The sequence below is a fragment of the Streptomyces sp. NPDC048192 genome (assembly GCF_043202415.1).
In the GTDB taxonomy this organism is placed as follows: Bacteria; Actinomycetota; Actinomycetes; order Streptomycetales; family Streptomycetaceae; genus Streptomyces.
Window position 1 is genome coordinate 57,239 of record NZ_JBIDAL010000024.1, and the last position, 57,671, is coordinate 114,909.

The 57,671-nt window shown below is 72.1% G+C and carries 50 protein-coding genes (2 of these 50 running past the window's edge); 40 read left to right on the forward strand and 10 right to left on the reverse strand.

Features of this window, described 5'->3' with window-relative positions; translation table 11 throughout:
- The 8 genes from ACGFZN_RS36525 to ACGFZN_RS36560 form a co-directional block, all read left to right on the forward strand.
- Window positions 1-273: the end of an enhanced serine sensitivity protein SseB C-terminal domain-containing protein gene (locus ACGFZN_RS36525; RefSeq protein ID WP_393862774.1), read on the forward strand. The gene continues 519 nt to the left of window position 1, outside the view; the window shows 273 of its 792 coding nt (coding positions 520-792); its start codon lies off the left edge, out of view; its stop codon occupies window positions 271-273.
- Between the two features lie 375 nt (window positions 274-648).
- The gene (locus ACGFZN_RS36530) at window positions 649-1,647 is read left to right on the forward strand and encodes an ABC transporter permease (protein WP_393862775.1); all 999 of its coding nucleotides are present in this window, start codon (window positions 649-651) and stop codon (window positions 1,645-1,647) included.
- Between the two features lie 28 nt (window positions 1,648-1,675).
- The gene (locus ACGFZN_RS36535; RefSeq protein WP_393862776.1) at window positions 1,676-3,418 is read left to right on the forward strand and encodes an ABC transporter substrate-binding protein; all 1,743 of its coding nucleotides are present in this window, start codon (window positions 1,676-1,678) and stop codon (window positions 3,416-3,418) included.
- 90 nt (window positions 3,419-3,508) lie between these two features.
- Window positions 3,509-4,519 carry an ABC transporter permease gene (locus ACGFZN_RS36540; protein ID WP_393862777.1) on the forward strand — a complete coding sequence of 337 codons (1,011 nt, stop codon included), beginning with the start codon at window positions 3,509-3,511 and terminating at the stop codon, window positions 4,517-4,519.
- Window positions 4,516-5,598 (forward strand): ABC transporter ATP-binding protein, encoded by a 1,083-nt coding sequence (locus tag ACGFZN_RS36545; protein ID WP_393862778.1) that lies wholly within the window; start codon window positions 4,516-4,518, stop codon window positions 5,596-5,598. Before ACGFZN_RS36540 ends, ACGFZN_RS36545 begins: the two co-directional genes overlap by 4 nt.
- A gap of 11 nt (window positions 5,599-5,609) precedes the next feature.
- Complete coding sequence (locus tag ACGFZN_RS36550; RefSeq protein WP_393862836.1) at window positions 5,610-7,016, forward strand: ABC transporter ATP-binding protein; 1,407 nt, start codon at window positions 5,610-5,612, stop codon at window positions 7,014-7,016.
- Between the two features lie 100 nt (window positions 7,017-7,116).
- Window positions 7,117-8,508, forward strand: coding sequence for a M1 family metallopeptidase (locus ACGFZN_RS36555; protein WP_393862779.1), 1,392 nt, complete (start codon window positions 7,117-7,119; stop codon window positions 8,506-8,508).
- 47 nt (window positions 8,509-8,555) lie between these two features.
- Window positions 8,556-9,215: a trimeric intracellular cation channel family protein gene (locus ACGFZN_RS36560; RefSeq protein ID WP_393862780.1), complete on the forward strand. Its 660-nt coding sequence runs from the start codon at window positions 8,556-8,558 to the stop codon at window positions 9,213-9,215.
- On the opposite strand, the gene ACGFZN_RS36565 is transcribed toward ACGFZN_RS36560, so the two are convergent.
- Entirely contained in the window at window positions 9,124-10,458 is a 1,335-nt protein-coding gene (locus ACGFZN_RS36565; RefSeq protein WP_393862781.1) for an alpha/beta hydrolase, read from the reverse strand. The two genes, ACGFZN_RS36560 and ACGFZN_RS36565, sit on opposite strands and share 92 nt — an antisense overlap.
- 176 nt (window positions 10,459-10,634) lie before the next feature.
- Here ACGFZN_RS36565 and ACGFZN_RS36570 point away from each other — a divergent pair, with 176 nt between their 5' ends.
- Window positions 10,635-11,498: a thioesterase family protein gene (locus ACGFZN_RS36570; protein ID WP_393862782.1), complete on the forward strand. Its 864-nt coding sequence runs from the start codon at window positions 10,635-10,637 to the stop codon at window positions 11,496-11,498.
- 91 nt (window positions 11,499-11,589) lie between these two features.
- On the opposite strand, the gene ACGFZN_RS36575 is transcribed toward ACGFZN_RS36570, so the two are convergent.
- Entirely contained in the window at window positions 11,590-12,192 is a 603-nt protein-coding gene (locus ACGFZN_RS36575) for a TIGR03086 family metal-binding protein (RefSeq protein ID WP_393862783.1), read from the reverse strand.
- A gap of 114 nt (window positions 12,193-12,306) precedes the next feature.
- Here ACGFZN_RS36575 and ACGFZN_RS36580 point away from each other — a divergent pair, with 114 nt between their 5' ends.
- Entirely contained in the window at window positions 12,307-13,284 is a 978-nt protein-coding gene (locus ACGFZN_RS36580; RefSeq protein ID WP_393862784.1) for a helix-turn-helix transcriptional regulator, read from the forward strand.
- Window positions 13,285-13,379: 95 nt separating this feature from the next.
- On the forward strand, window positions 13,380-13,730 hold the full coding sequence (locus tag ACGFZN_RS36585; RefSeq protein WP_393862785.1) for a hypothetical protein: 351 nt from the start codon (window positions 13,380-13,382) through the stop codon (window positions 13,728-13,730).
- Window positions 13,731-13,760: 30 nt separating this feature from the next.
- On the opposite strand, the gene ACGFZN_RS36590 is transcribed toward ACGFZN_RS36585, so the two are convergent.
- A complete protein-coding gene (locus ACGFZN_RS36590) occupies window positions 13,761-14,387 on the reverse strand; it encodes a TetR family transcriptional regulator (protein ID WP_393862786.1) in 627 nt (208 codons plus the stop codon).
- A 146-nt stretch (window positions 14,388-14,533) separates the two neighbouring features.
- Between ACGFZN_RS36590 and ACGFZN_RS36595 the strand changes: the two genes are divergently transcribed.
- The 4 genes from ACGFZN_RS36595 (at window position 14,534) to mnmA (ending at window position 17,836) form a co-directional block, all read left to right on the forward strand.
- Complete coding sequence (locus ACGFZN_RS36595) at window positions 14,534-14,701, forward strand: hypothetical protein (RefSeq protein WP_393862787.1); 168 nt, start codon at window positions 14,534-14,536, stop codon at window positions 14,699-14,701.
- 32 nt (window positions 14,702-14,733) lie between these two features.
- Entirely contained in the window at window positions 14,734-15,012 is a 279-nt protein-coding gene (locus ACGFZN_RS36600; protein WP_393862788.1) for a DUF4190 domain-containing protein, read from the forward strand.
- 177 nt (window positions 15,013-15,189) lie between these two features.
- On the forward strand, window positions 15,190-16,359 hold the full coding sequence (locus ACGFZN_RS36605; protein ID WP_393862789.1) for a cysteine desulfurase family protein: 1,170 nt from the start codon (window positions 15,190-15,192) through the stop codon (window positions 16,357-16,359).
- Between the two features lie 343 nt (window positions 16,360-16,702).
- Window positions 16,703-17,836: a tRNA 2-thiouridine(34) synthase MnmA gene (gene mnmA, locus ACGFZN_RS36610; RefSeq protein WP_393862790.1), complete on the forward strand. Its 1,134-nt coding sequence runs from the start codon at window positions 16,703-16,705 to the stop codon at window positions 17,834-17,836.
- Window positions 17,837-17,858: 22 nt separating this feature from the next.
- On the opposite strand, the gene ACGFZN_RS36615 is transcribed toward mnmA, so the two are convergent.
- A complete protein-coding gene (locus ACGFZN_RS36615) occupies window positions 17,859-18,650 on the reverse strand; it encodes an alpha/beta fold hydrolase (RefSeq protein WP_393862791.1) in 792 nt (263 codons plus the stop codon).
- Between the two features lie 37 nt (window positions 18,651-18,687).
- Window positions 18,688-19,011: a DUF427 domain-containing protein gene (locus ACGFZN_RS36620; protein WP_393862792.1), complete on the reverse strand. Its 324-nt coding sequence runs from the start codon at window positions 19,009-19,011 to the stop codon at window positions 18,688-18,690.
- Between the two features lie 65 nt (window positions 19,012-19,076).
- Between ACGFZN_RS36620 and ACGFZN_RS36625 the strand changes: the two genes are divergently transcribed.
- From ACGFZN_RS36625 to ACGFZN_RS36700, 16 genes are all read left to right on the forward strand, one after another.
- Window positions 19,077-19,616, forward strand: a complete 540-nt coding sequence (locus ACGFZN_RS36625; RefSeq protein WP_393862793.1) for a TIGR00730 family Rossman fold protein — start codon at window positions 19,077-19,079, stop codon at window positions 19,614-19,616.
- Window positions 19,617-19,623: 7 nt separating this feature from the next.
- Window positions 19,624-20,322 (forward strand): SDR family oxidoreductase, encoded by a 699-nt coding sequence (locus tag ACGFZN_RS36630; RefSeq protein WP_393862794.1) that lies wholly within the window; start codon window positions 19,624-19,626, stop codon window positions 20,320-20,322.
- Window positions 20,319-20,729, forward strand: coding sequence for a hypothetical protein (locus ACGFZN_RS36635; RefSeq protein WP_393862795.1), 411 nt, complete (start codon window positions 20,319-20,321; stop codon window positions 20,727-20,729). Before ACGFZN_RS36630 ends, ACGFZN_RS36635 begins: the two co-directional genes overlap by 4 nt.
- Window positions 20,726-21,733, forward strand: coding sequence for a methionine synthase (locus ACGFZN_RS36640; protein WP_393862796.1), 1,008 nt, complete (start codon window positions 20,726-20,728; stop codon window positions 21,731-21,733). Before ACGFZN_RS36635 ends, ACGFZN_RS36640 begins: the two co-directional genes overlap by 4 nt.
- Window positions 21,734-21,747: 14 nt before the next feature.
- Window positions 21,748-23,943 carry an NAD-dependent DNA ligase LigA gene (gene ligA, locus ACGFZN_RS36645; protein ID WP_393862797.1) on the forward strand — a complete coding sequence of 732 codons (2,196 nt, stop codon included), beginning with the start codon at window positions 21,748-21,750 and terminating at the stop codon, window positions 23,941-23,943.
- Window positions 23,944-24,202: 259 nt separating this feature from the next.
- Window positions 24,203-26,491, forward strand: a complete 2,289-nt coding sequence (locus ACGFZN_RS36650) for a putative bifunctional diguanylate cyclase/phosphodiesterase (protein ID WP_393862798.1) — start codon at window positions 24,203-24,205, stop codon at window positions 26,489-26,491.
- 97 nt (window positions 26,492-26,588) lie between these two features.
- Window positions 26,589-27,083, forward strand: a complete 495-nt coding sequence (locus ACGFZN_RS36655) for a cupin domain-containing protein (protein ID WP_393862799.1) — start codon at window positions 26,589-26,591, stop codon at window positions 27,081-27,083.
- 267 nt (window positions 27,084-27,350) lie between these two features.
- Complete coding sequence (gene gatC / locus ACGFZN_RS36660; RefSeq protein WP_004925108.1) at window positions 27,351-27,647, forward strand: Asp-tRNA(Asn)/Glu-tRNA(Gln) amidotransferase subunit GatC; 297 nt, start codon at window positions 27,351-27,353, stop codon at window positions 27,645-27,647.
- Between the two features lie 5 nt (window positions 27,648-27,652).
- Window positions 27,653-29,152 carry an Asp-tRNA(Asn)/Glu-tRNA(Gln) amidotransferase subunit GatA gene (gene gatA / locus ACGFZN_RS36665; protein ID WP_393862800.1) on the forward strand — a complete coding sequence of 500 codons (1,500 nt, stop codon included), beginning with the start codon at window positions 27,653-27,655 and terminating at the stop codon, window positions 29,150-29,152.
- Window positions 29,149-29,388 (forward strand): hypothetical protein, encoded by a 240-nt coding sequence (locus tag ACGFZN_RS36670; RefSeq protein ID WP_330337665.1) that lies wholly within the window; start codon window positions 29,149-29,151, stop codon window positions 29,386-29,388. Before gatA ends, ACGFZN_RS36670 begins: the two co-directional genes overlap by 4 nt.
- A gap of 16 nt (window positions 29,389-29,404) precedes the next feature.
- Entirely contained in the window at window positions 29,405-30,919 is a 1,515-nt protein-coding gene (gene gatB, locus ACGFZN_RS36675; protein WP_393862801.1) for an Asp-tRNA(Asn)/Glu-tRNA(Gln) amidotransferase subunit GatB, read from the forward strand.
- A gap of 267 nt (window positions 30,920-31,186) precedes the next feature.
- Complete coding sequence (locus ACGFZN_RS36680; protein WP_393862802.1) at window positions 31,187-33,418, forward strand: MMPL family transporter; 2,232 nt, start codon at window positions 31,187-31,189, stop codon at window positions 33,416-33,418.
- Entirely contained in the window at window positions 33,396-33,971 is a 576-nt protein-coding gene (locus ACGFZN_RS36685) for a GNAT family N-acetyltransferase (protein ID WP_393862803.1), read from the forward strand. The genes ACGFZN_RS36680 and ACGFZN_RS36685 overlap by 23 nt, the downstream gene beginning before the upstream one ends.
- A gap of 35 nt (window positions 33,972-34,006) precedes the next feature.
- The gene (locus tag ACGFZN_RS36690) at window positions 34,007-34,588 is read left to right on the forward strand and encodes a hypothetical protein (protein ID WP_393862804.1); all 582 of its coding nucleotides are present in this window, start codon (window positions 34,007-34,009) and stop codon (window positions 34,586-34,588) included.
- Between the two features lie 199 nt (window positions 34,589-34,787).
- Window positions 34,788-34,979: a hypothetical protein gene (locus tag ACGFZN_RS36695; RefSeq protein WP_393862805.1), complete on the forward strand. Its 192-nt coding sequence runs from the start codon at window positions 34,788-34,790 to the stop codon at window positions 34,977-34,979.
- A gap of 218 nt (window positions 34,980-35,197) precedes the next feature.
- Window positions 35,198-38,239, forward strand: coding sequence for an AAA family ATPase (locus ACGFZN_RS36700; protein ID WP_393862806.1), 3,042 nt, complete (start codon window positions 35,198-35,200; stop codon window positions 38,237-38,239).
- A gap of 13 nt (window positions 38,240-38,252) precedes the next feature.
- Here the strand turns inward: ACGFZN_RS36700 and ACGFZN_RS36705 are convergent, their stop codons facing one another.
- Window positions 38,253-39,401 carry a PQQ-dependent sugar dehydrogenase gene (locus ACGFZN_RS36705; RefSeq protein ID WP_393862837.1) on the reverse strand — a complete coding sequence of 383 codons (1,149 nt, stop codon included), beginning with the start codon at window positions 39,399-39,401 and terminating at the stop codon, window positions 38,253-38,255.
- 120 nt (window positions 39,402-39,521) lie between these two features.
- Window positions 39,522-40,520 carry an aldo/keto reductase gene (locus ACGFZN_RS36710; RefSeq protein WP_393862807.1) on the reverse strand — a complete coding sequence of 333 codons (999 nt, stop codon included), beginning with the start codon at window positions 40,518-40,520 and terminating at the stop codon, window positions 39,522-39,524.
- Window positions 40,521-40,596: 76 nt separating this feature from the next.
- Here ACGFZN_RS36710 and ACGFZN_RS36715 point away from each other — a divergent pair, with 76 nt between their 5' ends.
- The 6 genes from ACGFZN_RS36715 to serA all read left to right on the forward strand — a co-directional run bounded on the left by ACGFZN_RS36715 (window position 40,597) and on the right by serA (window position 50,482).
- Window positions 40,597-41,550, forward strand: coding sequence for a 2-hydroxyacid dehydrogenase (locus ACGFZN_RS36715; RefSeq protein ID WP_393862808.1), 954 nt, complete (start codon window positions 40,597-40,599; stop codon window positions 41,548-41,550).
- A 382-nt stretch (window positions 41,551-41,932) separates the two neighbouring features.
- Complete coding sequence (locus tag ACGFZN_RS36720; RefSeq protein ID WP_393862809.1) at window positions 41,933-44,893, forward strand: putative bifunctional diguanylate cyclase/phosphodiesterase; 2,961 nt, start codon at window positions 41,933-41,935, stop codon at window positions 44,891-44,893.
- 243 nt (window positions 44,894-45,136) lie between these two features.
- Window positions 45,137-46,984 (forward strand): acetolactate synthase large subunit, encoded by a 1,848-nt coding sequence (locus ACGFZN_RS36725; protein ID WP_393862810.1) that lies wholly within the window; start codon window positions 45,137-45,139, stop codon window positions 46,982-46,984.
- A 22-nt stretch (window positions 46,985-47,006) separates the two neighbouring features.
- Entirely contained in the window at window positions 47,007-47,531 is a 525-nt protein-coding gene (gene ilvN / locus ACGFZN_RS36730; RefSeq protein WP_393862811.1) for an acetolactate synthase small subunit, read from the forward strand.
- 120 nt (window positions 47,532-47,651) lie between these two features.
- Window positions 47,652-48,650 carry a ketol-acid reductoisomerase gene (gene ilvC, locus ACGFZN_RS36735; protein WP_361982280.1) on the forward strand — a complete coding sequence of 333 codons (999 nt, stop codon included), beginning with the start codon at window positions 47,652-47,654 and terminating at the stop codon, window positions 48,648-48,650.
- 242 nt (window positions 48,651-48,892) lie between these two features.
- Window positions 48,893-50,482 (forward strand): phosphoglycerate dehydrogenase, encoded by a 1,590-nt coding sequence (gene serA, locus ACGFZN_RS36740; RefSeq protein WP_393862812.1) that lies wholly within the window; start codon window positions 48,893-48,895, stop codon window positions 50,480-50,482.
- 66 nt (window positions 50,483-50,548) lie between these two features.
- Here the strand turns inward: serA and ACGFZN_RS36745 are convergent, their stop codons facing one another.
- Window positions 50,549-52,084, reverse strand: coding sequence for an MFS transporter (locus tag ACGFZN_RS36745; protein WP_393862813.1), 1,536 nt, complete (start codon window positions 52,082-52,084; stop codon window positions 50,549-50,551).
- 96 nt (window positions 52,085-52,180) lie between these two features.
- Between ACGFZN_RS36745 and ACGFZN_RS36750 the strand changes: the two genes are divergently transcribed.
- Window positions 52,181-52,765 carry a TetR/AcrR family transcriptional regulator gene (locus ACGFZN_RS36750; RefSeq protein ID WP_393862814.1) on the forward strand — a complete coding sequence of 195 codons (585 nt, stop codon included), beginning with the start codon at window positions 52,181-52,183 and terminating at the stop codon, window positions 52,763-52,765.
- 6 nt (window positions 52,766-52,771) lie between these two features.
- On the opposite strand, the gene ACGFZN_RS36755 is transcribed toward ACGFZN_RS36750, so the two are convergent.
- Window positions 52,772-54,121 carry an MFS transporter gene (locus ACGFZN_RS36755; RefSeq protein WP_393862815.1) on the reverse strand — a complete coding sequence of 450 codons (1,350 nt, stop codon included), beginning with the start codon at window positions 54,119-54,121 and terminating at the stop codon, window positions 52,772-52,774.
- A 47-nt stretch (window positions 54,122-54,168) separates the two neighbouring features.
- On the opposite strand from ACGFZN_RS36755, the gene ACGFZN_RS36760 reads away from it, so the two are divergent.
- Window positions 54,169-55,575 carry a PLP-dependent aminotransferase family protein gene (locus tag ACGFZN_RS36760; protein WP_393862816.1) on the forward strand — a complete coding sequence of 469 codons (1,407 nt, stop codon included), beginning with the start codon at window positions 54,169-54,171 and terminating at the stop codon, window positions 55,573-55,575.
- Between the two features lie 16 nt (window positions 55,576-55,591).
- Here ACGFZN_RS36760 and ACGFZN_RS36765 read toward each other — a convergent pair whose 3' ends face one another.
- A complete protein-coding gene (locus ACGFZN_RS36765; protein ID WP_393862817.1) occupies window positions 55,592-56,920 on the reverse strand; it encodes a PucR family transcriptional regulator in 1,329 nt (442 codons plus the stop codon).
- A 164-nt stretch (window positions 56,921-57,084) separates the two neighbouring features.
- On the opposite strand from ACGFZN_RS36765, the gene ACGFZN_RS36770 reads away from it, so the two are divergent.
- Window positions 57,085-57,671: the 5' portion of a proline dehydrogenase family protein gene (locus ACGFZN_RS36770; protein WP_393862818.1), read on the forward strand. 340 nt of this gene lie beyond the right edge of the window; the window shows 587 of its 927 coding nt (coding positions 1-587); its start codon is at window positions 57,085-57,087; its stop codon lies beyond the right edge, outside the window.

Genomic DNA, 57,671 nt, shown 5'->3' on the forward strand with positions numbered 1-57,671 from the left:
CCGGCGCTCGGCGCGCCGTACCTCGCCATCGGCCTGGACGTGTACGACACCTCCCCGGCCGCCGTGGACTCGGTGCGCGCGATGATGCAGCAGTCCGTCGGGGCGGTCCCGGAGGGCCTGCCGGTGTCGACGGTCGTGATGACCGACGACTACGACCCGGTCGTGATGTGGATGCGGGCCAACGCCCGCCCCTTCTACGACCGCGAGGCGCACGCGGCGCCGGCGCCCGCGGCCGGCCCCGGATTCGGCTACACGGGACCCCGCTCCTACTGAGCACCCGGGTGCTGTGACCTGGGCCACAACGCTGTCGCGCGCCCTCAACTAGCCTTGACGACCGCCCGGTTCGGGAGAGGAGCGCGGTGATGCCCGCGTCCGGCAGCCGATCTTCCCTGTTCGGATAACGGATTCCCCTAGGCGGCATCACGTTTGCGCATACTTTCTCCATCAGACCTGGCGCGTGATCGAGAGCGCGTTGAAGACTCGCCTCTCAAGACGCGAGGCCATCGATCCTGTGCTCGAACCAGGCACGGGACCAGCTGGCTCTCCAGGGCCGTCACCCATCGTGCGGCCGGCGCAGGTAAGTGAACCAAGCCGCCCACAGCGGCGGACAAAGGCCGGTCACCACCGGCGAGAGGGGTCAGGTCAACTGTGACCGCACCGATCGAGACCACCGGGGAAGAGGCTGCAGCGCCTCCCGAGTCCGTGCTCGCCGGGGCCAAGAAGAGCCAGATCGAAGGGCGTTCACTCAGCCAGATCGCCTGGACCCGGTTCAAGCGGGACAAGGTGGCCGTGGCGGGCGGCGTCGTCGTCATCCTGCTCGTGCTGATGGCGGTGCTCGCCAAGCCGATCGAGTGGATCTTCGGGCTCGACCCGGACAAGTTCCACCAGGACCTCATCGACCCGGCGCTGCTGGCCCCCAAGGGCAGCTGGGGCGGCATGAGCTGGTCCCACCCGCTGGGCGTGGACCCGCAGTACGGCCGTGACATGCTCGCCCGCATCATCGACGGCTCCTGGGTCTCGCTCCTGGTCGCCGGTGGCGCCACCCTCCTCTCGGTGGTCATCGGCACCGTGCTCGGCGTCATCGCCGGCTACTACGGCGGCTGGGTCGACAGCCTCATCAGCAAGCTCATGGACACCTTCCTGGCGTTCCCGCTGCTGCTGTTCGCCATCGCCATCTCCGCCTCGGTGCAGGACGGGTTCTTCGGGCTCAACGGCCTGTCGCTGCGGATCTGTGTGCTGATCTTCGTGATCGGCTTCTTCAGCTGGCCCTACATCGGCCGCATCGTGCGCGCCCAGACGATGACCCTGCGCAGGCGGGAGTTCGTCGAGGCCGCCACCAGCCTGGGCGCCCGCGGCCCGTACATCCTGTTCCGCGAGCTGCTCCCCAACCTCGTCGCGCCGATCCTCGTCTACTCGACGCTGATCATCCCGACGAACATCCTCTTCGAGGCCGCGTTGAGCTTCCTCGGAGTCGGTATCGCTCCGCCGCAGGCCTCCTGGGGCGGCATGCTCAGCAACGCCGTGGATCTCTACACCGCAGATCCGCAGTACATGTTCGTGCCCGGACTGGCGATCTTCATCACCGTCCTGGCCTTCAACCTGCTGGGTGACGGGCTGCGTGACGCGCTCGACCCTCGCAGCAAGTGATCCATCGATAGAGGGGGCTTTCCTCAACGTGAAGACCAGAAGGGTTATCGCCGCCGTGGCGTCGGTCACGGCGCTCTCCCTGGGCGCGGCCGCCTGTGGCGGCGGGGGCGGCAAGAGCAGCAGTGGCGGCAGCGGCAGCAAGGACGCGGCGCTCAGCTCCATCGTCAACGCCTCGAGCAAGAAGGGGGGGACGGTCACGCTGGAGGACTCCGACGTGCCGGACTCCCTGGACCCGGGCAACACCTACTACGGCTTCGTGCAGAACTTCTCGCGCCTGTACGCGCGGACGCTCGTCACGTTCAAGCCGGCCGCCGGCAAGGACGGCCTCACGGTCGTCCCGGACCTCGCCGAGTCCCTGGGCACGCCCAGCAAGGACGCCAAGACCTGGACCTACCACCTGCGTCCGGGCCTGAAGTTCGAGGACGGCACCCCGATCACGTCCAAGGACGTCAAGTACGCGATCGAGCGCTCCAACTTCGCGCCCGAGGCCCTGTCCAACGGCCCGACGTACTTCAAGGCGTACCTGCAGGGCGGTGACAAGTACAAGGGCCCGTACAAGGACAAGAAGGGCCTGGACTCCATCGCCACCCCGGACGACCGCACGATCGTCTTCCACCTGAACCAGCCGTTCGCCGACTTCGACTACCTGGCGACCTTCTCCCAGACGGCCCCCGTGCCGCAGGCGAAGGACGACGGCGCGAAGTACGTCCAGCACATCGTGTCCTCCGGTCCCTACAAGTTCTCGTCGTACGAGGAGGGCGCCAGCGCCACCCTCGTCCGCAACCCGAACTGGGACCCGAAGACGGACCCGATCCGCAAGGCGCTGCCGGACAAGATCAACGTCAAGTTCAAGGTCAACCCGGTCTCGATCGACAACGACCTGCTCGCTGACAAGATCACCGCCGACATCGCCGGCGCCGGTGTGCAGCCGCAGACCCAGCCGAAGATCCTCAGCGGCAAGTACGCCAAGCAGACGGACAACTCCTACGCCGGCGCCACCGGTTACATGGCGCTGAACCTGCACGTCGCGCCGTTCGACAACGTGCACTGCCGCAAGGCCGTGCAGTGGGCGGTCGACAAGCAGTCGGTGATCGACGCCATGGGCGGTTCGCCCAAGGGCGACGTGGCCACCACGCTGCTGCCGCCGTCCGTCAACGGCTACACCAAGTTCGACGAGTACCCGTCCGCGGGCCACAAGGGTGACGTGGCCAAGGCCAAGGCCGAGCTGAAGCAGTGCGGCAAGCCGAACGGCTTCTCCACCACGCTGACGGCCCGTTCCGACCGTCCCTCCGAGGTCGCGGGCGCCACGGCCATCCAGAACTCCCTGAAGGCCGTCGGCATCAACGTCGACATCAAGCAGTTCCCGTCCGGCAAGTACTTCTCCAACTTCGCCGGTGTCCCGAGCTACGTCCACCAGCACAAGCTCGGCATGATGATGATGGCGTGGGGCGCCGACTGGCCGACCGGCTACGGCTTCCTGGACCAGATCATCGACGGCAGCGCCATCAAGCCCTCGGGCGGCAACAACCTGATGGAGCTGAACGACCCGAAGATCAACGCCGCGCTCAAGGCGGCCATCGGCAACACCGACTCCGCGGCCCGCACCAAGGCCTGGGGCGACATCGACAAGATGGTCGCCGACAACGCCTCGGTCGTCCCGCTGGTCTACCGCAAGAACCTGCTGATCAGGCCCACGTCCGCGACCAACGTCACGGTCACGCAGGCGTACCTCGGCATGTACGACTACCTGCTGCTCGGCTCCTCGAAGTAGCAGCAGGCCGGATACCCCTGAAAGGCAGGTGAAGGCACCGGGTGGCCGGGGCGGACAACCCCCGCCCCGGCCACCCGGAGCCGCACAGCTGTGGCTGCGTACATCATCCGACGCGTCTTCGGCGCATTGGTACTGCTGCTGGTGGTCAGCGCAGTCACCTTCGCCATCTTCTTCCTGGTCCCCCGCCTGGGCGGCCAGACAGCCACCCAGCTGGCAACCCAGTACGTCGGCAAGGACGCCAACCCCCAGTCCATCGCCGCGATCAAGCACAACCTGGGTCTCGACCAGCCCATCTACGTCCAGTACTGGCATTACATCAAGGGCCTGTTCGTGGGCGCCGACTACAAGTTCGGCCCCGATGCGACGCACTGCAACGCCCCCTGCTTCGGGTACTCCTTCAAGAGTCACATCGAAGTGTGGCCCCAGCTCCAGAAGCGCATCCCGGTCTCCCTGTCGCTGGCCGTCGGCGCGGCCGTGATCTGGCTGATCTTCGGTGTGACGACCGGTGTCGTCTCGGCGCTGCGCAAGGGCAAGCCGGTGGACCGCATCTCGATGTTCATCGCGCTCGCCGGCGTCTCGCTGCCGATCTTCTTCACCGGCCAGGTGCTCAACGCGCTGTTCATCTACCAGTGGCCCGTCTGGGACAGCACCGAGTACGTGCCGTTCACCCAGAACCCGGCCGACTGGGCCTGGCACCTGCTGCTGCCCTGGATCAGCCTCGCGTTCCTCTTCTCCGCCACCTACGCCCGGCTCACCCGGGCGGGCATGCTGGAGACGATGAGCGAGGACTACATCCGCACGGCTCGCGCCAAGGGCCTCAAGGAGTCGGTGGTCGTCACCAAGCACGGGCTGCGCTCCACGCTCACCCCGATCGTGACCATCTTCGGCATGGACTTCGGCACCCTCGTGGGCACCGCGGTGCTCACCGAGACCGTCTTCTCCCTGCAGGGTGTCGGCGCGTACTCCATCCAGGCCATCCAGGACAACGACCTGCCCATCGTGATGGCCGTGACCCTGGTCGCCGCGTTCTTCATCGTCTTCTGCAACCTCGTCGTCGACCTGGTGTACGCAGCCATCGACCCCCGCGTGAGGTACTCGTGAGCAAGCTCGACAAGGCGGCGGTCGGCGAACCGGCCACCACCGCCCCCTCCGACGCCGACGACGCGTTCCTCTCCGTTCGCGATCTGCGCATCCACTTCAACACCGACGACGGCCTGGTCAAGTCGGTGGACGGCGTCAGCTTCGACGTCCAGCGGGGCAAGACCCTGGGCATCGTCGGCGAGTCCGGTTCCGGCAAGTCCGTCACCTCGCTCGGCGTGATGGGCCTGCACCGCTCCGCCAACGCCAAGGTCTCCGGCGAGGTCTGGCTGGACGGCCAGGAGCTGATCGGCGCCGACCCGGACGAGGTCCGGCGGATGCGCGGCCGCAAGATGGCGATGATCTTCCAGGACCCGCTGTCCGCGATGCACCCCTACTACACGGTCGGGGCGCAGATCGTCGAGGCCTACCGGGTGCACCACGACGTCAGCAAGAAGGCCGCCAAGCAGCGGGCGGTCGAGATGCTGGACCGCGTGGGCATCCCGGAGCCGGCCAAGCGCGTCGACAGCTACCCGCACGAGTTCTCCGGCGGTATGCGCCAGCGCGCGATGATCGCGATGGCGCTGGTGAACAACCCCGAGCTGCTCATCGCGGACGAGCCGACCACCGCCCTGGACGTCACCGTGCAGGCGCAGATCCTGGACCTGATCCGGGACCTGCAGAAGGAGTTCGGCTCCGCCGTCATCATGATCACGCACGACCTCGGCGTGGTCGCCGAGATGGCCGACGACCTGCTGGTCATGTACGGCGGCCGGTGCGTGGAGCGCGGTCCGGCCGACGAGGTGTTCGAGGCGCCCCGCCACCCTTACACCTGGGGTCTGCTGGGCTCGATGCCGCGGCTGGACCGGGAGGAGACCGACCGGCTCATCCCGATCAAGGGCTCCCCGCCCTCCCTCATCAACGTCCCGTCCGGCTGCGCCTTCAACCCGCGCTGCCCGTACGCGGACATCCCGAAGGACAACGTCACCCGCACGGTCCGCCCCGAGCTGACCGAGGTCGGCAGCGGGCACTGGGCGGCCTGCCACATGACGCAGGAGCAGCGGGAGCGTATCTGGACCGAAGAGATTGCGCCGAAGCTGTGAGCGACGAAAAAGTGAGCATCCCCGCGCAGAGTGACGGTGCCGACGTGACCAAGGACGATGCTGTCTCCGACGGCGAGATCCTGCTGAAGGTGACCGGGCTCCAGAAGCACTTCCCGATCCGCAAGGGCCTGCTGCAGCGGCAGGTCGGAGCGGTGCGCGCCGTCGACGGCATCGACTTCGAGGTGCGCAAGGGCGAGACCCTGGGCGTCGTGGGCGAGTCCGGCTGCGGCAAGTCGACCATGGGCCGGCTGATCACCCGGCTGCTCGAACCGACCGCCGGCACGGTGGAGTTCCAGGGCAAGGACATCACGCACCTCGGCGTCGGCGGCATGCGCCCCATGCGCCGCGACGTGCAGATGATCTTCCAGGACCCGTACTCGTCGCTGAACCCGCGCCACACCATCGGCACGATCGTCGGCGCGCCCTTCAGGCTCCAGGGCGTCGAGCCCGAGGGCGGCGTCAAGAAGGAAGTGCAGCGGCTGCTGTCGGTGGTCGGCCTCAACCCCGAGCACTACAACCGCTATCCGCACGAGTTCTCCGGCGGTCAGCGCCAGCGCATCGGCATCGCCCGCGCGCTGGCCCTGAAGCCGAAGCTGGTCGTGGCCGACGAGCCGGTCTCCGCGCTGGACGTGTCGATCCAGGCGCAGGTCGTGAACCTGCTGGACGACCTCCAGGAGGAGCTGGGCCTGACCTACGTGATCATCGCGCACGACCTCTCGGTCGTCCGGCACGTCTCGGACCGGATCGCGGTGATGTACCTGGGCAAGGTCGTGGAACTCGCCGACCGGGACTCGCTGTACAAGGCGCCGATGCACCCGTACACCAAGGCGCTGATGTCGGCGGTGCCGATCCCGGACCCGAAGCGGAAGCACGTCAAGAGCGAGCGCATCCTGCTCAAGGGCGACGTGCCCTCGCCGATCGCCCCGCCGAGCGGCTGCCGCTTCCACACCCGGTGCTGGAAGGCGACGGAGATCTGCCGGACCACCGAGCCGGCGCTCGTGGAGCTGCGGCCCGGCCAGCGGGTCGCGTGCCACCACCCGGAGAACTTCGAGGACCAGGCCCCGCAGGACACGGTGCTGCTCTCCGCGGCCAAGGAGGCGGCCGAGCTGGTCTCCGAGGAGGTCCTCGCGGAGTCGGCGGAGACGTCGGCGGCGGTGGCGGCGGAGCTCGCCGAGGGGTCCGCCGAGGAGAACACCTCCGAGGAGAACACCTCTGCGGAGACTTCCGAGGAGGACGCCTCCGCGGAGAACGCCTCTGCGGAGGCTTCCGAGGAGAGCGCCGCCGAGGAGAGCGCCTCTGCGGAGGCTTCCGAGGAGAGCGCCGCCGAGGAGAGCGCCTCTGCGGAGAACGCCTCCGGCGGGGACGCCCCCGAGGAGAACGCCGGCGAGGCCGACTCCCAGGAGTCAACCGACAAGTAGCACATGACATCTCGGCAAAGTCATGTACATGGCTGAACGGGAGAGTGCAGAGTCGTCCGTGTCCGACCACTGATCGGTACACGCTCGAAAGGGACGACGCATGGCACTCTCCCGTTCGGCACGTCTGGGGGCCCTCGCGATCGCGGCGGCCTCCCTCCTCGTCATCGGAGCCTCTCCCGCCCCCACTCCGGGCGCCCCCGGCATCGGCGACCCCTACTTCCCCAACCTCGGCAACGGGGGCTTCGACGCCCTGCACTACGACCTCGACGTCGCCTACGCCCCCGACACCGGCCGTCTCGACGGCCGTACGACCCTCACCGCGCGCGCCACCCAGAACCTCTCCTCCTTCGACCTCGACCTCCAGCAGCTGCGGATCACCCGGGTCGACGTGAACGGCAGACGCGCCCGGTTCACCCGCGACGGCGACGAGGTCACCGTCACCCCGCGCCAGAGCCTGCGCAAGGGGCGGGAGTTCAGGGTCACCGTCACCTACGGCGGCGTACCGCAGCCCCTCAGCGGCCCCATCGTGTTCGGCTCCAAGTACGGCTGGATGAAGACTCCCGACGGCGTCTTCGTCGCCTGCGAGCCCAACGCGGCCTCCACCTGGTTCCCGTCCAGCGACCACCCCTCGGACAAGGCCACCTACGACATCCGGATCAGGGCGCCGAAGGGCCTGACCGGCGTCTCCAACGGCCGGCTGGTCTCGACGTACGACAAGGGCGGCTCGACGTACACCCACTGGCGCGAGTCGCGGCCGATGGCGACCTACCTCGCCACCGCCACCATCGGGAAGTTCGACGTGCGCACCGGCCGCACCCCGGGCGGCATCCCGGTCTACGTCGCCATCGACCCGGTGCTGAAGAACAGCAACGGCGTGGACGTGTACGCCGTCACCGCCGCCGCCACCGACTACTGGTCGAAGGTCTTCGGGCCGTACCCCTTCGAGGAGACCGGCGCGATCGTGGACGACATGCCCGAGGCCGGGTTCTCGCTGGAGGTGCAGAGCAAGCCCGCCTATTCGGCCGTGCGCAACGAGACGACCATCGTGCACGAACTGGCCCACCAGTGGTTCGGCGACTCGGTGAGCGTGGCGCAGTGGAAGGACATCTGGCTCAACGAGGGCTTCGCCACCTACGCGCAGTGGCTGTGGGCCGAGCACCAGGGCACCCGCTCCGCTCACGACTCCTTCCTCGCGGCGTACAACGCCCTGCCGGCCACCTCGTCGTTCTGGCAGATCAAGGTCGCCGACCCGCAGCGGGACACGATGTTCGCCTCCGCCGTCTACCAGCGCGGCGCGATGACGCTCCAGATGCTCCGCGAGCGCATCGGCGACAAGGCCTTCTTCAGGCTGCTGCCCGCCTGGACCAGGCTCCACCGGTACGGCAACGCGGACACCGCCGACTTCGTCCGCCTGGCCGAGCGGGTCAGCGGGCAGCACCTGGACGACCTCTTCCAGACCTGGCTGTTCACCACAGGGAAACCTGCCCTGTGAGCCTGGCTTTGTAAGGTTCACACCCGACACCGGGTGAGAATGTAGGGGTGCAGCTCCAGCCCCTCTTCAGCCACTCCGTCCAGCACACGCTCGATGTCATCGGCATCTTCGTGTTCGCGATCTCCGGCGCGCTGCTGGCCGTCCGGAAGAACTTCGACGTCTTCGGCATCGCCGTCCTCGCCGAGGTGACCGCGCTGGGCGGAGGGCTGTTCCGCGACCTGATCATCGGAGCCGTGCCGCCGGCCGCCTTCACCGACCTCGGGTACTTCCTGACCCCGCTGCTCGCGACCCTGGTCGTCTTCTTCCTGCATCCGCACGTGGAGCGCATCCAGACGGCGGTGCTGGTCTTCGACGCGGCCGGCCTCGGCCTGTTCTGCGTCAGCGGTACGACGAAGGCGTACGGCTACGGCCTCGGCCTGACCGCGTCGGCGACCCTGGGCCTCGCCACCGCCGTCGGCGGCGGCGTGCTGCGGGACGTGCTCGCCAACGAGGTGCCCTCACTGCTGCGCTGGGACCGCGATCTGTACGCGGTCCCGGCGATCGTCGGCGCCACGATGGTGGTGCTGTGCATCCGCTACGACGTGCTGACCCCGTTCACCAGCGGGCTGGCCGTCGTCACCGCTTTTGTGCTGCGCCTGCTCGCGATGCGGTTCCACTGGCGAGCTCCGCGCGCGTGGAACCGCCGGTCGACGGTGACCGAGGAGTAGTCCCCGTCGTCCCGGTGGTCCCTGCCGTCCCCGTGATCCCCCTGGTTCCGGTGGGTCCGGCGGCGGACCCGGTAAGAGAACCCGTGGTTCCGGTAAGAGACCGGTCCTGGCCCCGGGCGCGGTTCTGGCCCATCTGGAGGGTCAGCCAGCGGAACACCGTGTCGACCTGGGGCCGCCACAGCGCCATGTTGTGGCCGCCCGCGCTGTGCGGCAGGAACACCACGTGCACGGTCGTGGGCGCCTTGGCGATGGCCTCGAGGGCCACGCCCGCCTGGTAGCCGTCCCCCGACTCGCCGGAGATGTAGAGCGCGATCCGGGGCGGTACCGGGGCCTTCTTCAGCAGCAGGTAGGGGTTGTTCTCGGCGCGCAGGAGCGGGTTCTGCGCGGCGAGGGAGTTGCGCTCGCCGATCGGGTCGTTGTAACCGGACAGGCTCACGGCGGCCCGGTAGCGGTCCGGGTGGGCCACGGCCAGCTTGACCGCGCAGTGCGCGCCCGCCGAGTACCCGGCCACGGCCCAGCCCTGCGGCGCCGGTTCGGCCCGGAAGTTGTCCATGACCATCTTCGGCACGTCGATGCTGAGCCAGCTGTCGGCGTTGACCTGACCGGGGATGTTGGCGCAGCCGGTGTCGACGCCGGCCAGCAGGTTGGTGCGCGGGGCGACCAGGATGAACGGCGCCACCTGGCCGCTCCTCATCAGCGGCAGCAGCTGCTCATGGGCCTTCATGGAGCCGAACCAGGCCTTCGCCGAACCGGGGTAGCCGGGCAGCAGCTCCACCACCGGGAACTTCCTGGTGCGGTAGGCGGGCTCGTCGTACTGCGGCGGCAGCCAGACGTAGACCTCGGCGTTCACCCCGGAGACCCGGCCCTTGAGCTGGGTGACCTTCACTCCGCCGGCCGCGCGCATGCCGGGTCCGTCGGCCGCCGTGAAGGTCTGCCTGACCTTGGGCAACCGTTTCACCGCTATGCCGCCGGTCCCGTCGCTGCCCAGGTTCTGGGCCTGCTGGACGTGGTTGCCGGTGCCGAGCAGGTCGGCCCAGTTGTCGTACAGGTTGTTCTGGTTGTTGACCAGGACGAAGATCAGCGTGACGGCGGTGCCCTGGGCGAACAGCAGCATCGCCAGGCGGGCCGCGGCGCGCAGGGGCTTGGGCCCGCGCACCCGCGACCACAGGACGAGCGGCAGTATCAGTGCGACGACCGCCAGCACGACGGTCGTGTAGAGGAACGGAGTCCCGGTGAGGCTCATGTCCCCATAGAGGGAAAACGAAGGCCCGAGGTTGTGGACGTCTCCGGACACTTACTTAGAAATTGCCGGAACCTCACCCGGCAGGCCCAGCCCGCCCGGCGGGGCCCCGGCGTGCGGCCGCTGCTGCCCAGCCAAGAAAGCTACCGCTTAGTAGTTACCTGTTGTACCGTTCACCCATGCCAGAAGCAGCTTCCGCAGCGTCCCCCTCGCGGGCCGTGCTCGGCGACAGCGAGTTCGACCGCGACACCGCGGTCACCCGGCGCGAGCCCGGTGTCTACGACATCGACCTCTCGGCCGGCTGGACCATCATCAACGCCGTGAACGGCGGGTATCTGCTGGCCGTGCTGGGCCGGGCCCTCGCGGACACGCTCCCGCACCCGGACCCCTTCACCATCACCGCGCACTACCTGACCGCCTCCCAGCCCGGCCCGGCGGTGGTCCGCACCGAGACGGTCCGCACCGGCCGCACCCTGTCCACCGGCCAGGCCTCCCTCTTCCAGTACGACGACGAGGGCCACGAGGTCGAGCGGATCCGCGTCCTCGCCTCCTACGGCGACCTCAGCACCCTGCCCGACGACGTCCGTACGACGGCGGTGCCGCCGCCGATCCCGCCCCTCGACCAGTGCTTCGGCCCCGAGGACGGCCCCGCCCCCGTCGAGGGAAGCTCGGCGATCACCGACCGGCTGATGCTCAAGCTGGACCCGGCGACCCTCGGCTGGGCCCTGGGCGCGCCCTCCGGCAAGGGCGAGATGCGCGCCTGGTTCGGCCTGGCCGACGGCCGCGACGCCGACCCGTTGTCCCTGCTGCTGGCGGTGGACGCCCTGCCGCCCACGGCCTTCGAACTCGGCCTGAAGGGCTGGGTCCCCACCGTCGAACTCACCGTCCACGTCCGCCGCCGCCCCGCCCCCGGCCCGCTGCGGGTGTCCATCACCACCCGCAACCTGGCCGGCGGCTTCCTTGAGGAGGACGCCGAGATCTGGGACAGCACCGACCACCTGGTCGCCCAGTCCAGGCAGCTGGCCAGGGTCCGGCTCCGCTGAACGGCGCACACCGCCGGCCGAGCCGTGCGCCGGCGACCGCCGGCCCCTTCGCCCGAGCCGGTTCGGCTTGCAGGGGTGGCCGAGTGGCGTGTCAGGCCCGGTTCAGGGGCGTGCGGCCCAGCCAGGCCGCCAGCCGCTCGTAGGTGTCCGCCTTCTCGTCGGCCTGGCGGGGGGCGTCGAAGGGGGTCCCGGCGTCGCGGGGCCGGGAGGGCGGGAGGACCGCGCGGGCGGTGGTGAGGGCGAACTCGGCGAGTTCCGGGTCGAGTTCGAGGGGGTGGCCGAGGGCTTCGGCGAGGTCCCAGGTGTGGGTCACGATCTCCATCACATAGCCGGACAGCGCCGCGTGGCCCGGCACCTCGCCCCACGGCACCCGCACCGGGGACGTCATCCGCTCGTCGCTCGCCCACGCCTTCAGCACCCGGACGCGCACCTCGTCGTAGGCCGCGGCCCAGCCGTCGTCCGCGACGCCATGGGCGACCGGTTCCACCGCCAGCCCGTCGCCGCCCTCGCCGACCACGGCGATCCGCCGGGTGCCGCCGACCACGTGGCTCAGCAGGGCACGTACGTCGAACTCGGAACAGGGCGTCGGCGCGGTGAGGTGTTCGGGGCGCACGGTCTTGATCAGGGCCGCGGCCTGCTCGGTGGCGCGGGCGTAGACGGGGCGCGGGTCGGTGAAGCCGGTGGTGGTGGTCATGAGATGCCTCCGTGTCCGTGTCCTGCGTGGGTCGGTGAGATGAGGATGGCGGGATAACCTGACACCTTCCGTCAACATTTGCGGGAAGCCCGCGACCGGCGCGATCCTGGCCGCGTGAAGTCCGACCGGCTGCTGTCGATCCTGCTGCTCCTGCAGACCCGGGGCCGCGTCCCGGCACGTGAACTCGCCGACCGGCTGGAGGTGTCGGTCCGCACCGTCTACCGGGACATCGAGGCGCTGTCGGCCTCCGGCGTCCCGGTGTACGCCGAGCGCGGCCGGCACGGCGGCATCGAACTCCTCGCCGGTTTCCGCACCGACGTCACCGGGCTGACCGCCGACGAGTCCCGCGCCCTGTTCATCCTCGCCGCCCAGGGCGCCCACGCCGCGCTCGGCCTGGACGCGGCCCTCGGCTCGGCTCTGCGCAAGGTGATGGCCGCGCTGCCGGCGCCGTACCGGCCCGCCGCGGAGGTGACCAGCCGCCGCATCCTGGTCGACGCCACCCGCTGGAGGAGCGGCCCCCGGCAGGCCGTCGACCTCCAGGTCCTCCAGGACGCGGTGTTCTCCGACCGGCGCCTGAGGCTGCGCTACCGGCACAGCGAGTCGCGGGAGGCGCGGACGTACACCGTGGACCCGTACGGCCTGGTCGCCAAGGCCGGGACCTGGTATCTGGTCGCCGACCGGCGCGCGGCGCCCCGGCTGTTCCGGGCCGACCGGATCTGCTCGGCCCGGCCGCTGGACGAGCCCGTACGGCGCCGCCCGGGCGTCGAACTCGCCGACGTCTGGGAGGTGTTGCGCCGGCAGGTGGAGGACATGCCGCAGGGCATCGAGGTCACCGTGCGGGTACGGCGCGAGCGGCTGGACATGTTCCAGCGGATGGCGGCCGCCCACCTGACGGCCCTGCCCGACGACGACGGCGTGAGCGACTGGGTCACCGCGAAGCTGGCCTTCCCGGTGCTGCGGGCGGTCCGACAGCTCCTCGCCTTCTCCGACCAGGTGGAGCTGCTGGACCCGCCGGAGGCGCGCGCGGAACTGCTGGCGGGGGCCCGCTCCGTCACGGCCCTGTACCAGGCCGGCCCCGGCACCGGGGATTGACAGCCGGCCGGCAGCGGCGGCCCAAGTGCCGCCCAGGCGGCGTTGGTTGAGTGCGGTCTCTCAGGACTTCCTCACCCGCATCGGAGCCATCTCTCATGAAGCGTGTCCGTCTCGCCCCCGCCGTCGCCCTGCTGGCCCTGTCCCCGCTGCTGCTGACCGCGTGCGGCTCCGGTGACTCGTCGTCCTCCTCGGGGGGCGGCACCTCCGTCCGGCAGCAGGGCTGCCGGGCGCCGTCGGGCATGCCGACGGGCGGGGCGCCCTCCGGCGGGCCTTCGGGCGCGTCCACCGTGCGGCCCAGCGGCACGCCCGGCGGCACGCCCTCCGGCATGCCGAGCGGCGCGCCCGGCGGCCAGGGCGGTGCCGGCGGGCGCCGGGGCGGCGGCTGCGGCGGTCCGGGCGGCGGCCAGGCTCCGGAGCGGACCGGCGGGCAGGCGCAGCAGGGCTGAGCCGGGGCCGTGGCCGGGGGTGGAGGCCGCTCAGTCCAGCCAGTGGCCGCGGCCGACGGAGATGAGCCGCAACTGCCGGGCGGCGAGCCGGGTGACGCGCTCGCGTTCCTCCGGCGGGCCGTCCAGGGCCTCCAGGAACAGGGAGGCGGTGATGAGCATCTGGTCGACGTAGAGGTGCGCGAGCATCAGCAGGTCGTCGTCGCTCCAGCCCGCCGCCTCCGGGTCCTTGGCCAGCTCGGCCTTCACCTCCTCGGCGAACCGCACCAGTTGGGCCTTGATGGCCTCCCGCACCGGCTGCACCCCGCCGTGCCGTTCCCGGGCGATGAACCGGACGTGGGCGGGGTACTCGTCGACGTGACGGGCGATCAACTCGATGGCGCGCGCGATGCGCTCCTCGCTGTCTCCGGTCGTGGACACCGTCGTCCGCACCATCGGATGCAGACTGCCCAGCGCCTCGTCGACCAGCGCCACCCCGAGGTCGGCGGTCGAGCGGAAGTGCCGGTAGAAGGCCGTCGGGGCGACGCCGACGGCCCGGGTGACCTCGCGCAGGCCCAGGCTGCTCAGGCTCTGCTCCTCCAGCAGCGCGAGCGCCGCGTCGAGGAACGCCTGGCGGGTCTTCTGCTTCTGGGCCTGCCGGATGCCGAGGGTGTGACTCATGTCATCCAGTTAACAACTGTTCTCCGGAATTGGAAACCGCTGAGCGCGGTACAGTAGAAGTCAGTGAACAACTGTTACTACAACTGTTCACCCAAATTTCACACCGGCTCGATTCACGAGGCAACTCGGAGGGGGGACCCGTTCCCATGCTGTTCCTCGTCGCCGCACTCATGCTGCTCGGTGTCGTACTGGGCACCGTCGCTCACGCACCGCTGACCGTCACCGCCGTCATCGCCGCCGGCATCGCCGTCTGGCTCGGCGCCTTCGCGATCCGCGAGCGCCTCGGCCGCCGGCGCCGTACGCAGGCCAACTGACCGTCCGCACCTACTTCCAGGAGCTGAGCACCATGCATCTCACCGCACCGGTCACGAGCGGCACCGAAACCCGTCCGGCCGCGCGGGACGCCGACGGCATGGCCGTGGCGTCCTTCATCCTCGGCCTGCTCGGCCTGCTCGTCCTCAACGTCTTCCTCGGCCCGGTCGCCATCGTGCTGGCCGCGGTCTCCCTCTGGCGCGGCACCGCCCGCCGCGGCCGGGCCCTGCTGGGCCTGACCCTGGGCGTGGCCGACCTGGCCGTCCTGGTCATCGCGATGGAGGTCTCGCACACGCTGTCGTGGAGCCTGTGAGCCACGCTGCCGCGAAACCCGCGAGCCCGGCCGCCCCACCTGCCGCGGAGGGCGCCCGAGGACGACGGGGCGACCGGCCGACACACAGTGCGGAGTCGGACCCGGGCACGGCTTGCCGGGCCTGCGCCGACCTCGGAGCCGAGGCGGGCGGCGGGGGAGCCGTAGAATCGGGGCACCATGGCTTACCTCGACCACGCCGCGACCACCCCGATGCTCCCGGAGGCGGCGGAGGCACTCACCGCCCGGTTGAGCATCACGGGCAACGCCTCCTCCCTTCACGCATCCGGCCGGCAGGCACGCCGCACGGTCGAGGAATCCCGTGAGACCCTCGCCGAAGCGCTCGGCGCCCGCCCCAGCGAGGTCGTCTTCACCTCCGGCGGCACCGAGGCCGACAACCTCGCCGTCAAGGGCCTGTACTGGGCCCGCCGCGGCGCCGACCCGGCCCGCACCCGCGTGCTGTCCAGCCCCGTCGAGCACCACGCCGTCCTCGACGCCGTGCACTGGCTCGGCGAGCACGAGGGCGCGACGGTGGAGTACCTCCCCGTCGACTCCCACGGCCGCGTCCACCCCGAGGCCCTGCGCGAGGCCATCGCCCGCAACCCCGACGACGTCGCGCTGGTCACCGTGATGTGGGCCAACAACGAGATCGGCACCGTGCTCCCGATCCGCGAACTCGTCGAGACCGCCGCCGAGTTCGGCATCCCCGTGCACTCGGACGCGGTCCAGGCCTTCGGCCAGGTCCCGGTCGACTTCGCCGCCTCCGGCCTCGCCGCGATGACCGTGTCGGGCCACAAGATCGGCGGTCCCTACGGCATCGGCGCGCTGCTGCTCGGCCGCGACCAGAGCCCCGTGCCCGTCCTGCACGGCGGCGGCCAGGAGCGGCACGTCCGCTCCGGCACCCTCGACGTCCCCGCCGTCGCCTCCTTCGCCGTCGCCGGCCGGATCGCCACGGAGCGCCGCGCGTGGTTCGCCCGGGAGATCGGCGCCCTGCGCGACCAGCTGATCGACGCCGTCCTGAGCGCCGTCCCGGACGCGATCCTCGGCGGCGACCCGGCGCCCGAGGGCCGCCTGCCGGCCAACGCGCACTTCACCTTCCCCGGTTGCGAGGGCGACTCCCTGCTGCTCCTGCTGGACGCCCAGGGCATCGAGTGCTCGACCGGCTCCGCCTGCACCGCGGGCGTCGCCCAGCCCAGCCACGTGCTGCTCGCCACCGGCACCGACCCGGACCTGGCCCGCGGCACCCTGCGCTTCTCCCTCGGCCACACCTCCACGCAGGCGGACGTCGAGGCGGTCGCCAAGGCGATCGGCCCGGCGGTGGAGCGCGCCCGCGCGGCGGGCCTCACCTGAGACACGGGGCGCAAGAAGCGGGCGGGGACAGAAAACGGCCTACGAGGCGGGTTCCCTTCGCCGGTATTGTCCGGATCAGGTTCTGGGGGTCGCCTTCCGGTCCTCGCGGACCTTCCGGCCTCTCAGCCCGAGCGTCGATGTCGGCACCAGCGGAGATTTCCTTACCTCTCCTTGAAGAGATCGATCTTTCTCTCGCTGAAGTCGGCTACTCCGCTTGGGCTCCCTCACTCGTCTCGTAGACCTGTAAACAGGATAGAACCGCTCATACCGGATGAAAAAGGCCCCCGGCCTTGATTTTTTCGCCGATCCTCAGGTCCCCGCGGACCCGTACCCTGAAAGGGTTATGACTGAGACCCCGCAGCGCCCCCTCCGCGTCCTCGCCGCCATGTCCGGCGGAGTCGACTCCGCCGTCGCCGCCGCGCGCGCCGCGGAAGCCGGCCACGACGTCACCGGCGTCCACCTCGCGCTCTCCGCGAACCCGCAGTCCTTCCGGACCGGCGCGCGGGGCTGTTGCACCATCGAGGACTCGCGCGACGCCCGCCGCGCGGCCGACGTCATCGGCATCCCCTTCTACGTCTGGGACCTCGCCGACCGCTTCCGAGAGGACGTGGTCGAGGACTTCATCGCCGAGTACGAGGCCGGCCGCACCCCGAACCCGTGCCTGCGCTGCAACGAGAAGATCAAGTTCGCCGCGCTGCTCGACAAGGCCCTGGCCCTCGGCTTCGACGCGGTGTGCACCGGGCACTACGCGAAGATCGTGCGCAAGGAGGACGGCACCCGCGAGCTGCACCGCGCCTCCGACATGGCGAAGGACCAGTCGTACGTCCTCGGCGTGCTCGACGAGCAGCAGCTCGCGCACGCCATGTTCCCGCTCGGCGACACGGTCACCACCAAGGAGGAGATCCGCGCCGAGGCCGAGCGCCGGGGGCTCGCGGTCGCCAAGAAGCCCGACTCGCACGACATCTGCTTCATCGCCGACGGCGACACCCAGGGCTTCCTGGCCCGGCGGCTGGGCAAGGCGGAGGGCGACATCGTCGACGAGTCCGGCGCCAAGCTGGGCACGCACGAGGGCGCGTACGGCTTCACCATCGGCCAGCGCAAGGGCCTCAGGATCGGCACCCCGGCCCCCGACGGCAAGCCCCGCTACGTCCTGGACATCTCCCCGGTGAACAACACCGTCACCGTCGGCCCCGCCGAGGCCCTGGACGTCTCCGCGCTCACCGCGATCCGGCCCCGCTGGTGCGGCACCGCCCCCACCGGCCCCGGCACCTACACCGCCCAGCTGCGCGCCCACGGCGGCGAGACCGAGGTCACCGCGGAGCCGGTCGGCGGCGAACTGCGCGTCACCTTCGCCGAGCCGGTCCGCGGCGTCGCCCCCGGCCAGGCGATCGTCCTGTACGACGGCACGCGCGTGGTCGGCTCGGCGACGATCGCGGCGACCACGCGCGCGACCGCCGCTGCGGCGCGGACCGCCTAGTCCTTCGCGACCGGGGCGGGCCCTAAGCGGCCCCGCCCGTGAAGAACTCCGTCAGCACCGGTCCCAGCACGTCCGGTTCCACCATGTGGGTCTGCCCCGGCAGCACCCGGTAGGTGCCCTGTGGCACCGCCTCGGCCACGGCCTGGTTCGCGCGGTGCATCCACTCCGGGCTCGCGCCGCCCGCGACCGCCAGCACGGGGACGGACACCGCCGCCAGCCGGTCCCTGGGGAGCAGACCGTCGCCCATGACCGCGTCGTCGTGCGCGAGGCTCGGCGCGACCGCCTCCATGCCGGCCCACATCGGCGACTGGCGGGCGCCCCGGATCACCTCCTCGCCGAGGCCGGTGAGCCGCAGGAACAGCTCCACCGCGTCGCCGCGCCGGTCCTCCGACAGGGCCTTGCCCAGCTGCTCCTTGTAGACGGCCTCCCGCTCGGCGCCGCCCTGGAGGAAGTCCGCGTACGGCACCTCGTACACGGCGGCCCGGCCGGCCGGCAGCCCGCTCGCCAGCGCCCGCAGCACCAGCGCGCCGCCCGAGGAGACCCCGAACAGCGCCGCCTCGCCTCCCACCGCGTCGATCAGCGCGGCCAGGTCCTCGACCTCCCGCTCGACCGCGTAGGGCTCCGTGTCGCCGCTCTCGCCGCGACCGCGGCGGTCGTAGACGACGGCCGTGCAGTGGCCCGCGAGCCGCTCCGCAAGGGGCGCCAGGGTGCCGCCGGTGGACATCGCGCCGCTCACCAGGACCACCGTCGGCCCCTGACCGGTCACTCGGTACGCGAGCGCGGTTCCGTCCCGCGAAGTCGTCTTCTTGTCCATGTCGGCTGAGACTGCCGTACCGGCACGGACTCATCGGTCACGACACGTCGACGTCGTAGAAGCAGAAGTGGTCCTTGATCTGCGCCACGCCCGGCTTCGGGTCCGGGTACGCCCACACCAGGTCCGGTGCGTCCGGCAGCGACCAGTAGGACGCCGTGCCCTTGAAGGGGCACACGGTGTGCGTCTCGGAGGGGGTGAGCAGGTCGAGGCGTACGTCCTCGGCGGGGATGTAGTACCGGTCCGGACAGCCGGTCTCGCGCAGCAGCAGCGACCGGTCGCTCTCCGCGAGCACCTGGCCGCCGCGCACCACGCGCACGTGCCGCTCGCTCTTGTCCACGGTGATCGTGTGTCCTTGGGTCATACCAGGACAGCACCGGCGGGACCGCGCTTCTTCCCGTCGCCGGCGAGGGCCGTACGGTAGAGGCCATGAACATCTGCGTCTTCCTGTCCGCCGCCGACCTCGACGAGCGATACACGCGCCCCGCGCGCGAGTTCGCGGAACTGATCGGCAAGGCCGGTCACACGCTGGTGTGGGGCGGTTCCGACGTGGGCCTGATGAAGGTCGTCGCGGACGGGGTGCAGGACGCGGGCGGCAGGCTGCTGGGCGTCTCGGTGGAGTTCCTCGCCAACAAGGCGCGGCCCGGCGCCGACGAGATGATCGTCGCCGCGGACCTCGCCGAGCGCAAGAGGCTGCTGCTGGAGAAGGCCGACGCCGTGGTGATCATGGTGGGCGGCACCGGCACGCTGGACGAGGCCACCGAGATCCTGGAGCTGAAGAAGCACGGCCGCACCGGCAAGCCGGTCGTCCTGCTGAACACGGCGGGCTTCTACGACGGCCTCAAGCAGCAGTTCCGCCGCATGGAGGACGAGGGCTTCCTGCCCCGTCCGCTGTCCGAGCTGGTGTTCTTCGCGGAGGAGCCGGTCGGGGCGCTGGCCTACCTGGAGGAGCAGCTCGGCGTGCAGTGATGCGAGCATGGCGGGCATGGCTACTCATGTGATCACCGGGGCCGGTTCCGGCATCGGCTCGGCCGTCGCCCGCCGTCTGCACGCGCGCGGGGACGACCTCGTGCTGCACGCGCGCGACGCGGGCCGCGCGAAGGAACTGGCGGCCGAGTTCCCCGGCGCCCGCACCCTGGTCGGCGACCTCGCCGACCCGGACCGGCTCTCCTGGGCGTTCTCCCACCAGAGCCTGCCGGACCGGGTGGACTCCCTGCTGCACATCGCCGGCGTCGTCGACCTGGGCGAGGTCGGCGAGCTGACCACCAAGGCCTGGCACCACCAGCTCAACGTCAACCTGATCGCCCCCGCCGAGCTGACCCGGCACTTCCTGCCCCAGCTCCGCGCGGCCCGCGGCCATGTGATCTTCGTCAACTCCGGCGCCGGCCTGAACGCCCACGCCGGCTGGTCCGCGTACGCCGCCTCCAAGCACGGCCTGAAGGCCCTCGCCGACTCCCTGCGCCACGAGGAGCACGGCAACGGCGTCCGGGTCACCTCCGTCTACCCCGGCCGCACGGCGAGCCCCATGCAGGCCAAGGTCCACCAGCAGGAGGGCAAGGACTACGACGCCTCGCAGTGGATCGACCCCGAGTCGGTCGCCACGACGATCCTCATGTCCCTCGACCTCCCCGGGGACGCGGAGGTCAACGACCTGACGGTACGGCCGGGGCGGTGATCGCGGCGAGCGGTGCCGAGATCCGCGACTGGCTGGCCGAGGCCTGGTCGAGGACAGCGGGCGCGTTGGTCCTGGGCGGCCTGGATCTCGGCACTCCGCCTGCCGGGCGGCCGGTCGCGGGCGAGATCTTCGACCCGTCGGACCTGGCGGAACTGCGTGTGCTGACCACCACGGGCGAGTTCACCGGCGACATCTGCCGCTGCCCCGGCAGTCCGACACTGGCGCTGCTGGACTCCGACGGCGAGTTCATCGCCACGGGCAGCCTCCACGGCGGGCGCGACGTCTCCTGGGAGCGGGCCCGCTTCCGCAACAACCTGACCGTGGCCGACCCGGACGCGCTGATGGCCTTTCTGGAGCGGCATCGAGGGCAGAGCTCCCCGGGTGTTCGGCATACGCTGCCGGGGTGAGTGAGAAGAGCCAGTTCACCTTCCCGGGGGCCACCGGTGTCGGGTCGATGCCCGGTGCCGATGCGCGGGAAGCCGCCAAGACAGTCACCGGCAGCTTCGAGGACTTCCCCTTCCTGCCCGAGCTGCCCGCACGCGGGCCCGGCGCCGACATGATCGGCCGTACCGCGGGCATGCTCGTCGAGCTGTACGCGCGCGTGGAGCCCAGCGGCTGGCGCGTCGGGGACCGGCCGGGCCGGGACACCAAGCGGGCGCGGTCCTGGCTGGGGGAGGATCTGGACGCCCTGGAGGAGTTCACGCAAGGGTACGAGGGCGACCTGAAGGTGCAGGCGGTCGGCCCGTGGACGCTGGCCGCCTCGCTGGAGCTGAAGAACGGCGAGGCCGCCCTCTCCGACGCCGGCGCCTGCCGGGACCTCGCCGCCTCCCTCGCCGAGGGACTGCGGCTGCACCTCGCCGAGGTACGGCGCCGCGTCCCCGGCGCCCGGCTCGTCCTCCAGCTCGACGAACCCTCCCTCACCGCCGTCCTGCGCGGACAGGTCCGCACCGCCAGCGGCTACCGCACGCACCGCGCCGTCGACCGGCAGGTCGTGGAGGCCACCCTGCGGGACGTGACCGGGGCGCACGGCGACGGGCCGGTGATCGTCCACTCCTGCGCCCCCGACGTGCCGTTCGCGCTGCTGCGGCGGGCCGGAGCGGCCGGTGTCTCCTTCGACGCCTCGCTGCTCACCGAACGTGACGACGAGGCGATCGGCGAGGCCGCCGAGGGGGGCACCCGGCTGTTCGCCGGCGTCGTGCCGGGCACCGACGGCCCATTGTCAGACCCTGCCGGTAGCGTCATGGGTGTCAGGACGCTGTGGCGCAGGCTGGGCCTGCATCCGGGACTGCTCACCGAGGCGGTCACGGTCACCCCGGCGTGCGGTCTCGCGGGCGCTTCCCCCGCCTACGCACGCCAGGCGCTCGCCCACTGCGTCCGGGCGGCGAGATCCCTCGCGGACAACCCAGAGTAACGGGAGGAAACACGGTGGCCGGCGACAAGCAGCAGGCTCAGACGGCAGTGCCCGCCGAGGCGCGTGACAGGCACGCGCAGCTCGCTGAGCAGATCGAGGAGCACCGCTTCCGGTACTACGTGAAGGACGCCCCCGTCGTCAGCGACGCCGAGTTCGACGAGCTCCTGAAGACTCTGGAGGCGCTGGAGGAGCAGTATCCGGAGCTGCGCACCCCGGACTCCCCGACCCAGAAGGTCGCGGGGTCGTACGAGACGGAGTTCACCGCGGTCGAGCACCGCCAGCGGATGCTCTCGCTCGACAACACCTTCAACGACGAGGAGCTGGCCGCCTGGACGGAGCGGATCGCACGCGAACTCGGCGACCAGGAGTACCACTTCCTGTGCGAGCTGAAGGTGGACGGCCTCGCCGTCAACCTCACCTACGAGAAGGGCCGCCTCACGCGCGCGGCCACCCGGGGGGACGGCCGCACCGGCGAGGACATCACCCCCAACGTCCGCACCATCGCCGAGATCCCGGACCGCCTCCAGGGTGACAAGGTGCCCGACCTGGTGGAGATCCGCGGGGAGGTCTACTTCCCGATGGAGAAGTTCCTCGAGCTGAACGAACGCCTGGTCGCCGCCGGCGACAAGCCGTTCGCCAACCCCCGCAACGCCGCCGCCGGTTCGCTGCGCCAGAAGGACCCCCGGGTCACCGCCACCCGTCCGCTGCACATGGTGGTCCACGGCATCGGCGCCCTGGAGGGCTTCACCGGCCTGACCCGTCTCTCCCAGGCCTACGACCTGCTGAAGACCTGGGGCCTGCCCACCTCCCCGCACAACAGGGTGGTCGACGACCTCGACGGCGTGCGCGCGTTCATCGCCCACTACGGCGAGAACCGCCACTCCGTGGAGCACGAGATCGACGGTGTGGTCGTCAAGCTGGACGAGATCCGCCTCCAGGGCCGCCTCGGCTCCACCGCGCGTGCGCCGCGCTGGGCGATCGCCTACAAGTACGCGCCGGAGGAGGTCAACACCAAGCTCGTCGACATCAAGGTGGGCGTCGGCCGCACCGGCCGGGTCACGCCGTACGCCCAGGTCGAGCCGGTCACGGTGGCGGGCAGCGAGGTGGAGTTCGCCACCCTGCACAACCAGGAGGTCGTCAAGGCCAAGGGCGTCCTCATCGGCGACACGGTCGTGCTGCGCAAGGCCGGTGACGTCATCCCGGAGATCCTCGGCCCGGTGGTCGACCTCAGGGACGGCAGCGAGCGGGAGTTCGTGATGCCGGGCGAGTGCCCCGAGTGCGGCACGTCGCTCAGGCCCATGAAGGAGGGCGACGTCGACCTGCGCTGCCCCAACGCCCGCACCTGCCCCGCCCAGTTGCGCGAGCGCGTGTCGTACCTCGCGGGCCGTGAGTGCCTGGACATCGAGCACTTCGGCGCGGTGGCGGCCGCCGCGCTCACCCGCCCGCTGGAGCCGGCCGACCCGCCGCTGGTGGACGAGGGCGACCTGTTCGACCTGACGGTGGAGAAGCTGCTGCCCATCAAGGCCTATGTCCTCGACCCCGACAGCGGCCTGCCCAAGCGGGACCCCAAGACGGGCGAGGAGAAGGTGGTCACGGTCTTCGCCAACCAGAAGGGCGAGCCGAAGAAGAACACCCTCGCCCTGCTGGCGAACATCGAGGAGGCCAAACAGCGCCCGCTGGCCCGCTTCCTGAACGGCCTGTCCATCCGGCACGTCGGACCGGTCGCCGCGCAGGCCCTCGCGCGCGAGTTCCGCTCCATCGACCGCATCGAACAGGCCACGGAGGAGGAGCTGGCCACCACCGACGGCGTCGGCCCGATCATCGCCGCCGCGCTCAAGGAGTGGTTCGCCGAGGACTGGCACCGCGAGATCATCCGCAAGTGGAAGGCCGCCGGAGTCCCGCTGGAGGACGCCTCGACCGGCGAGGACGAGGGCCCGCGTCCGCTGGAGGGGCTCACGGTCGTCGTCACCGGCACCCTGGAGCACCACACACGGGACGGCGCCAAGGAGGCACTGCAGAGCCGGGGCGCGAAAGTGACCGGATCGGTGTCGAAGAAGACCTCGTTCGTCGTCGTGGGTGACAACCCCGGATCGAAGTACGACAAAGCCGTGCAATTGAAGGTTCCGGTGCTGAACGAGGACGGTTTCGGGGTCCTCTTGGAGCAGGGCCCCGAAGCGGCGGCCGAAGTCGCGCTTCCGACCGGGGAGTAGCGGTTGAAGGCCACCCGATCGGCGCATATCAGTTGCATACGGGTGGCCCGGGCGCATTCGGGCAACCGTCGACGACCGGTGCCCGTGGAAGCCTTCCGCGGCCTACTGTTGAGACGTGCACCTGCCGTGCCCGGCTGCGGTTGGGGCATCCCCGTGCGCTTCCGGCGTGCGGGGAAGGGTTCTTCAACGCGGAGCTGCTGATGGCTGTCGGACATCGGGCCGCGTGGCGTGGGCACCGCCGGCTGTGAGAGGGACGGGAATGGAACCGACCGAGAGCGTCGCCCCGGACTCACGGCTGCGCCTGCGCCGTCGCGCGGGCACAGGGCGGACGACCCGATGGACGGGGACCCGGTGGGCGGGAACCCGGTTGACCACAGGGACCCGGTGGACGGCGCGGACCCACGGACGCACCCCCGGCCAGGCCCGTACGGCCAGGCCGGGCGCCGCCGCCGAGACCCACCCGCCGATACCCGTGGCTCTCGAGCCCGCCCCCGGCCTGGCCGGCGCCGAGCGCGGGCGGCGCCCGTTCCGGCCCACCCTGCCCGCGGCCGTCACGGCCGCCGCCGCGCTCGTCCTCGGCGCCGGTTTCTGCCGCGCCTTCACCGGCCACCACGCCCTCTTCCCGAGCGGTACCGCCGGCTGGTCGCTGGCCCTGCTCACCGGGGTCATCGTCGGCCACCTCGTGATGCTGGGCCGCGCCCGCTGGTGGGGCGGCACCGGCTCCGGAGCCGCCCTCACCCTCGCCGTGCTGCTGCTGTACGGCTGGGTGCCCGCCGGCATGGTCAGCCTCACCGTCGTCGTCCTGGTCGGCATCGCCCGGCGCCACCGCTGGCGGCAGGGAGTGCTGCACGGCGCGGTGGACATCCTCGGCATCGGCGCCGGCGCGCTGCTGCTCCGCGCGTTCGGCCGCGTCCCGAGCGTCGAGACGCCCTGGCGGCCGGACGGCTGGAGCGCCGCCACCGCGCTCGAGATCACCCTCGCCGCGGGCGCCTACCTCGCGGTCAGCCGCGGACTGCAGTGGTACCTGCACGCCCCGCCCGGCGGCAGGATGCCCACCGTGGCCCGCACCGCCGTGGTCAGACACGCCCTCGTCGCCGTCGCGCTGCTCGGCATCGCCCCGCTGCTGTGCGTCGTCGCCGTCGCCCAGCCGGTCCTGCTGCCGCTGTTCGCCATCCCCCTCATCGCCCTGGACTCCACGCTGTGGATGGCACGCGCGCGTGCCGAGGAGCAGCTGCGCGACCCGCTGACCGGGCTGCCCAACCGGCAGTGGCTGCTGGAGCGGATCTGGACGGCCCTCGACGACGCCGAACGCATCGACGCCCGCTCCGCGCTCATGCTGATCGACCTCGACCGTTTCCGGTCGGTGAACGACACCCTCGGTCATCTCGCCGGGGACCGGCTGCTGCTCCAGATCGCCGACCGGCTGCGGCTCGCCCTGCCGCGCGGGGCGGAGGCCGCGCGGCTCGGCGGGGACGAGTTCGCCGTGTTACTGCCCGTCGCCGACTCCACGACGTCCGCCACCCGCATCGCCCGCGGCCTGGTCGCCGCGCTCAGCTCCCCGCTGGACCTCGACGGGCTCACCCTCGTCCTGGAGGCCAGCGCCGGCGTCGCCGTCTTTCCCGACCACGCGCTGGACGCCGAAGGGCTGCTGCGCCGCGCCGACGTCGCGATGTACCAGGCGAAGCGGGACCGTACGGGCGTCGAGGTGTACGAGTCGAAGCGGGACTCCAACACCCCGGACCGGCTCGGTCTCCTCGGGGACCTGCGCCGGGCGCTGGACGCGCACGAGGTGCAGTTGCACTACCAGCCCAAGGTCCGCTTCGACGGGCAGGTCGCCGGCCTGGAGGCGCTTGTCCGCTGGGTGCACCCCGAGCGCGGGAAGGTCCCGCCGGACGAGTTCATCGCGATCGCCGAGTCCTCCGGGCTGATGCCCCATCTCACCGAGTACGTGCTGGAGACCGCGCTCGGCCAGGTCGCCCGGTGGCGCGCGCAGGGGCTGCGGGTCCCGGTCGCCGTCAACGTCTCTCCGCGCGACGTCCACACCCCCGGGTTCGCGGGCTCGGTCGCCGCGCGGCTGGCCCGGCACGGGGTGCCCGCGGGGGCCCTGCAGCTGGAGATCACCGAGCATGTGCTGCTGGAGGACCCGCAGCGGGCCGCCGACACCCTCGCCGCGCTGACCGGACACGGCGTGAAGATGTCCCTGGACGACTTCGGCACCGGGTATTCGTCGCTGGTGCATCTGCGGCGGCTGCCGGTGAGCGAGCTGAAGATCGACCGGTCGTTCGTGGCGCGGCTCGCGGTCGACGCCGAGGACGCGGAGATCGTGCGGTGCACCGTGGACCTGGCGCATTCGCTGGGGCTTCTCGTCGTCGCCGAAGGGGTGGAGGACGACGAGACGTGGGAGCGGCTGCGGGACCTGAGGTGCGACGCCGTGCAGGGCTGGCTGGTCGCCGCCGCCATGCCGCCGGAGGAGACGACGGCGTGGCTGCTGGCGCGGGAGTCCCGCGGATGGCAGCGGCCGCGCGCCGCGCTGCCTGCCGCCGAGTAAGCGGTCCCGGGATGCGTCCCGCCCCTTTGATCGTTGTACCGACCGGCGCCGGAGCGCGCTTCGCGGTCCGGTCGGAAGCTCAAAGGGGAACCCAGCCATGTCACTGTTCGTGCCGCAGTTCGAAGACTCCGTGATCGTCCGCGAGGCCGAGGCCGAAGTCGTCGGCGCCGCGCCCCTCACCATCCGCCTGCTGGCCGACAGCAGCGCCACCGGCGGCGCCCTGTCCACCCAGCGCGTCACCCTCGAGGCGGGCGCGGACGGCGCCAAGCCGCACTGGCACGACAACTCCGCCGAGATGTTCTTCCTGCTCGACGGCGCCGCCGACATCCTCTCCGGCGACGACGTCGTCACCGCCGGGGCCGGCGACCTCGTCGTCGTCCCGCCCGGCAAGCCGCACGCCTTCGCGGCCGTACCGGGGGCCGACGCCGATCTGCTCATCGTCCTCACACCCGGCGTCGAGCGCTTCGAGTACTTCCGGCACCTGCAGCGCATCCGCCTGGGCGAGGCGACCGAGGAGAGCATCCTGGAGGTCCAGGACCTGTACGACAACCACTTCCTGCACAGCGAGGCCTGGGCGACGCGCCGGGCTTGACCGGCGGCCCGGGGAAACCGTTTCACGGCCACCCCGGCCCGCCCCATAGGATTGGGGCTGGTCGTCCCATTCCCGTCTGCCGCGCGACGCCTGGCACGCACGCTCGCCGCGTTGCCGAATCGCCCACCTGGCTCCGCCACGAGGGCGCTCCGGCGCCTTGCGATCGCACGCACCAGACGCCGCGCGGCCCGCCCTCCGGGCGAACGACGGGAAGGGGACGACTAGCCCCCGCCCAAACCACACACACTCACCCCAGAGGATCGCTGCATGCCTGGCATCACGCGCGAGGAGGTCGCCCACCTCGCCCGGCTGGCGCGTCTGGAGCTGAAGCCCGAAGAACTCGACCACTTCGCGGGACAGCTGGACGACATCATCGGCGCGGTCGCCCGCGTCAGCGAGGTCGCCGACCAAGACGTACCGCCGACCTCGCACCCGCTCCCGCTGACGAACGTCATGCGCCCGGACGAGGTCCGTCCCTCGCTCACCCCCGAGCAGGCGCTCTCCGGCGCCCCCGCCCAGGAGCAGCAGCGTTTCAAGGTGCCGCAGATCCTGGGGGAGGAGTGACCGCCATGACGGACAGCAACATCATCAAGCTCACGGCCGCGCAGATCGCCGAGAAGATCGCCTCCGGCGAGCTGACGGCCGTCGAGGTCACCGAGGCCCACCTCGCCCGGATCGAGGCCGTCGACGAGAAGGTGCACGCCTTCCTGCACGTCGACCGCGAGGGCGCCCTCGCCCAGGCCCGCGCCGTGGACGAGAAGCGGGCCCGCGGCGAGAAGCTCGGCCCGCTGGCCGGCGTCCCGCTCGCGCTCAAGGACATCTTCACCACCGAGGGCGTGCCCACGACCGTCGGCTCGAAGATCCTCGAGGGCTGGATCCCGCCGTACGACGCGACGGTCACCAAGAAGCTCAAGGCCGCCGACGTCGTCATCCTCGGCAAGACCAACATGGACGAGTTCGCCATGGGGTCCAGCACCGAGAACAGCGCCTACGGCCCGACCGGCAACCCCTGGGACCTCACCAGGATCCCCGGCGGCTCCGGCGGCGGCTCCTCCGCCGCGCTCGCCGCCTTCGAGGCCCCGCTCGCCATCGGCACCGACACCGGCGGCTCCATCCGCCAGCCGGCCGCCGTCACCGGCACGGTCGGCGTGAAGCCGACGTACGGCGGGGTGTCCCGCTACGGCATGGTGGCGTTCTCCTCCTCCCTCGACCAGGGCGGCCCCTGCGCCCGTACGGTCCTGGACGCGGCCCTGCTGCACGAGGTCATCGCCGGGCACGACCCGCTGGACTCCACCTCCATCGACGCCCCGGTCCCGCCGGTCGTCGAGGCGGCCCGCAACGGCTCGGTGCAGGGCATGCGGGTCGGCGTGGTCAAGCAGTTCCGCGGCGAGGGCTACCAGGCCGGAGTGATCCAGCGCTTCGACGAGTCGGTCGAGCTGCTGAAGGAGCTGGGCGCGGAGATCGTCGAGCTGGACTGCCCGTCCTTCGACCTCGCCCTGTCGGCGTACTACCTGATCGCGCCGTCCGAGTGCTCCTCCAACCTGGCCCGCTTCGACGGCCTGCGCTACGGCCTGCGGACCGGCGACGACGGCACGCACTCCGCCGAGGAGGTCACCTCCCTGACCCGCGAGGCCGGCTTCGGCCCGGAGGTCAAGCGCCGCATCATGCTCGGCACGTACGCGCTGTCGAGCGGCTACTACGACGCGTACTACGGCTCCGCGCAGAAGGTCCGCACGCTCATCACGCGCGACTTCGAGAAGGCCTTCGAGCAGGTCGACGTGATCGTCTCGCCGACGACCCCGACCACCGCCTTCCCGATCGGCGAGCGCGCCGACGACCCGATGGCGATGTACCTGGCGGACCTGTGCACCATCCCGACCAACCTGGCGGGCAACGCGGCCATGTCCCTGCCCTGCGGTCTCGCCCCGGAGGACAACCTCCCGGTGGGCCTGCAGATCATCGCCCCGGCGCTCAAGGACGACCGGCTGTACAAGGTGGGCGCCGCCGTCGAGGCCGCCTTCGTGGAAAAGTGGGGTCACCCGCTGCTGGAGGAGGCACCGTCGCTGTGAGCAAGCTGTCGAAGGCCAAGGACTTCAAGAAGTCCAAGTCCGGTACGTACCTGTCCATGGCCACCACCGCGTTCGGCGCGATCGGTGTCGCCAAGCAGATCAAGAAGGCCCGCGCCGAGCACGACACGCTGCGGCTGATCGACGCCACGGTCTCCGCCGTGGCGATCGTGACCGGTCTCGCGATCCTCTGCCGCGAGCTGAAGCGGCTGGGCGACGACGACGTCCTGCTGGGCTGAGAGGGAAGTTTTCACCGTGACCACCACGACCGACCTGGTGTCGTACGAGGACGCGCTGGCGTCGTACGACCCCGTCATGGGCCTCGAGGTCCATGTCGAACTCGGCACCAAGACCAAGATGTTCTGCGGCTGCTCGACCGCGCTCGGCGCCGACCCGAACACCCAGACCTGCCCCACCTGCCTCGGCCTGCCCGGCGCGCTCCCGGTCGTGAACAAGACCGGCGTCGAGTCGGCGATCAGGATCGGTCTCGCGCTGAACTGCGAGATCGCCGAGTGGTGCCGCTTCGCCCGGAAGAACTACTTCTATCCGGACATGCCGAAGAACTTCCAGACCTCCCAGTACGACGAGCCGATCGCCTTCAACGGCTACCTCGACGTGCAGCTGGAGGACGGCGAGACCTTCCGTGTGGAGATCGAGCGCGCCCACATGGAGGAGGACACCGGCAAGTCCACCCACGTGGGCGGCGCGACCGGCCGTATCCACGGCGCGTCCCACTCCCTGCTGGACTACAACCGCGCCGGCATCCCGCTGATCGAGATCGTCACCAAGCCGATCGTGGGCGCCGGCGAGCGCGCCCCCGAGGTCGCCAAGGCGTACGTCCGCGAGCTGCGCGAGGTCATCCGGGCCCTCGGCGTGTCCGAGGCCCGCATGGAGATGGGCCAGATGCGCTGCGACGTGAACCTGTCGCTGATGCCGAAGGGCGCCGACAAGTTCGGCACGCGCTCGGAGACCAAGAACGTGAACTCGCTGCGTTCGGTGGAGCGCGCGGTGCGCTTCGAGGTCATGCGCCACGCCGCCGTGCTGAACGGCGGCGGCACGGTCGTGCAGGAGACCCGTCACTTCCACGAGGACACCGGCTCCACCACCTCCGGCCGTACCAAGGAGGAGGCCGAGGACTACCGGTACTTCCCGGAGCCCGACCTGGTCCCGGTCGCGCCCTCGCGCGAGTGGGTCGAGGAGATCCGTGCGGCCCTGCCCGAGCTGCCCCTGGTGCGCCGCAACCGGCTGCGCGAGGAGTGGGGCGTCTCCGGCACCGAGATGCAGGCGATCCTCAACGCGGGAGCGCTGGAGCCGATCGTCGCCACGATCGAGGCCGGCGCCGACGCCGCCTCCGCCCGCAAGTGGTGGATGGGCGAACTGGCGCGCAGCGCCAACGAGTCCGGCAAGGCGCTGGACGAGCTGGCGATCACCCCGGCGCAGGTCGCCCGGGTCGCCGAGCTGGTCGCGAAGGGCGACCTGAACGACAAGCTGGCCCGGCAGGTCATCGAGGGCGTCCTCGCGGGCGAGGGCACCCCGGACGAGGTCGTCGACAAGCGCGGCCTGAAGGTCGTCTCCGACGAGGGCGCGCTGACCGCCGCCGTCGAGGAGGCCATCGCCGGCAACCCGGCCGTCGCCGACAAGATCCGCGGCGGCAAGGTGGCCGCGGCCGGCGCCCTGGTCGGCGCGGTCATGAAGGCGACCCGGGGCCAGGCCGACGCGGCCCGCGTGAAGGAACTGATCCTTCAGAAGCTGGGCGTGAGCGAGGGCTGAGCCCCGCCGACCCGTTCGTACGGCCCCGGAAGGCGCGCCCTCCGGGGCCGTACGCATGCCCCAAGTCTCACGCGCGGCGACAGAGTTCGCGGATCTGTCCTGTGACATCGCTCCCAGCGCTGTGAATAAGCCCACGAACACAGCAAACGATCAGGTTCACCTGCAAGAGTGTCCTCTGATTGCACATGCGTTCTTTGCGGGCTGTTCAGTTTATAGACGATCATTCCCGGCCAAAGATCCACAAATCGTACTTCTGGGAGCTCGTCCGTGGCAGACCTCGCGCGTTGGTGTGTCCGGCATCGGCTGATCGTCGTGCTGCTGTGGCTGCTCGCCTTCGGCGGGGTCACCGCGGGCGCCGCCGTGGCCGGTTCGTCGTACTCGAACGCCTATGACGTTCCCGGCACCGAGGCCGGCCGCGCGACCCAGCTGCTCAAGGAGGGCTTCCCGGGCCTGGGCGGGGACAGCGACACCGTCGTCTGGCACACCGGCACCGGCAGCGTCCGCACCGCCGCCGTCGAGCAGACCATGACCCGCACCCTGGACCGGATCGCCGGGCTGCCCGGCATCGCCTCGGTGGACGGCCCGTACGGCCGCCAGGGCGCCCACCGGATCAGCGCCGACGGCCACACGGCCTACGCCACCGTCACCTTCACCCAGGAGGCCGAGCACATCGGCAAGGGCGAGGCGGAGGCGGTGGTGCGCACCGCCAAGGCCGCCGAGGGCCACGGGCTCCAGGTGGAGCTGGGCGGCAGCGCCATAGGCCTCACCGCGTCCCCGCGCGAGCACACCGCCGAGGTGGTCGGCGTCCTCGTCGCCGCCGTCGTGCTGTTCCTCGCCTTCGGCTCGCTCGCCGCCTCGGCCCTGCCCATCGCCACCGCGCTGGTCGGCGTCGGCACCGCCTACTCCGGCATCGGGCTGCTCGGGCACGCCATGACGGTCGCCGACTTCGCGCCCATGCTCGGCATGCTCATCGGTCTGGGCGTCGGCATCGACTACGCGCTGTTCATCGTGACCAGACACCGGCGCGGACTCAAACGCGGCCTGGACGTCACCGAGGCCGCGGTGAACTCCGTCGCCACCACCGGACGCGCGGTGGTGTTCGCGGGCGCGACGGTGTGCATCGCGCTGATGGGCATGCTCATCCTGCGCCTGAGCTTCCTCAACGGGGTCGCCGTGGCCGCCTCGTTGACCGTGGTGCTCACGGTCGCGGCCTCGGTCACCCTGCTGCCCGCCCTGCTGTCGTACATCGGCTCCCGGGCCCTCAGCCGCCGCGAGCGGCGCCGGCTCGCCGAGCACGGGCCGCGCCCGGAACTGCCCACCGGGCTGGCCGCCCGCTGGTCGGCGCTGGTCGAACGCCGCCCCAAGCTGCTCGGCTCGCTCGCCGTGGTCGTCATCGCCGTGCTCGCCCTGCCGACCTTCTCCCTCCACCTCGGCACCTCCGACCAAGGCAACGACCCGAGCACCTCCACCACCCGCAAGGCCTACGACCTGCTCGCCGAGGGCTTCGGGCCCGGGGTGAACGGGCCGCTCACCCTGGTCACCCGGGTGGAGGGCGCCGACGGTGGTCTGGCCCTGGACAACCTCGACACGACCCTGCGCGCCACCCCGGGCGTCGCCTCCGTCACCCCGGCCACCTTCGACGCCGGCGGCACCACCGCCTACCTCACCGTCGTCCCCACCTCGGCGCCGCAGTCGCAGCAGACCAGCGACCTCGTGCAGCGGCTGCGCACCAAGGTGCTGCCGCGGGCCGAGACCGGCACCTCCCTGCACATCCAGGTCGGCGGGGTCACCGCCGGCTACGACGACTTCGCGGCCGTGATCGTCGGCAAGCTGCCGCTGTTCGTCGGCGCGGTCATCTCCCTCGGCTGTCTGCTGCTGCTCGTCGCGTTCCGCTCCCTCGGCATTCCGCTGAAGGCCGCGGTGATGAACATCGCCGCCGTGGCCGCCGCGTTCGGGATCGTGGTCGCCGTCTTCCAGTGGGGCTGGGGCAGCGAACTGCTCGGCCTCGGCCGGGCCGGGCCCATCGAGCCCTTCCTGCCGGTGATCATGGTCTCGGTGCTCTTCGGGCTGTCCATGGACTACCAGGTCTTCCTGGTCAGCCGGATGTACGAGGAGTGGCTGGAGACCGGCGACAACCGGCGCGCCGTCCGCGTGGGCCTCGCCGAGACCAGCCGGGTCATCAACTCCGCGGCGATCATCATGATCTCCGTCTTCCTCGCCTTCGTGCTCAGCGGCGACCGCGTGATCGCCATGTTCGGCATAGCGCTCGCCTCCGCCGTCGCCCTGGACGCCTTCGTCCTGCGCACCCTGCTCGTGCCCGCGCTGATGCATCTGCTGGGCTCCGCGAACTGGTGGCTGCCCGCCTGGCTGGAGCGCCGCCTGCCGCACCTGAGCATCGAGCCGCCCGAGTGCCGTGCCGCCCACGAGAGGCTCGCGGGCGTCACGGTGGCGGACCTGCAGGAGGACGATCAGCGCGATGTACGCGATATCCCTGGGTGACGACGGCGCCGAACTGCGGCCCGTGGAGGTCTGGCACGCCGAGGAGGTGCTCGCCCACATCGACCGGGGACGGGAGTTCATCGGACGGCACATCGGGATGCCGGACGTGGTGGCCGACCTGGACGGCGCCATTGCCTGGATCCGGTCGTACGCCGACCGGCGTGCCTTCGACGCCGGCGGCCTGCACGGCATCTGGCTGGACGGCTCGCTGGTCGGGGGCCTGCTGTTCCGGGTGTGGGACACCGCGAGCGGGGTGTGCCGGGTCGGCTGCTGGCTGGAGCCCGCGGCGACCGGGCGCGGACTGGTCACGCGGGGCATGCGGGTGCTGCTCGACTGGGCTTTCGAGGAGCGCGGCATGCATCGCGTGGAGTGGCATGTGTCCACCGCCAACGAGCCCAGCATCAACGTGGCCCGCCGTCTCGGCATGACCCGCGAGGGTGTGCTCCGCGAGAACCACCCGCACCGGGGTGTGCGCACCAGCACCGAGGTCTGGTCGCTGCTCGCCCCCGAGTGGCGCGCGGCACGCAGGCGTGGCGCGCACGACGATCATTAAGGGCCCTCTCAGACGGGGTCCGTACGGTGCCGGGCATGGCTACGAAGACACAGGAAGGCGCCCCGGCCGGCACCGAGGCGCAGGACGACGACACGGCGGTGGAGGCCGCCGGCACCGAGGAGGGAACCGCGGAGCAGGAGACCGCCGCGGAGCAGGAGACCGCCGGGCAGGAGACTGCCGCGGAAGGGGCCGCCGAGGAGGCGGCCGGGCGGGAGAAGGCGCCCTCCGGGGTCGGGCAGGGCGCCGGCGCGGTCGTCTCCGCCGCGCTGGGGTTCGTCTCGCTCAGCGGCGGCTGGATCGGCACCGTCGCGGGCGCCCGCGAACAGCTCGTCGGCCAGCTGCGGACGTCGTCCACCGCGAGCGTCGCCACCCAGATCAAGGCGGTGTACGGCAACGCCTGGCACAGCACCGCCCTGTGGGCCGGCCTGTTCGCGCTGGCCGCGCTGCTCACCGGTGTCGTCGTGCTGGCCCGGCCCGCCTTCGGCGCCCCCGGACGCCCGCAGGCGCACTGGATCAAGTCGGTCGCCTGGGGCGGTGTCTCGCTCGGTGTCATCGGCCTGCTGCTGGCGGTCCTGAAGTACTCCGACGCCCTGCTCGCCCTGCCCTCGACAAGCTGAGAAAGCCGCAGGTCCCCAGGGGCCTTAGGGAGTCCATGAGCACCTCATGGGCTCCCTGAGGCCCCTTACGCGCGCGTGCGGCCCGTGCGCGGCCCGAAGATGCGGAACTCTCCCGATGCGGCGCACCCGGCTGGGAGACGAAGGTGAAGGCATCGCAGAACGCGAGGCACCACACCGGCTCTCCGCGAAGGGACACGTCATGATCGAGTTCGAGTACCACAAGATGCGCTCCGCCGAGCTGATCCGCGAGGCCGAGCAGGCACGGCTGGCCCGCGAGGCCGCCCGGGCGCACCGCGCCGCCCGCCGCGCGGGTTCGGCCGGCCCCGAGGGCGCGGCCGCCGAGTCCCATACCGGCCGGCCGCGCCGGCACCGGCTCCCGCGCACCGCGTGACCGCCACAGCGGCGGAGGGGGCCGGGACGGAGAGGACAGGGACGGAGGGTGGCCGTACGGGGGTCGGCCGCCTTCCGGACCGCCCGGGCCCGGGTCGTACGACCGCCCATCCCGGTCGTACGACCCGTCCGTCCGGGACTACGACCCGCCCGGCCATCGGTACGACGATCGCACCGGACCTGTGGAAAACCGCTGCCCCGCCGTCCCGGTCCCGTGCGATGCTCGGGCCCGTGGAGACCAGGTCCGTCAGTCCCGTGTTCGTCGGCCGCACCGGCGAGCTGGGCGTCTTGAACGACGCGCTCGCCCGCGCCCGCGCCGGCGAGCCCCAGGCGCTGCTGCTCGGCGGTGAGGCGGGAGTCGGCAAGACCCGCCTCGTCGAGGAGTTCGCCGCGCTCGCCGGCCGGCACGCGGTCGCCGCCGTCGGCGGCTGCGTGGAGATCGGCGCCGACGGGCTGCCGTTCGCGCCCTTCGCCGCCGCGCTGCGCACCCTGCGGGACGCCCTGCCCGAGGAGTTCGCCGCCGCCGCGCGCGGCCAGGAGGAGGAGCTGGCCCGCCTGCTGCCCGACCTCGGCGAGGCCGGCGCCGGCCACCACGACGAACAGGGCATGACCCGCCTGTTCGAGCTCACCGTCCGGCTGCTGGAGCGGGTCGCAGCCGAGCGGCCGGTCGTGCTCGTCCTGGAGGACCTGCACTGGGCCGACGCCTCCACCCGCCACCTCCTCGCCTACCTCCTGCGCACCCTGCGCACGGGCAGGCTCCTCGTCCTCGCCAGCTACCGCTCCGACGACATCCACCGCCGCCACCCGCTGCGTCCCCTGCTCGCCGAGCTCGACCGGCTGCGCACCGTCCGCCGCATCGAACTGGCCCGCTTCACCCGCGAGGAGGTCGGCGGCCAGATCGCCGGCATCCTCGCCGCCGATCCCGACCCCGCCCAGGTCGACGAGATCTTCGAACGCTCCGACGGCAACGCCTTCTTCGTGGAGGAACTCGCCGTCGCCGCCCGCGACGGCTGCTGCGCCGGGCTCACCGACTCCCTGCGCGACCTGCTCCTGGTCCGGGTCGAGGCGCTGCCCGAGAGCGCCCAGCGGGTCGCCCGCATCGTCGCCGAGGGCGGCTCCACCGTGGAGTACCGGCTGATCGCCGCCGTCGCCCAGCTCGGCGAGGACGACCTCATCGAGGCGCTGCGGGCCGCCGTCGGCGCCAACATCCTCACCGTCACCCCGGACGGCGACGGCTACCGCTTCCGGCACTCCCTGGTCCGCGAGGCCGTCGCCGACGACCTGCTGCCCGGCGAACGCTCCCGCCTCAACCGCCGCTACGCCGAAGCGCTGGAGGCCGACCCCACGCTCGTCCCGGCCGACGCGCGCGTGATGCGCCTGGCCAGCTACTGGTACCACGCGCACGACCCCGCCAAGGCCCTGCCCGCCGTCCTGGACGCCTCCGTCGTCGCCCGCCGCCGGCACGCCTACACCGAGCAGCTCCGGCTGCTGGAGCGGGCGATGGAGCTGTGGGACAGCGCCCCGGAGGAGGTGCGCTCGGCCCTGCGCCCGGTCGACTACACCGAGGTCTATCCCCCCTGCGGCTGCGACCCGGCCACCACCCCGCTGCGCTATCTGGACCTGATGGCCGAGGCCGCCGTCGCCGGCCGCTTCGGCGGAGAACGGGAACGCGCACTGAAGATCACCAAGCGTGCGCTGCGCCTCCTGGAGGACGAGCCGGACCCCCTGCGCGCCGCCTGGTTCTGGATCCAGCGCTCCCGCCTGGTGCAGGCCCAGGCCCGCGGCGACGGCCGGCAGGAACTGGCCACCGCCCAGGACCTGGTGCGCGGCCTGCCGCCGTCCGAGGTGCACGCCGAGGTGCTGGCCCTCGCCGCCAACTGGTCCATGCTGCACCGCCCCGGACCCGAGGCCTTCGCCGCCGCCCAGCGTGCCGTGGAGTACGCGCGCATGGTCGGCGCCCGTGAGATCGAACTGCACGCCCGCCTCACCCTGGGCTGCCTGGAGGTCGACTCCGGCGACACGGAGACGGGCCTTGACCGGATGCGGCAGGTGCTGCGGGACACCCTCGCCGAAGGCGTGCACCAGGTGGCGGGCCGCACTTACGTCAACCTGCCCTCCCAGCTGCAGGGCATCGGCCGCGACCGGGAGGCCGTCGTCCTCCTGCGCGAGGGCATCGCCTTCAGCCGCGCCCAGGGGCTGCTGGACTCCGAGTCCTGGATACGCGGCAACCTGGCCGAGGCCCTGTACGCGCTCGGCGACTGGGCCGAGGCCGCCGAGGCGGCCGCCCACGCCTCCCGGGCCGGGCACAGCGCCAAGACCCGTGGCACCGGCGCCCTGCACCTGGCCCACCTCGCCCTGGCCAGGGGCGACCTCGCCGGGGCCGGCCGCGAGCTCGCCGCCGCCCGCGCCCACTACGGCACGCACGACCCCATGCCCCAGCACTCCCTGCCGCTGGCCCGGGTGGCCCTCGGCGTCGCCGCCGAGGAGGGCCGCACGGCCGACGTCCGCGCCGAACTGCTCCGGGCCCTGGACGACGGCTTCCCGCCCGGCACCCAGCGCTACGGCTGGCCGCTGCTGCGGGCCGCCGCCGCGGCGGAGGCCGAGACCCGCGCCCTGCCCGCCGCCGAGCCCGGCCGCGCCGAGATCCTCGACCGCCTCGGCGAGGCCGTACGGCACCTCGCCACCGGCGGCCCCCTCTGGCGGGCTTACGAGCAGTGGACCCGCGCCGAGCTGCGCCGCGCGCAGGGCGCGGACACCGCCGACGACTGGTCGCCGGTCGTCACCGCCTTCGAGTGCCTGGACCGCCCCTACGACCTCGCCCGGGTCCGCCACCGCCTCGCCGCGGCCCTCCTGGCCGAGGGCGGCGACGACGAACGCGATCGCGCGCTGGAACTGCTCCGGCTGGCCGCGGCGGTCGCCGCCCACCTCGGTGCCCGCCCGCTCGCCGACGCCGTCGCCCGGCTCGCCCAGCGCGCCCGCCTCACCCTGACCCGCCCGCCCCGGCAGGCCCTCGCGCCGGCCGACCCGGTCGCGGCCCTCGGGCTCACCAGCCGGGAGCGGGACGTGCTGCGGCTGGTCTCGGCGGGCCGCACCAACCGCCAGATCGCCGAGGAGCTGTTCATCTCGCCGAAGACGGCGAGCGTCCACGTCTCCAACATCCTGGGCAAGCTCGGCGTCTCCGGCCGCGGCGAGGCGGCGGCGCTGGCGCACCGGCTGGGGCTGTTCCCGTCGGGGGACGAGGAGCGGCTGGCCGCCGGATGACGCGCAGCCCGCCTCACCTCACTTCCACCTCCAGCACCCGGTCGTCGCCCTTCCCGGGCCGGCCCCGGCCGTCGGTGTTGCTCGTCACCAGCCACAGCTTGTCGCCGCCCGCCGCGACCACCGTGCGCAGGCGGCCGTACCTGCCGGTCAGGAAGGCCTGCGGCGGCGCCGCGGCCCGCGTGCCGTCGAGCGGGACGCGCCACAGCCGCTCGCCCTTGAGGGCCGCCATCCAGATCACGCCGTTCACGTAGGCGATGCCGCTGGGGGAGGCGTCGTCGGTGTGCCACTGGGCCAGCGGGTTCTGGAAGGCGGGGTCGGAGGACCTGCCCTCGGCCTTCGGCCAGCCGTAGTCGCCGCCCGGCTTGATCGCGTTCAGCTCGTCCCAGGTGTCCTGGCCGAACTCCGAGGCGAACAGGCGCTGCCGGCCGTCCCAGGCCAGGCCCTGGACGTTGCGGTGGCCGTACGAGTACACCGGCGAGCCGGGGAACGGGTTGCCCGGAGCCGGCTCGCCCTCCGGGGTCAGGCGCAGGATCTTGCCGCCGAGCGACCTCCTGTCCTGGGCCAGGCCCCGCTCGCCGCTCTCCCCGGTGCCCGCGTACAGCATGCCGTCCGGGCCGAACGCGATCCGGCCGCCGTTGTGGATGAAGCCCTTGGGAATGCCCTTGAACACCGTGTCGGGAGCGCCCAGTTGCTCGCCGGCCGGCTTGCGCTCGTCGTACAGCATGCGGACGATGCGGTTGTCCGAGGCCGAGGTGAAGTAGGCATAGATCATGTGGTCCGAGGCGAAGCCGGGGGAGAGGGCGATGCCCAGCAGACCGCCCTCGCCGGCCGGGGACACCCCGGAGACCGTGCCCAGCTCGGTCGTACGGCCCGTCCCGGCGTCGATCCGGACGATCGTTCCGTCGTCGCGGGACGAGACCAGCAGCCCGCCGCCGGGCAGCGCGGCCAGCCCCCACGGTGTCTTCAGATTCCGGGCAACGGTGCGCAGCACCTTCACCGATCCCTTGGCCGGCGGGGACGATGCGGTGGCCCGGCCGGAGGGGGCCGTGCCCGGCGCCGTACCGGTGGCCGTCGTCCGCCCGGCGCCGGACGCGGGCCCTTCGCCGCCGGCGGAGCAGCCGGCCGCCAGCAGCAGGGCGGCCGCGGCCAGCACGGCCGGCACAGCGCGTCGTCGCACGATCGTGGTCCCTTCGAGGCGGTGGTCCGGCGGCGGATGCTCGCTCGCGTACACCGCCAGCCTCCCCGGGTTCCCGCTCCGGCACCACCGATCCCGCGAAGGTCGTCAGTCCCAGGAACCCTGCGCCGCCGGCAGCCGCGCTATCTCGGCCAAGTCCTCGCCGGTCAGCCGCAGTCCGCTCGCCGCCGCGTTCTCCACCGCCCACCGCTCCCGCTTGGCGCCGGGCAGGGCGATCACATGGCGGCCCTGCGCCAGCACCCAGGCCAGCGCCACCTGGGCCGGGGTGACGTGCTCGCCGTGCCGGCGGGCGATGCGGCGCAGGCCCGCGACGATCGGCTGGTTGGCCGCCATCATCTCCGCCGTGAACCGGGGATGCCGGGCGCGGACGTCGTCCGGCTCGAAGCCCTCGCCCGGAGTCAGCGTGCCGGTCAGGAAGCCGTTGCCGAGCGGCATCGCGGCGAGGAAACCCACGCCCCGCGCCTCACACCACGGCAGCAGCGTCCGCAGCGCCTCCGGCGACCACACCGACAGCTCCGCCTCCACCGCGGCCACCGGGAACACCTGCTGCACCCGCTGCAACTGGCGCAGGGTGCCGTCGTGCAGCCCGGCGCCCGAGCGCCGTCCGCCGCGCGCCCCCACCGCGCACAGGCCGAGCGCCCGCACCTTGCCGGCCCGCACCAGGTCGGCCATCGCGCCCCAGGTCTCCTCCACCGGCACCTCCGGGTCGGCGCGGTGCAGCTGGTAGAGGTCGATCACGTCGGTCTGCAGGCGCCGCAGCGAGGCGTCGCAGGCCCGCTTCACATAGCCGGGGCGGCCGTTGGCCACGATGTGCTGCTCGCCCACCAGCAGCCCCACCTTCGTGGACACGAAGGCCTCCGCGCGCCGCTCCTTGAGCACCCGGCCGAGCAGCAGCTCATTGGTGAACGGGCCGTACATGTCCGCCGTGTCCAGCAGGGTCGAGCCCAGGTCCAGCGCCCGGTGCACGCATCTGAGCGACTCGTCGCCGCGCTGCCGGGAGGTGCTGTACGCCCAGCTCATCGGCATGCACCCGAGTCCGACGGCCCCGACCGCGAGCGCCCCCGCGCCGATCGTCCTGCGCTCCACCTGCTCGTGAACCTCCCTTAGCCCGGCCCCCAACCTAACCTCTGCACGCGCGCGTGCCTGACATAGCCTCCTTGCCATGAGTGCTGACGTATGGCTTCCCATCGCGCCCGAGGAGATCGAGGGGCTTCCCGCCGGGCCCCGGTACCTGTTCTGGGACGGCGAGGAGGAGTTCCCCGGCGATCCGGCCGACTGCGCCTTCTACGTCGTCCCGTACATGAAGCCCTCCGGTGTCGGGGTGCGCCCGCTGCCGCGGATGGCCGCCGTCGAGGTCGTACAGACGCTGTCGGCCGGCATCGACCACGTGGAGCCCGGCCTCGGCCACCTGCGGCCGGGCGTGCGGCTGTGCAACGCGCGCGGGGTGCACGAGGCGAGCACCGCCGAGCTGACGCTGGCCCTGGTCCTCGCCTCCCTGCGCGGCATCCCGGACTTCGTGCGGGCCCAGGACCGCGGCGAGTGGCTCGGCGGATTCCGGCCCGCCCTCGCCGACAGATCCGTCCTCATCGTCGGCTACGGCTCCATAGGCGCCGCCATCGAGGACCGGCTCGCGCCCTTCGAGGTCGCGCGGGTGGCGCGCGTCGCGCGCTCTGAGCGCACCACGGCGCGCGGTCCGGTGCATCCACTCACCGAATTGCCCTCTCTGCTTCCACACGCCGACGTCGTGATCCTCTCCACGCCCTTGACGGAGCAGACGCGGGGCCTGGTGGACGCCCAGTTCCTGGCGCGGATGAAGGACGGCGCGCTGCTCGTCAACGTCGCCCGCGGACCGGTCGTCGACACGAAGGCGCTGCTCGCGGAGGTGGAGAGCGGCCGGATCACCGCGGCCCTGGACGTCACCGACCCCGAGCCGCTGCCGCCGGGACACCCGCTCTGGCAGGCCCCCGGCGTGCTCATCAGCCCGCACGCCGGCGGGCCCACCTCGGCGTTCCTTCCCCGCGCGAAGCGGCTCCTCGTGGACCAGCTGACCCGGTTCGTGAACCGGGAGCCGCTGCGGAACGTGATCCTGACGACGGGGTCCGGCGGCAGGGTCTGATCCGCTTCCGGCACCCTGCGCAACCCCCCGGACGCGGTCCGTACCGGCATCCCCGCTGGTCGTCACGGAGCGTAGAGAAGCTATGTCCCTGAGTGACGATCCTGGTGTATCGTCCCGGAAGGGGCAGCGCCGCCGACCGTTGGGCGCCGGGGATGGACATTTCAGATTTGTGAGGGGGGCGACGGGCGATGCACGGCCTATGGACGCACGATCCGACGCGGCGGAGCCGCCGACGGCGGCCCTGGCGCACGGCCGCGCGCAGACGCGGTCACCACACCGGCCACCACAGCCATCACCAGCGCCGGCACAGCGGCCGCAGGAGGCATGCGCACCCGGCGCACCGGCACCGGGACCCGGGAGCGGCGCTCACCGGGAGGCCCCGGTGAGCGCCCCGCCCTCGCTGACGACCGCCCTCGACCCAGCGGTGCGCGCACCGCACCCGCAGCAGGCGCCGCCGCCGGGCCGGCCGCCCGCCGGAGAGGGCACCCGCACGCTGGAGCAACTCGTCCTCGCCCTCGTCTGCGCGGCCTACGCCGTCGGGGCCGCGTTCGACTGGGGCACGGACGAACTGGCGTTGATCATGGGCGACTTCGGACTCAGCGCCGCGGCCGGCGCCGCCGCCGTGTCCTGCTTCGTGTACGCCCGCAGCCCGCGCGTCCACTTCCGCTCGGCCTGGATGCTGTTCGCCTTGTCCTCGATGATGGCGGCCCTCGGCAACGCCGTCTGGGGGTGGTACGAGGTCGTCCTCGGGCAGTCCGTGCCCAGCCCCAGCTACGCCGACCTGTTCTTCCTGTGCTTCGCGCCGCCCGCCATCGTGGGCCTGCTGGTGCTCGCCAAACGGCCGGTGACCAAGGCCGGCTGGATCTGCCTGGGGCTGGACGCCTGGCTGATCGGCGGCTCGCTGCTCACGCTGTCGTGGAGCCTGGCGCTCGCCCAGGCGGCCCGGTTCGACGGACCGAGCGTGGCGCACACCGCGCTGTCGCTGGCGTACCCGCTGATGGACATCGCGCTCGTCAGCATGGTGCTCGCGCTGCACTTCCGCCGCTCCCCGGGCAACCGCACGGCGGTGAACACCGCGATCGGCGCCCTGGCGCTGACCGTGATGTGCGACGCGCTGTTCACCTCGCCCCTGCTGCACAGCAGTTACCACTCCGGGCAGCTGCTGGACGCCGGCTGGTTCTCCGGTTCGCTGCTGCTCGCCTACGCCCCCTGGGCGGCGACCCGCCGCAAGGGCGCGCAGCGGGCGCGCGTACCGGACGGGCACACGCGCGTGGTCCACGAGCACCTGCCCGGACAGCGCGGCACCGGCCACCCCCGCGTGCCCGTGCCCACCCCGGGAGGCGATCACAGCCGTTATCCGGCCGGCCGGCCGCTCTCCGGCTCCCTGGCCGCCCTCACCCCGTACCTCGCCGCAGCCGTGTGCACCCTGGGCATCCTGTACAACGTCCTCAACGGGCGCCGGCCCGACCACGTCGTGCTGATCACCGCGGGCGCCGTGGTGCTCGCGCTCGTCATCCGGCAGGGCATCATGCTGCTGGACAACATCACCCTGACCCAGGAACTGGCCCAGAAGGAGAACCACTTCCGCTCCCTGGTGCAGGGCTCCAGCGACGTCATCATGATCGCCGCGCCCAACGGCGTCCTGCGGTACGTCTCCCCGGCCGCCGCCGGGGTCTACGGCCGCCCCGCCGAGGAACTGGTGGGCACCGAACTGGCCGCCCTCATCCACCCGGAGGACCTGGGCTGCGTGGTGCACGAGGTGCGCCGCTTCCTCGCCGCCAGCCCGGTGGAGGAGCCCACCACCCGGATCGAGTGCCGCTTCCGGTCCGGCGACGGCGGCTGGCTCAACGTGGAGTCGACCGTCAACCGCCACCACGGCGGCCTGATCTTCAACAGCCGGGACGTGACCGAGCGGGTCCGCCTCCAGGCACAGCTGCAGCACAACGCCGAGCACGACCCGCTGACCGACCTGCCCAACCGCGCCCTGTTCACCAAGCGCGTCCAGCAGGCCCTGTCCGGCCGCCGCGCCACCGACCGGGGTGCCGCCCTGCGGGGTACGGCCGTGCTCTTCATCGACCTGGACGGCTTCAAGGCCGTCAACGACACGATCGGGCACCAGGCCGGCGACGAGCTGCTCGTCCAGGCCGCCCGCAGACTCCAGGACGCGGTCCGGCACGGGGACACCGCGTCCCGGCTGGGCGGCGACGAGTTCGCGGCCCTGATCGTCGGGGACGGCACCCGGGAGCATGCCGCCCGGGAGCGGAACATCCTGGAGCTCGCCGACCGCCTCAGGGTGACCCTCTCCCAGCCCTACGCCATCGACGGCCGGGACGTCCGGGTCAACGCCTCCATCGGCGTCGCCTTCGCCGAACCGGGCCTCGGCGCGGGGGAGCTGCTGCGCAACGCCGACCTCGCGATGTACCGCGCCAAGGCGGCCGGAAAGGGCCGGGTGGAGCTGTACCGGCCGCAGATGCAGCAGGACGTCGTCCGCAAGGCGGAGCTGGCCACCCGGCTGCGCGCCGCGCTGCACGACGGCGAGTTCGCCCTGCTGCACCAGCCGGTGGTGCGCCTCGACGACGGCCGGATCACGGCGGTCTCGGCGCAGGCCCGCTGGCGCTCCTCGCAGGGGGTGCTGTTCACCCCGGCCGAGTTCCTGCGGATGGCCGAGGACGGCGACAAGACGGCCGAGCTGGACCGCTGGATCCTGCGGGAAGCGGTCGAGCAGGCCGCCGAGCGGGCGGCGAGCGGGACGGTCGTCCCGGTGGCGGTGCGCACCAGCGCCCGGCGGCTGCTGGACCGCTCGGTGCCGCCCGGCTCCGTGGAGGCGCTACTGACCCGGCACGGGCTGCCGCCCGGCGCGCTGGTGCTGGAGCTGTCCGACACCGATCCGCGGGTCGGCCTGGACGAGCTGGAGCGCCGGCTGACCGCGCTCAGCCGGCTCGGGGTGCGGATCGCGCTGGACGGCTTCGGCAGCGGCCACGCGGCCATCACCGCCCTCAGAAGGCTGCCCGTGGACATCCTGAAACTCGACCGCAGCCTGGTCGAGGGCGTCGTGGAGTCCGCGCGGCTGCACAAGATCACCAGCGGTCTGCTGCGGATCGCCTGCGACCTCGGGCTGCAGTCCGTGGCCGAGGGCGTGGACCTGCCCGAGCAGGTCCTCGCGCTGCGCGCGATGGGCTGCACCCACGGGCAGGGCATGGCCTTCGCCGGCCCGCTGGACGAGTACCGGCTGCGCCGGGCGCTCGGCTCCGGCCACTACCCGGTGCCGCACGCACCCGCCGAACCGGCGTTCGCGGGCACCGCCCCCCGCTCACATTCCGAGACTCCCGTCCCACCTACTTGACATGTGGTGCGCGTCGGGGGGAGGGTCAGTGCCATGCGCACCCGAATTCTCGTACTTGGACAGCGCGTCGGCTGAGCTGGGACCCACCGGAGGACCTTCCGGAAACCCCAGCGACCTCACCGGCGCGCTCCCCTCGCTTGCCCTACGGCACGAGGGGTTTTTTGTTGCACGAGTGCCGTTCGTGCAGCGCTTGAACTCCGCCCAAACCTCGCAAAAACCCTCAGCATCGAGAAGAGAATGCCGATGACCGAGCAGGCCACCGGGGCCCATCCGCAGCCGCGGCCCCGATCCGGAGGACAGCAGTCCGCCCCCGTCGAGCACGTCACGGGTGCGCAGTCCCTCATCCGCTCCCTCGAGGAGGTCGGCGCTGACACGGTATTCGGCATCCCCGGCGGCGCGATCCTGCCGGCGTACGACCCGCTGATGGACTCCACCCGGGTGCGCCACGTGCTGGTCCGCCACGAGCAGGGCGCCGGCCACGCGGCCACCGGCTACGCCCAGGCCACCGGCAGGGTCGGCGTCTGCATGGCGACCAGCGGCCCCGGCGCCACCAACCTGGTCACGCCGATCGCCGACGCCCACATGGACTCCGTGCCGCTGGTCGCGATCACCGGCCAGGTGGCGTCCTCGTCCATCGGCACGGACGCCTTCCAGGAGGCGGACATCGTCGGCATCACCATGCCGATCACCAAGCACAACTTCCTCGTCACCAAGGCCGAGGACATCCCGCGGGTCATCGCGCAGGCCTTCCACATCGCCTCCACCGGCCGCCCGGGACCGGTCCTGGTGGACATCTCCAAGGACGCCCTCCAGGCGAAGACCACCTTCAGCTGGCCGCCCACCATGGACCTGCCCGGCTACCGCCCGGTGACCAAGCCGCACGCCAAGCAGATCCGCGAGGCGGCCAAGCTGATCACCTCCGCCAGGCGGCCGGTCCTCTACGTCGGCGGCGGCGTCCTCAAGGCGCAGGCCACCGCCGAGCTGAAGGTCCTCGCCGAACTCACCGGAGCGCCCGTCACCACCACCCTGATGGCGCTCGGCGCGTTCCCCGACAGCCACCCGCTGCACGTGGGAATGCCGGGCATGCACGGTGCGGTCACCGCCGTCACCGCGCTGCAGAAGGCCGACCTGATCGTCGCCCTCGGAGCCCGCTTCGACGACCGCGTCACCGGCAAGCTGGACAGCTTCGCCCCGTACGCCAAGATCGTCCACGCCGACATCGACCCGGCCGAGATCGGCAAGAACCGCGCCGCCGACGTGCCGATCGTGGGCGACGCCCGCGAGGTCATCGCCGACCTGGTCCAGGCCGTGCAGAAGGAGCACAGCGAGGGCCACAAGGGCGACTACACCGCCTGGTGGAGCGACCTGAACCGCTGGCGCGAGACCTACCCGCTCGGCTACGACCAGCCCGAGGACGGCTCCCTGTCCCCGCAGGCGGTCATCGAGCGCATCGGGCAACTGGCGCCCGAGGGCACGATCTTCGCCGCGGGCGTCGGCCAGCACCAGATGTGGGCCGCGCACTTCATCCAGTACGACAAGCCCGCCACCTGGCTGAACTCCGGCGGCGCCGGAACGATGGGCTACGCGGTCCCGGCCGCCATGGGCGCCAAGGCCGGCCGGCCGGAGCAGACCGTCTGGGCGGTCGACGGCGACGGCTGCTTCCAGATGACCAATCAGGAACTGACCACCTGCGCGCTGAACAACATCCCGATCAAGGTCGCCATCATCAACAACGGCGCCCTCGGCATGGTCCGCCAGTGGCAGACCCTGTTCTACAACCAGCGCTACTCCAACACCGTGCTGCACTCCGGCCCCGACGACATCAACCCGGACGCGAAGGGCACGCGCGTGCCGGACTTCGTGAAGCTGTCCGAGGCGATGGGCTGCGTGGGCCTGCGCTGCGAGCGCCCGGAGGACCTGGACAAGGTCATCCAGGAGGCGAACTCCATCAACGACCGCCCCGTCGTCGTCGACTTCATCGTCCACGAGGACGCGATGGTGTGGCCGATGGTCGCCGCCGGCACCTCCAACGACGAGATCATGGCCGCCCGGGACGTCCGCCCCGACTTCGGCGACAACGAAGACGACTGAGCGAGAGAGACGTAAAAAGACCATGTCCAAGCACACGCTCTCCGTCCTGGTGGAGAACAAGCCGGGCATCCTCGCCCGGATCGCCGCCCTGTTCTCCCGCCGCGGCTTCAACATCGACTCGCTCGCGGTGGGCGTCACCGAACACCCCGACATCTCCCGCATCACCATCGTGGTCGGTGTTGAGGAACTGCCGCTGGAGCAGGTGACCAAGCAGCTCAACAAGCTCGTCGAGGTGCTGAAGATCGTCGAGCTGGAGCCGGGTCAGGCCGTGCAGCGCGAACTGGTCCTCGTGAAGGTCCGCGCCGACAACGAGACCCGCTCCCAGATCGTGGAGATCGTCCAGCTGTTCCGCGCCAAGACGGTCGACGTCTCCCCGGAGGCCGTCACCATCGAGGCCACCGGATCCAGCGAGAAGCTGTCCGCCATGCTGAAGATGCTCGAGCCGTTCGGCATCAAGGAGCTGGTCCAGTCGGGCACGATCGCGATCGGCCGCGGCGCCCGTTCGATCACCGACCGTTCGCTGCGCGCGCTCGACCGATCGGCATAAGACCGGAAACGGGCGGTCGGCGCGCCGCCGCCCGCCCGTATGCCGAGACCCCCAGACTTCCTTCCCACCCACCGTCATACGGTGGGACGCACAACCTGCACACCAAGGAGAGAACCCAAAGTGGCCGAGCTGTTCTACGACGCTGACGCCGACCTGTCCATCATCCAGGGCCGCAAGGTCGCGGTCATCGGCTACGGCAGCCAGGGCCACGCCCACGCGCTGTCGCTGCGCGACTCCGGCGTCGACGTGCGTGTCGGTCTGCACGAGGGCTCCAAGTCCAAGGCCAAGGCCGAGGAGCAGGGCCTGCGCGTGGTCACCCCGGCGGAGGCCGCCGCCGAGGCCGACGTCATCATGATCCTCGTCCCGGACCCGATCCAGGCCCAGGTCTACGAGGAGTCCATCGCCCCGAACCTGAAGGACGGCGACGCGCTGTTCTTCGGCCACGGCTTCAACATCCGCTTCGGCTTCATCAAGCCCCCGGCCGGCGTCGACGTGTGCATGGTCGCCCCCAAGGGCCCGGGCCACCTGGTGCGCCGTCAGTACGAGGAGGGCCGCGGCGTTCCGTGCATCGCGGCCGTGGAGCAGGACGCCTCCGGCAACGCGTTCGCGCTGGCCCTGTCGTACGCCAAGGGCATCGGCGGCACCCGCGCGGGCGTCATCAAGACGACCTTCACCGAGGAGACCGAGACGGACCTGTTCGGTGAGCAGGCCGTGCTGTGCGGTGGCACCGCGGCTCTGGTCAAGGCGGGCTTCGAGACGCTGACCGAGGCCGGCTACCAGCCGGAGATCGCCTACTTCGAGTGCCTGCACGAGCTGAAGCTGATCGTGGACCTGATGTACGAGGGCGGCCTGGAGAAGATGCGCTGGTCGATCTCCGAGACCGCCGAGTGGGGCGACTACGTCACCGGTCCGCGCATCATCACCGACGCCACCAAGGCCGAGATGAAGAAGGTCCTCGCCGAGATCCAGGACGGCTCCTTCGCGCAGCAGTGGATGGACGAGTACCACGGCGGTCTGAAGAAGTACAACGAGTACAAGCAGCAGGACTCCGAGCACCTGCTGGAGACCACCGGCAAGCAGCTGCGCAAGTTGATGAGCTGGGTGAACGAGGAGGCGTAAGCCTCACGTCAGGGGGCCGGGGCAGTCTGCTCCGGCCCCCGTCGTCCATCTGTTGTCCAGCCCGTCCAGCCCCGGACGGGTGATCCTTCCGTGGAGGCGCAAGACGCCCTGCGCCACGCCACTACACTGCTGCACATAACACGCGTCAGGCCCACAGCGTCGTGCGTCTTCCGCGGCTAGCCCCCCTCCACCGCCAGCGGCCGTCGGGACGGCCGTCCGCTTTGGACTTGTGAGGACCTCACGTGAGCTCGAAACCCGTCGTACTCATCGCTGAAGAGCTGTCGCCCGCGACCGTGGACGCACTCGGCCCGGACTTCGAGATCCGGCACTGCAACGGAGCGGACCGAGCCGAACTGCTCCCCGCCATCGCCGACGTCGACGCGATCCTGATCCGCTCCGCCACCAAGGTCGACGCCGAGGCCATCGCCGCGGCGAGGAAGCTCAAGGTCGTCGCCCGCGCCGGCGTCGGCCTGGACAACGTCGACGTCTCCGCCGCCACCAAGGCCGGCGTGATGGTCGTCAACGCCCCGACCTCCAACATCGTGACCGCCGCCGAGCTGGCCTGCGGTCTGATCCTCGCCTCCGCCCGCAACATCCCGCAGGCCAACGCCGCGCTGAAGAACGGCGAGTGGAAGCGCAGCAAGTACACGGGCGTGGAGCTGGCCGAGAAGACCCTCGGCGTCGTCGGCCTCGGCCGCATCGGCGCCCTGGTCGCCCAGCGCATGTCCGCCTTCGGCATGAAGGTCGTCGCCTACGACCCCTACGTGCAGCCCGCGCGGGCCGCGCAGATGGGCGTCAAGGTGCTGTCCCTGGACGAGCTGCTGGAGGTCTCCGACTTCATCACCGTCCACCTGCCCAAGACCCCCGAGACCCTCGGCCTGATCGGCGACGAGGCGCTGCGCAAGGTCAAGCCGAGCGTGCGCATCGTCAACGCGGCGCGCGGCGGCATCGTCGACGAGGAGGCGCTGTACGCGGCGCTGAAGGAGGGCCGGGTCGCCGGCGCCGGCCTCGACGTGTACGCCAAGGAGCCGTGCACCGACTCCCCGCTGTTCGAGCTGGACCAGGTCGTGTGCACCCCGCACCTGGGCGCCTCCACCGACGAGGCCCAGGAGAAGGCGGGCATCGCCGTCGCCAAGTCCGTCCGCCTCGCCCTCGCCGGCGAGCTGGTGCCGGACGCGGTGAACGTCCAGGGCGGTGTCATCGCCGAGGACGTCAAGCCGGGTCTGCCGCTCGCCGAGCGCCTCGGCCGGATCTTCACCGCGCTCGCCGGTGAGGTCGCCGTCCGCCTCGACGTCGAGGTCTACGGCGAGATCACCCAGCACGACGTGAAGGTGCTCGAGCTGTCCGCGCTCAAGGGCGTCTTCGAGGACGTCGTCGACGAGACCGTGTCCTACGTCAACGCGCCGCTGTTCGCGCAGGAGCGCGGCGTCGAGGTGCGGCTGACCACCAGCTCCGAGTCGAGCGAGCACCGCAACGTGGTCACCGTGCGCGGCACGCTCGCCGACGGCGAGGAGGTGTCGGTCTCCGGCACGCTGGCCGGCCCCAAGCACCTGCAGAAGATCGTCGCGGTCGGCGACTACGACGTCGACCTCGCGCTCGCCGAGCACATGGTGGTGCTGCGCTACGAGGACCGTCCCGGTGTCGTCGGCACCGTCGGCCGCATCCTCGGCGAGGCGGGCATCAACATCGCCGGCATGCAGGTCGCCCGCGCCGCGCAGGGCGGCGAGGCGCTGGCCGTGCTCACCGTCGACGACACGGTGTCCCCCGGCGTGCTGGCCGAGGTCGCCTCCGAGATCGGCGCCACGTCGGCCCGGTCGGTGAACCTCGTCTGACACAGCTGTGAAACGCCGGGCGGGCTGACCTTCGTCAGCCCGCCCGGCGTTCTGTCCTTCCGCGCCCTACTTCTCCCCGACCCCGATCCCGCGAAGGCTCACCGCCGCGCCCACCGCCGCCAGGGCCAGCAGCACCGCCCCGGCGACCGCCGCGCCGTGCATCCCGGTGGTGAACGCCTCCCGGGCGTTGGCGAGCAGGGACGCACCGGCCGGGCCGGGCAGGTGGGCGGCCGTGGCGAGGGCGTCGCCCAGGGTCTCGCGGGCCCCGGCCGGGGCGCCGGCCGGCATCTCGTGGCGGTAGACCGCCGTACCGATCGAGCCGAGGACCGCCATGCCGAGCGCCCCGCCGAACTCGGCGCTGGTCTCCAGCAGGGAGGAGGCGGTGCCCGCCCGCTCCACCGGCGCGCCGCTCATGGCCAGGTCGGTCAGCTGGGACATGATCGCGACGACTCCGCAGGCGAGGACGCCGGCCCCGGCCAGGGCGAGCCACAGGGAGTCGGTGCCGACGAGGGCGAGCATCGCGTAACCGGCCGCCATGGCCGCGAAGCCGCCGGCGACGACGTGTCCGCGGTGGACGCCCCGCTGGACGAGCTGTGCGGTGACCGGGCCGGCGAAGCCGATGAACACCGACGGCAGCAGGCTCCACAGGGCCGCCGCGAGCGGGCCGTAGCCGAGGACCGACTGCAGGTACTGCGTGGTGAAGATGGCCGAACCCATCATGCCGAGGCTGCCGATGAGGTTCAGGACCAGCGCCGGGGTGAAGCCGCGGCCCCTCAGCAGGGCCGGCGGGATGAGCGGCGAGGCGGCCGTGCGCTGCCGCTGGACGAACAGGCCGGTGAAGAGCAGGCCGACGGTGACGGAGACGACGTACAGCGGGTGCCAGCCCTCGGACGGGATCTCCTTCAGGCCGTAGATCACCGGGAGCACGGCGGCCATCGACAGCGGGACGCTCAGCCAGTCGAAACGCCCGGGGCCCGGGTCCCTGGACTCCGGCAGCAGCACCGGGCCGAGGAGCAGCAGCAGGGCCATCGCGGGCAGGTTGACCAGGAACACCGAGCCCCACCAGAAGTGCTCGACGAGGATGCCGCTCATCACCGAGCCGAGCGCGATGCCGCCGGTCATCACCCCGGACCACAGGCCGATCGCCTTCGCCCGCTGGGCGGGGTCGGTGAACATCGTGCGCAGCAGGGCCATCGTGGACGGCATCAGGGTCGCGCCGCCGATGCCGAGGACCGCGCGGGCCGCGATCAGGGTTCCGGCGCTGTCGGCGTAGGCCGCGAGGAGCGAGGCGCCGCCGAAGGCCGCGGCGCCCATGAGCAGGAGCCTGCGGCGCCCTATGCGGTCGCCGAGGGAGCCCGTTGTCATCAGCAGGCCGGCCAGGACGAAGCCGTAGATGTCGAAGATCCACAGCTGCTGGGTGCCGCTCGGGTGCAGGTCCGCGCTGATCGCGGGGGTGGCGAAGTACAGGACGGAGACGTCCATCGAGACCAGCAGGAGCGGGAGCATCAGCACGCCGAGAGCGGTCCACTCGCGGCGCCCGGCGCGGGCGGGGGCGGCGCTGCCGGCGCCGACCGGGGCGTTCGTGCTCGTCGAGTTCGTCATGCCGAGGACTGTACGGACGTCTTAAACGCTTGTCTAGAACGACTGTATAAGTCATGCGTCTAGGACGGTTGTATGGACGGGCGGTAGGGTGAGCGCATGGGACACCGTGAGGATCTGCTCGAGGGCGCCAAGCGCTGCCTGCTCCAGAAGGGCTTCCTGCGCACGACCGCGCGGGACATCGTCAAGGAGTCGGGCACCAACCTGGCGTCGATCGGCTACCACTACGGCTCGAAGGCCGAGCTGCTGGTGCAGGCCTACATCTCGCTGATCGAGGGCGTGGGGGAGCGGTTCGACCCCGGGCTCGGCGGAAAGGTGACGCAGCCCCCCGGATCGCTGGAGCGCTTCCAGGAGGTGTGGGCGACCATCATCCGCACGGTGCCCGGATCACGGCCGATCTGGCTGCTCAGCTTCGAGCTGATGTTCCAGGACGAGCGGCTGGACCAGGTGCGCAAGCTCCTGGCCGACGCGCAGAAGGAGGGCCGGGCCGGACTCGCCGCCCTGTTCGGCGGAGTCCCCGAGGCGGACCTCGACCAGGAGACGGTCGACACCGAGGGCCGCCTCTATCAGACGCTGCTCAACGGCCTCATGGTCCAGTGGCTCTTCGACCCGGACTCGGCGACCACCGCGGAGCAGCTCACCGAGGGGCTGCGGCGGGTGATCGCGTCGGTCCGCCCGAGCTGACCGCCGTCAGCGCTGCTCAGGGCGCCGGTCGCGCAGCGCCGGCCCCAGCGCGGCCAGCATCAGCACCGCGGTCAGCGCGAACCCCCGGGCATACCCCGTGCGCGCCGTGAGGAGGCCGAACCCGGCGGCGCCCACGCCCATGCCGCCGTCGTAGGCGAGGTTCCACAGCGCGATGACCGTGCCGTACGACGGGCGGGAGACACGGCTGTACATCACGGCCAGAGTCGCGTTCTGGGCGATGCCGAAGCCGGTGCCGAAGACCGCCGCCCCCGCCAGTACGGCGACCGGGCCGGCGGCCGCCGCGAGCGCCGCCATCCCCGCGGCCGACACCAGCAGACCCGGTACGACCAGCCGCGCGGAGCCCCGCCGGTCGCCGTACCGCCCCGCCGCCCAGCGGGCCGCGGTCGAGGCGCCGCTCTGCACCAGCAGCGCCGCCGTCGCGACCCCGGCCGACCCGCGCGGAACCGCCAGCGGCAGAAACGTGACCAGGATCCCGGCGGCGAGCGCGGTGGCCGCGAACACCGCGGTCGGCCGCCGCAGCCCGGCAGCACCCAGGGCCTCGAAGACACCGAGTGCCTCGGACTCGCGGCCGCGGACCCGCGTCCCGCTGCCGGCTGCGTGGGCCTCGCCGCCGAGCGCGTTCCCGTCGTCGGTGATGTGCCCGGCGCCGCCGTGCGCCTCCCCCTCCGCGGACGTGAATCTGCCCTCGCCGTCGGCCACTTGCCCCTGATCACCGGTGGCGTCCGCCGCGTCGCCGAGTGGACCGCTCTTCGCCGTGTCCGGTTCCCTGAGTGCCGGCACCGTCGGGATCGTCGCCAGGGCCGCCAGGGCAGCGGCCGTGGTGACCGGGGCGTACCCGACGTGGACGGTCAGCCAGACGCCCAGCGGGAGGGCGACGAGGGACGGCACCCCGCCGACCACGCCGACGAGCGCGAGCCCCTCGGCCCTGCGCCGCGCCGGGATCAGGGCCGCGGTCAGGGCGCCGCCGGCCACCAGCGTGAGGGCGAAACCGAGACCGCGCACCAGGCAGACGGCGGCGGTCCACAGGGGGCCGGGACAGAGGGGCAGCGCCAGCGCGGGCGCACCGAGCAGAAGGAGCCCGGCCGCCAGCGGGCCCCGGTTGCCGTATCGGCGCAGGATCCGGGGTCCGGACAGCTCGCCGAGCACCGTCGACAGCATCATCGCGCCGGTCGCGAGACCCGCCCCGCCGCGGCCGGCGTGCGAGGGCACCGAAGACAGCAGCAGGAAGAAGCTCACCGTGGCGCCCACCATGCTCACGAACCGCAGCAGCAGGGCACGGTTCAGCAGGGGCGGCCGCGCGGGACAAGTCCCGGTCCGCATCAGGGAGTTCGTCATGCCACCGACGCTAGGCGGCGACCGGCCCCCCGGTAAGCTCCAATTCCATGGCTGTGCAGTGGGCCGGTCGGTCCCCCGAGTTGCTGCTGACCGTCGACCGGAGCAGCGGTGAGCACCTGCGCGTCCAGCTGGAGCGGCAACTGCGCGACGCGATCCGCACCGGCCGCCTGCACACCGGCGAACGCCTCCCCTCCTCCCGCGAACTGGCCCGCTCACTCGGCCTGTCCCGCGGCCTGGTCCAGGACTGCTACGCCCAGCTGCAGGCCGAGGGCTACCTGGTCACCCGGGCCGGCTCGGCCACCCGGGTCGCCCCCTGCGGCCCCCCCGCCCCGGCCCCGCCGACGCCGTCGCCGATCCCCGAACGGCCGCGCCTGATCGCCGACTTCCGGCACGGCGTACCCGACCTCGCCTCCTTTCCCCGCGACGACTGGCTGTGGGCGCTCCGGGAGGCGGCCCGCCGGATGCCGACCGCCGGCCTGGACTACGGCGACCCGCTCGGCAGCCGGGAGCTGCGCACGGTCGTCGCCGCCTACCTGCGCCGGATCCGCGCGGCCGCCGCCGACCCGGACCACACCCTCGTCTGCTCCGGCTACGCCCAGGGGCTCGCGCTCACCCTCCAGGCCCTGGCCGGCGCGGGCGTGCGCACCGTCGCCCACGAGGACCCCGGCAGCCCTGCCACCGCGACCGCGGCCATCCGCGCGGCCGGCCTCACCCCGGTCCCCGTGCCGGTCGACGCGCACGGCGTCGACGTGGCGGCCCTGGCGGCGACCGACGCCCGCGCGGTGATCGTCACCCCGGCCCACCAGTGGCCCACCGGGGTCCTCCTCGCCCCGGAACGGCGGCACGCGCTGCTCGCCTGGGCGCGGCACCGCGACGCGTACGTCGTCGAGGACGACTACGACGCCGAGTTCCGCTACGACCGCGAACCGGTGGGCGCACTCCAGGGCCTCGCGGCCGACCGGGTCGTGTCGATCGGCACGGTCAGCAAGTCCCTCGCCCCCGCCCTGCGGATAGGCTGGCTGCTGTCCCCGCCCGCGCTCACCGGCCGGCTCGCCGAGCTGAAGCGGATCGCCGACCGCGGCACCCCCACGCTCGACCAGCTGGCCCTCGCCCTGCTGATCGAGTCCGGCCGCCACGACCGTCATCTGCGCCGGATGCGCCCCCTGTACGCGGCCCGCTGCAGGGCGCTGCGCGCCGCCCTCGCCGAGCACGCACCGACGGTGCGCCTGACCGGCCTCGCGGCGGGATTCCACGCGGTGGCCCACCTTCCCGCCGGGGCCGACGAAGAGACGGTGATCGCGGCGGCGCGCGCCCGCCGCGTCGGTCTGTACGGCATGAGCGCGAACCGTGCCTCCCGCGCCACCGAGCCGCCTCGGCTGGTCCTCGGCTTCGGCAACGTGCCCGAGCGGGCGATCGCCGAGGGGATCGCCGTGGTCGGAGACCTGCTCGGCTGAAGTCCGCCCGGCGCGGCTACAGCCGGGCCCGCTTCAGGGCCATGTGCAACAGGAGCCGGTCCTCGCCGTCGTCCAGGTCCAGGCCGGTCAGCTGCTCGACGCGGGACAGGCGGTAGTACAGGGTCTGGCGATGGATGCCGAGTTCGGCGGCGGTGCGGCCGGCCTGGCCCGCGCAGTCGAGGAAGACCTCGGCGGTGCGGGCCAGTTCGCGATGGGCGGGGACGAGCAGCGGGCCGACCACGGGATCGTGCGCGGCCTGCGCCGGCAGCGCGGTCAGCAGCCGGTACGGCCCGATGCGCGCCCACTGGGCGACCGGCCCGAACCGGGGCTCGGCCAGCGCGGCGCGCGTCGCGGCGGCGGCCTCCTGCCAGACCGCCCCCAACTCGGCCAGCCCGACGCGGGGTTCGCCGACCCCGGCGGCGCACCGGGGGGCTGCGGCCTGCCGGACCACCGCCGCCCCGGCGAGTCCCGCGGCGGCCGCCGCGGCCGCGCGGGCCCCGGCTCCGCGCGCGGCGCCGTCCGGCGCGCCTCCCGCGCTCCCCGGAACGCCGCGCACCGCTTCGGCCTCCTTCAGCAGCCGCGTGGCCGCCGCCGTCGCGGGGGCGCTCACGTCCGTGGCCCGCAGGCGCACCAGCAACGCCAGACTCTGCGCCGCCGCCCCCCAGGGCAGCGTGCACAGCGCCGTGGCGTGCGGGATCGTCCGGGCCGCGGGGGCGTCGTCGGGATCGGCCGACGGCCAGGGCGCGACGCACACCAGGGTGACGGGGCCGTCGGCGCGGGGGCCGAGCGCGGTGCGCAGCTCGGCCACCGCCATGTCCTGCTGCCAGCCGCGCTCGGCGGTGAGCACCGCCCGCAGCTCCCGGCTCAGCCCGGCCCCGGCCTCCGCCTCGTCCGCGAGCAGCGCGCCGATCCGGCCGGCCACCGCCATCGCGGCGGTCAGCTGGGCGTCCGTCGGCCCGGGGTCGCCCTCCAGCAGCCAGACGTAACCGAGGACGACACCCCGATGGCGTACCGGCAGGCAGATCCGGCCGCGGTAGACCCCGGCCTCCGGGCTCGGCGGGATCCGCACCGGGCCGGTCGCGCGGGTGATGCCGAAGCCCTCGAACCACGCGCGCACGGTCGCGGTGGAGCGCCGGGTCAGGATCGAGCGGGTGCGCACCGGGTCCAGCGCGGAGGGATCCAGCTCGTCGTCGCTGTCGTACGCGCCGAAGGCGATCAGCTCGAAGTCACGGTTCTCCAGGGTCGCCGGGACGCCCAGCAGCTCGGAGATCTCGTCGACCAGCTCCTGGTAGTCGCCGCCCTTTAGGCCCTTGAAATCCGCCGCCACCCGGCCATTCTCCCTCATTTTCCGGCGGCCTTCATACATCTGTCTGAGATCCCGTGCACGGATGCGTGACAGCTGTCGATGGCCCAGGATCGAAGAGATCCCTAGGTTTCACGGTGGTTCTCCGTGCCGTACCCGAATCGTCGGGCAATGGCTAATTTGGTGCTTGTCTGTGGAGGTGCCCCGTGCTGGGTCCCGTGATTCTCGCCGCGTCGCGCAGCGACCGGATGCGACGCCTGATCTCGGCGGCACCGGTGACCAAGCAGGTCGTCGACCGCTTCATCCCCGGTGAGACCGTCGACGACATCGTGCCGATCATCAAGGACCTCACGGGCAAGGGCCTGGAGCTGACGATGGACGTCGTCGGCGAGGACATCACCACCCCCGAGCAGGCCACCGCCGCCCGCGACGCCTACCTGGCGCTGATCGACCACCTCAAGGAGCTCGAGCTCGGCGAGAAGGTCGAGATGTCGGTGAAGCTGTCCATGTTCGGCCAGGCGCTCCCCGGTGGCCACGAGCTGGCCCTCGCCAACGTCCGCCCGGTCGTCGAGGCCGCGGCCGCCATCGGTACGACCGTGACGCTGGACGCCGAGGACCACACCACCCTCGACTCGATGTTCGCCATCCACGAGGAGCTGCGGAAGGACTTCCCGAAGACGGGCTGCGTCATCCAGGCCTACCTCTTCCGCACCGAGGCCGACGCCCGCCGGCTCGCCGCCGCCGGCAGCCGCGTCCGCCTGGTGAAGGGCGCCTACAAGGAGCCCGCCGAGGT

Coding starts and splice junctions, on each gene's coding strand:
- ACGFZN_RS36555 (WP_393862779.1), top strand. CDS start 7,117: ATGGCACTCTCCCGTTCGGCACGTCTGGGGGCCCTCGCGATCGCGGCG.
- ACGFZN_RS36565 (WP_393862781.1), bottom strand. CDS start 10,458: ATGAGCCTCACCGGGACTCCGTTCCTCTACACGACCGTCGTGCTGGCG.
- ACGFZN_RS36570 (WP_393862782.1), top strand. CDS start 10,635: ATGCCAGAAGCAGCTTCCGCAGCGTCCCCCTCGCGGGCCGTGCTCGGC.
- ACGFZN_RS36575 (WP_393862783.1), bottom strand. CDS start 12,192: ATGACCACCACCACCGGCTTCACCGACCCGCGCCCCGTCTACGCCCGC.
- ACGFZN_RS36585 (WP_393862785.1), top strand. CDS start 13,380: ATGAAGCGTGTCCGTCTCGCCCCCGCCGTCGCCCTGCTGGCCCTGTCC.
- ACGFZN_RS36590 (WP_393862786.1), bottom strand. CDS start 14,387: ATGAGTCACACCCTCGGCATCCGGCAGGCCCAGAAGCAGAAGACCCGC.
- ACGFZN_RS36595 (WP_393862787.1), top strand. CDS start 14,534: ATGCTGTTCCTCGTCGCCGCACTCATGCTGCTCGGTGTCGTACTGGGC.
- ACGFZN_RS36600 (WP_393862788.1), top strand. CDS start 14,734: ATGCATCTCACCGCACCGGTCACGAGCGGCACCGAAACCCGTCCGGCC.
- ACGFZN_RS36605 (WP_393862789.1), top strand. CDS start 15,190: ATGGCTTACCTCGACCACGCCGCGACCACCCCGATGCTCCCGGAGGCG.
- mnmA (WP_393862790.1), top strand. CDS start 16,703: ATGACTGAGACCCCGCAGCGCCCCCTCCGCGTCCTCGCCGCCATGTCC.
- ACGFZN_RS36615 (WP_393862791.1), bottom strand. CDS start 18,650: ATGGACAAGAAGACGACTTCGCGGGACGGAACCGCGCTCGCGTACCGA.
- ACGFZN_RS36620 (WP_393862792.1), bottom strand. CDS start 19,011: ATGACCCAAGGACACACGATCACCGTGGACAAGAGCGAGCGGCACGTG.
- ACGFZN_RS36625 (WP_393862793.1), top strand. CDS start 19,077: ATGAACATCTGCGTCTTCCTGTCCGCCGCCGACCTCGACGAGCGATAC.
- ACGFZN_RS36630 (WP_393862794.1), top strand. CDS start 19,624: ATGGCGGGCATGGCTACTCATGTGATCACCGGGGCCGGTTCCGGCATC.
- ACGFZN_RS36650 (WP_393862798.1), top strand. CDS start 24,203: ATGGAACCGACCGAGAGCGTCGCCCCGGACTCACGGCTGCGCCTGCGC.
- ACGFZN_RS36655 (WP_393862799.1), top strand. CDS start 26,589: ATGTCACTGTTCGTGCCGCAGTTCGAAGACTCCGTGATCGTCCGCGAG.
- gatC (WP_004925108.1), top strand. CDS start 27,351: ATGCCTGGCATCACGCGCGAGGAGGTCGCCCACCTCGCCCGGCTGGCG.
- gatA (WP_393862800.1), top strand. CDS start 27,653: ATGACGGACAGCAACATCATCAAGCTCACGGCCGCGCAGATCGCCGAG.
- ACGFZN_RS36685 (WP_393862803.1), top strand. CDS start 33,396: ATGTACGCGATATCCCTGGGTGACGACGGCGCCGAACTGCGGCCCGTG.
- ACGFZN_RS36690 (WP_393862804.1), top strand. CDS start 34,007: ATGGCTACGAAGACACAGGAAGGCGCCCCGGCCGGCACCGAGGCGCAG.
- ACGFZN_RS36695 (WP_393862805.1), top strand. CDS start 34,788: ATGATCGAGTTCGAGTACCACAAGATGCGCTCCGCCGAGCTGATCCGC.
- ACGFZN_RS36700 (WP_393862806.1), top strand. CDS start 35,198: ATGCTCGGGCCCGTGGAGACCAGGTCCGTCAGTCCCGTGTTCGTCGGC.
- ACGFZN_RS36715 (WP_393862808.1), top strand. CDS start 40,597: ATGAGTGCTGACGTATGGCTTCCCATCGCGCCCGAGGAGATCGAGGGG.
- ACGFZN_RS36725 (WP_393862810.1), top strand. CDS start 45,137: ATGACCGAGCAGGCCACCGGGGCCCATCCGCAGCCGCGGCCCCGATCC.
- ilvN (WP_393862811.1), top strand. CDS start 47,007: ATGTCCAAGCACACGCTCTCCGTCCTGGTGGAGAACAAGCCGGGCATC.
- ACGFZN_RS36745 (WP_393862813.1), bottom strand. CDS start 52,084: ATGACGAACTCGACGAGCACGAACGCCCCGGTCGGCGCCGGCAGCGCC.
- ACGFZN_RS36750 (WP_393862814.1), top strand. CDS start 52,181: ATGGGACACCGTGAGGATCTGCTCGAGGGCGCCAAGCGCTGCCTGCTC.
- ACGFZN_RS36755 (WP_393862815.1), bottom strand. CDS start 54,121: ATGACGAACTCCCTGATGCGGACCGGGACTTGTCCCGCGCGGCCGCCC.
- ACGFZN_RS36760 (WP_393862816.1), top strand. CDS start 54,169: ATGGCTGTGCAGTGGGCCGGTCGGTCCCCCGAGTTGCTGCTGACCGTC.
- ACGFZN_RS36765 (WP_393862817.1), bottom strand. CDS start 56,920: ATGAGGGAGAATGGCCGGGTGGCGGCGGATTTCAAGGGCCTAAAGGGC.